38 protein-coding genes are annotated in these 43423 nt (G+C 50.5%); 22 read left to right on the forward strand and 16 right to left on the reverse strand.

The genetic code is table 11. The features are described 5' to 3' along the window. Window positions 1-832 (forward strand): hypothetical protein (locus tag JW881_19470; GenBank protein ID MBN1699703.1); only part of this gene is annotated, 832 nt, incomplete at its 5' end. A 232-nt stretch (window positions 833-1064) separates the two neighbouring features. Then, window positions 1065-1763, forward strand: coding sequence for a hypothetical protein (locus JW881_19475; GenBank protein ID MBN1699704.1), 699 nt, complete (start codon window positions 1065-1067; stop codon window positions 1761-1763). Between the two features lie 173 nt (window positions 1764-1936). On the opposite strand, the gene JW881_19480 is transcribed toward JW881_19475, so the two are convergent. Continuing rightward, entirely contained in the window at window positions 1937-3295 is a 1359-nt protein-coding gene (locus tag JW881_19480; GenBank protein ID MBN1699705.1) for an SPASM domain-containing protein, read from the reverse strand. Between the two features lie 221 nt (window positions 3296-3516). Between JW881_19480 and JW881_19485 the strand changes: the two genes are divergently transcribed. The 5 genes from JW881_19485 (at window position 3517) to JW881_19505 (ending at window position 8740) form a co-directional block, all read left to right on the forward strand. Further along, complete coding sequence (locus JW881_19485; GenBank protein MBN1699706.1) at window positions 3517-5187, forward strand: Na/Pi cotransporter family protein; 1671 nt, start codon at window positions 3517-3519, stop codon at window positions 5185-5187. A 143-nt stretch (window positions 5188-5330) separates the two neighbouring features. After that, window positions 5331-6080 carry an NAD-dependent deacylase gene (locus tag JW881_19490; protein MBN1699707.1) on the forward strand — a complete coding sequence of 250 codons (750 nt, stop codon included), beginning with the start codon at window positions 5331-5333 and terminating at the stop codon, window positions 6078-6080. Window positions 6081-6189: 109 nt separating this feature from the next. After that, window positions 6190-7764, forward strand: coding sequence for an NAD(P)H-hydrate dehydratase (locus JW881_19495; protein MBN1699708.1), 1575 nt, complete (start codon window positions 6190-6192; stop codon window positions 7762-7764). Between the two features lie 187 nt (window positions 7765-7951). Further along, window positions 7952-8272 carry a hypothetical protein gene (locus JW881_19500; GenBank protein ID MBN1699709.1) on the forward strand — a complete coding sequence of 107 codons (321 nt, stop codon included), beginning with the start codon at window positions 7952-7954 and terminating at the stop codon, window positions 8270-8272. A gap of 108 nt (window positions 8273-8380) precedes the next feature. Beyond that, complete coding sequence (locus JW881_19505) at window positions 8381-8740, forward strand: PilZ domain-containing protein (GenBank protein ID MBN1699710.1); 360 nt, start codon at window positions 8381-8383, stop codon at window positions 8738-8740. Window positions 8741-8773: 33 nt separating this feature from the next. Here the strand turns inward: JW881_19505 and JW881_19510 are convergent, their stop codons facing one another. From JW881_19510 to JW881_19560, 11 genes are all read right to left on the reverse strand, one after another. Continuing rightward, entirely contained in the window at window positions 8774-9973 is a 1200-nt protein-coding gene (locus JW881_19510) for a cofactor-independent phosphoglycerate mutase (protein ID MBN1699711.1), read from the reverse strand. A 61-nt stretch (window positions 9974-10034) separates the two neighbouring features. Beyond that, window positions 10035-11360 carry a homoserine dehydrogenase gene (locus JW881_19515; protein ID MBN1699712.1) on the reverse strand — a complete coding sequence of 442 codons (1326 nt, stop codon included), beginning with the start codon at window positions 11358-11360 and terminating at the stop codon, window positions 10035-10037. 20 nt (window positions 11361-11380) lie between these two features. Next, window positions 11381-12295, reverse strand: a complete 915-nt coding sequence (locus JW881_19520) for an ABC transporter ATP-binding protein (protein ID MBN1699713.1) — start codon at window positions 12293-12295, stop codon at window positions 11381-11383. An 11-nt stretch (window positions 12296-12306) separates the two neighbouring features. After that, the gene (locus JW881_19525; protein ID MBN1699714.1) at window positions 12307-13164 is read right to left on the reverse strand and encodes an ABC transporter permease subunit; all 858 of its coding nucleotides are present in this window, start codon (window positions 13162-13164) and stop codon (window positions 12307-12309) included. 141 nt (window positions 13165-13305) lie between these two features. Next, window positions 13306-14361 carry an ABC transporter substrate-binding protein gene (locus JW881_19530; protein MBN1699715.1) on the reverse strand — a complete coding sequence of 352 codons (1056 nt, stop codon included), beginning with the start codon at window positions 14359-14361 and terminating at the stop codon, window positions 13306-13308. Window positions 14362-14497: 136 nt separating this feature from the next. Then, window positions 14498-15502, reverse strand: a complete 1005-nt coding sequence (locus tag JW881_19535; GenBank protein MBN1699716.1) for a hypothetical protein — start codon at window positions 15500-15502, stop codon at window positions 14498-14500. Window positions 15503-15524: 22 nt separating this feature from the next. Next, window positions 15525-16724, reverse strand: coding sequence for a toxic anion resistance protein (locus JW881_19540; protein MBN1699717.1), 1200 nt, complete (start codon window positions 16722-16724; stop codon window positions 15525-15527). Between the two features lie 10 nt (window positions 16725-16734). After that, entirely contained in the window at window positions 16735-17580 is an 846-nt protein-coding gene (locus tag JW881_19545; protein ID MBN1699718.1) for a hypothetical protein, read from the reverse strand. Between the two features lie 3 nt (window positions 17581-17583). Continuing rightward, window positions 17584-19143 (reverse strand): OmpA family protein, encoded by a 1560-nt coding sequence (locus JW881_19550; protein MBN1699719.1) that lies wholly within the window; start codon window positions 19141-19143, stop codon window positions 17584-17586. A 92-nt stretch (window positions 19144-19235) separates the two neighbouring features. Further along, complete coding sequence (locus JW881_19555) at window positions 19236-20003, reverse strand: VWA domain-containing protein (GenBank protein ID MBN1699720.1); 768 nt, start codon at window positions 20001-20003, stop codon at window positions 19236-19238. Window positions 20004-20029: 26 nt separating this feature from the next. Then, window positions 20030-21712: an ABC transporter substrate-binding protein gene (locus JW881_19560; GenBank protein MBN1699721.1), complete on the reverse strand. Its 1683-nt coding sequence runs from the start codon at window positions 21710-21712 to the stop codon at window positions 20030-20032. Window positions 21713-21958: 246 nt separating this feature from the next. Between JW881_19560 and JW881_19565 the strand changes: the two genes are divergently transcribed. The 7 genes from JW881_19565 to hflX all read left to right on the forward strand — a co-directional run bounded on the left by JW881_19565 (window position 21959) and on the right by hflX (window position 29582). After that, a complete protein-coding gene (locus tag JW881_19565; GenBank protein ID MBN1699722.1) occupies window positions 21959-22657 on the forward strand; it encodes an HD domain-containing protein in 699 nt (232 codons plus the stop codon). A gap of 61 nt (window positions 22658-22718) precedes the next feature. Continuing rightward, window positions 22719-23648, forward strand: a complete 930-nt coding sequence (locus tag JW881_19570) for a bifunctional hydroxymethylpyrimidine kinase/phosphomethylpyrimidine kinase (GenBank protein ID MBN1699723.1) — start codon at window positions 22719-22721, stop codon at window positions 23646-23648. A 295-nt stretch (window positions 23649-23943) separates the two neighbouring features. Beyond that, the gene (locus JW881_19575; protein ID MBN1699724.1) at window positions 23944-25752 is read left to right on the forward strand and encodes an ABC transporter ATP-binding protein; all 1809 of its coding nucleotides are present in this window, start codon (window positions 23944-23946) and stop codon (window positions 25750-25752) included. Beyond that, the gene (locus JW881_19580) at window positions 25742-26740 is read left to right on the forward strand and encodes a hypothetical protein (GenBank protein MBN1699725.1); all 999 of its coding nucleotides are present in this window, start codon (window positions 25742-25744) and stop codon (window positions 26738-26740) included. The genes JW881_19575 and JW881_19580 overlap by 11 nt, the downstream gene beginning before the upstream one ends. After that, window positions 26670-27536, forward strand: coding sequence for an ATP-binding cassette domain-containing protein (locus JW881_19585; protein ID MBN1699726.1), 867 nt, complete (start codon window positions 26670-26672; stop codon window positions 27534-27536). The genes JW881_19580 and JW881_19585 overlap by 71 nt, the downstream gene beginning before the upstream one ends. 68 nt (window positions 27537-27604) lie before the next feature. Further along, complete coding sequence (gene bcp / locus JW881_19590) at window positions 27605-28057, forward strand: thioredoxin-dependent thiol peroxidase (protein MBN1699727.1); 453 nt, start codon at window positions 27605-27607, stop codon at window positions 28055-28057. A 211-nt stretch (window positions 28058-28268) separates the two neighbouring features. Further along, window positions 28269-29582 carry a GTPase HflX gene (gene hflX / locus JW881_19595; GenBank protein MBN1699728.1) on the forward strand — a complete coding sequence of 438 codons (1314 nt, stop codon included), beginning with the start codon at window positions 28269-28271 and terminating at the stop codon, window positions 29580-29582. A 45-nt stretch (window positions 29583-29627) separates the two neighbouring features. Here hflX and JW881_19600 read toward each other — a convergent pair whose 3' ends face one another. Then, window positions 29628-30854 (reverse strand): M20 family metallo-hydrolase, encoded by a 1227-nt coding sequence (locus JW881_19600; protein MBN1699729.1) that lies wholly within the window; start codon window positions 30852-30854, stop codon window positions 29628-29630. Between the two features lie 210 nt (window positions 30855-31064). On the opposite strand from JW881_19600, the gene JW881_19605 reads away from it, so the two are divergent. The 3 genes from JW881_19605 to JW881_19615 all read left to right on the forward strand — a co-directional run bounded on the left by JW881_19605 (window position 31065) and on the right by JW881_19615 (window position 35856). Beyond that, window positions 31065-32456 carry a hypothetical protein gene (locus JW881_19605; GenBank protein ID MBN1699730.1) on the forward strand — a complete coding sequence of 464 codons (1392 nt, stop codon included), beginning with the start codon at window positions 31065-31067 and terminating at the stop codon, window positions 32454-32456. Window positions 32457-32460: 4 nt separating this feature from the next. After that, window positions 32461-34416: an ABC-F family ATP-binding cassette domain-containing protein gene (locus tag JW881_19610; GenBank protein ID MBN1699731.1), complete on the forward strand. Its 1956-nt coding sequence runs from the start codon at window positions 32461-32463 to the stop codon at window positions 34414-34416. A 105-nt stretch (window positions 34417-34521) separates the two neighbouring features. Beyond that, on the forward strand, window positions 34522-35856 hold the full coding sequence (locus tag JW881_19615) for a phosphomannomutase/phosphoglucomutase (GenBank protein ID MBN1699732.1): 1335 nt from the start codon (window positions 34522-34524) through the stop codon (window positions 35854-35856). Between the two features lie 37 nt (window positions 35857-35893). On the opposite strand, the gene JW881_19620 is transcribed toward JW881_19615, so the two are convergent. The 3 genes from JW881_19620 to JW881_19630 form a co-directional block, all read right to left on the reverse strand. Next, window positions 35894-36646 carry a hypothetical protein gene (locus JW881_19620; GenBank protein ID MBN1699733.1) on the reverse strand — a complete coding sequence of 251 codons (753 nt, stop codon included), beginning with the start codon at window positions 36644-36646 and terminating at the stop codon, window positions 35894-35896. A gap of 44 nt (window positions 36647-36690) precedes the next feature. Then, window positions 36691-37317, reverse strand: a complete 627-nt coding sequence (locus JW881_19625; GenBank protein ID MBN1699734.1) for a hypothetical protein — start codon at window positions 37315-37317, stop codon at window positions 36691-36693. 524 nt (window positions 37318-37841) lie between these two features. Further along, on the reverse strand, window positions 37842-38252 hold the full coding sequence (locus tag JW881_19630) for a hypothetical protein (GenBank protein ID MBN1699735.1): 411 nt from the start codon (window positions 38250-38252) through the stop codon (window positions 37842-37844). Window positions 38253-38685: 433 nt separating this feature from the next. On the opposite strand from JW881_19630, the gene JW881_19635 reads away from it, so the two are divergent. The 5 genes from JW881_19635 to JW881_19655 all read left to right on the forward strand — a co-directional run. After that, a complete protein-coding gene (locus JW881_19635) occupies window positions 38686-39225 on the forward strand; it encodes a rhomboid family intramembrane serine protease (GenBank protein ID MBN1699736.1) in 540 nt (179 codons plus the stop codon). Window positions 39226-39306: 81 nt separating this feature from the next. After that, on the forward strand, window positions 39307-40374 hold the full coding sequence (prfA, locus tag JW881_19640; protein ID MBN1699737.1) for a peptide chain release factor 1: 1068 nt from the start codon (window positions 39307-39309) through the stop codon (window positions 40372-40374). A gap of 32 nt (window positions 40375-40406) precedes the next feature. Further along, the gene (gene prmC / locus JW881_19645; GenBank protein ID MBN1699738.1) at window positions 40407-41237 is read left to right on the forward strand and encodes a peptide chain release factor N(5)-glutamine methyltransferase; all 831 of its coding nucleotides are present in this window, start codon (window positions 40407-40409) and stop codon (window positions 41235-41237) included. Window positions 41238-41247: 10 nt separating this feature from the next. Further along, window positions 41248-43236, forward strand: coding sequence for a bifunctional (p)ppGpp synthetase/guanosine-3',5'-bis(diphosphate) 3'-pyrophosphohydrolase (locus tag JW881_19650; GenBank protein MBN1699739.1), 1989 nt, complete (start codon window positions 41248-41250; stop codon window positions 43234-43236). Further along, window positions 43229-43423 (forward strand): hypothetical protein (locus JW881_19655; GenBank protein MBN1699740.1); only part of this gene is annotated, 195 nt, incomplete at its 3' end. The genes JW881_19650 and JW881_19655, both read left to right, overlap by 8 nt.

A 43423-nucleotide genomic window follows, 5' to 3' on the forward strand; every position in this document is an offset into this window, starting at 1 on the left:
ACTCGGTCTGCTGCGAAGACTCTGGGGCGCGGCCGGTACGGTGACCAATCCGCCTTCGGTGACCAATCCTCCGACAGTGACCAATCCTCCGACGGTCACCAATCCTCCGACGGTCACCAACCCGCCGACGGTTACCAATCCTCCGTGGATTACAAACCCGCCGACGGTTACGAATCCTCCGACAGTCACCAATCCTCCGACGCAGACCGTTCCTCCGGGGACACAGGGAAGCGTTTTCTTCGTGCCGATGTCATCGACAGTCGGAATGGGCAGCAACTTCACGGTCGAAGTCCATGTGGATTCATCGAGCAGTGATGTCGCCGCATACGGCTTCACCATTACCTGGAGCGGCTGTATCAGCGTGAATACGTCTGTCGGAACAAACGGCGTCGAAGCCGGTGCACAGGGTTATGTCTCGGCGGTGAACGCGAACAACGCCAACCAGCTCATCGTCAGCGGTTTCGATACGGCAGGCGCCGGACCCGGTTCGGATCTTCACATGATCACCATCAATTTCACGGCCGGAAATTCCGAATGTAATACGTCACTCAGCCTCACGGTCGACAACCTCGTCAATTCGGATACAAACGAAATACCGTCATCCGGAAGCACCGGTTCGGTCAGCGTTTCGAGCTCGAATCCCGGTGATGCGAACGACGACGGGACAGTCAACATCGTCGACGCACTCCTTGTCGCACAGTACTACGTCGGACAGAGTGTATCGATCAACACCGGCGCCGCGGACACGAACTGCGACGGCCAGATTACGATCGTCGACGCGCTCAGGATCGCCCAGTACTATGTCGGTCAGCTGAGTTCACTCGACTGCTAATCGGATTTATTCATACCCCTGGCTTTATATTAAGCCGGGTATGCAACCGGAAAATTATACGGGGAGCAAGCCGGAAGGCCGCTCCCCGTTATGATTCGCTGGAATAGCCCTCGCGATGAATCGTGATACAACGGGACATTGCGAGGGTTTTTATTTTCATACTCCCTTGCCTGCACGATAAAAAAACAGTAAAATATTTTCAGAATACTTAATCCGGATAAAGGGTGGTAATATGGAGTTTTCATCGTCTTTTGTTGATTCAATGCTTGATGAGGGCAATTATCTTGCCGCGTATCTTCATATCAAAGAGTCGGCTCCCGGAAAGGAAAAGGAAATCGAGTACAAGGGAAAATGTGTCATGCGGATACTCGATGAGTTGACGGTGAGTGAAAGAAGGAGAAACAGGGAAAAATTACACTATTACCGGTCCCTTCTGCTTTTGATCTTTCAGGACGTCCCGGCCCTGGCCAGATTTTACCGCGGCCAGCTTCGAAGCCTGCGCGATGCGCAGAACCCGCTCGATTTTCTGAGGGACCTCAAGGAAATCGCCGAAGCGACCGGTAATCGTGAGGAGTTCGAAAGGCGCGTTGAAGATACCATCGAAGATATCAAGGACAGAATGGAAGATACGGCGGACAGTATCAGGGACGGTTCGGCGCAGGAATCCCTCGAAAACCTGGTTAATATCGCGGGGGATGGGATCAAGGAAGGCCTCAAAGGATTTTCACGGTTTCTCAATGATTTTACGAAAACAGTCAGGGAAGAATCGGAAAAGCGAAGGGGGCTTGTTGAAAATGAGAAAAGAATAAAGCCGGCCGGAGAAAAGAATGATACGGCTTCCGCGATGGAAAACGAAAAAAGCCGGAAGGATCCGGGACCCTCGGAAGAAAAGCCGGATGAGGGTGATGGAACGGAAAAAGACGCCGGGTAAAAATACGTCCGGAAAGGATGTACCCCGAACGTTGCGGCATTGTTGCCAAAACGGACGGGAAGATCGAAAGGCTTTGCCTTTCAATCAAAATAAAGGCGGCGGTTCAATGGACCACCTCTCAAGGAGATACTTCCTCGGGAAACCGTTTCCATTAACAGGGGCGAGGGGATTTCCTAACTGGATATCACTTTTTTCTCGAAATAAAGCGACATGCCCGCGTCCAACGACACCGCAACGGGCCGGCAATCGGAGTCGGCCGGGTTCCCGTGTCCCGTCCGCGCGTTAAGCGGACAACCGCCCCCGCAGGCGAGTCGATAGCTGCAAAGGCGGCATTCCGTTATCGTTGTGATATCCCGGTCCTTATAACGGTCGATCTCCGCTTCATTCCACGATTCCTCCGGATAATATCTGCCGATATCGCTTTTCGACTCAATTGCGGCAAGGGGACACAAAAAAAGCTTTCCCGTATGATCGCATGTCAAAGACGATATGATTGCAGGGCATGCATCAAAGGAGGGAGGGGGGAGTTCCTTCTTTTGAAGAAGTTCGTACGAAATACCGCGGAAAGGTTGCAAGAGTTCGAGTATTTCCGGGTAATCGATTACCGTCTCGTAAAGGGCGGAGAGGAATGATTCATCGCTTGAGATGATTTCATTTTCCGAGGGGCAATAAAAAATATGCCGCCGGTTTCCAAGCCTGGCGCGAAAAAATTCATTTTCCGTCCAGCCCCGCTCGAACGTAAAGGCGGCAAGGGTATGCAGTCCTTTCAGGTCCTGTCTCCGGCACCGTATGTCGAGGCAGAGCGGGATGCCGCGGGAAAGGACTTCATCGATACCGCTTGCCGTTTTTTCCGGAAGACCGGGGATTCCAGTCGAACTGCGGATGTCCGGTGTTTTACCTCCCTCCTTCGCGAACGCGCCTTCCATATCGAACAGGATGTGAATTTCATCCGTTGCACCGGGCTCCAGTCTTATCGGGTATTCGGAAAGAGTAAGGCCGTTTGTCGAGAAGGAAACCTTGATACCCCTTTCTGCGGAGCCGGTCATAATATCATCGATAATGCTTTCGTATGTGTCGCCGGTGAGGAAGGGCTCCCCGCCGCAGATTACGATTCTCTTTTTCCTGTTTCTGTATCGGGAATCGACAAGGCGAAAGAAGGCATCGACGACCTCGGGCCGGATGGGTTCGTCCGCTTTCATTTTTTCATCCTTACCCTTGATCGGCAAACCGGCCCCGTCCGTATACCACGGTATAAGAAAGAGATCCATCCGTGAAGACGATTGTCTTTTCGAGAAGTCGAGATAGGCGTTGATGAACATTATTTTTTCATCTTCTTTGTTTAAAAGAAAACCTTTGCGGACCAGCAGATCCTCCTGATTTTGAAAATTTCCTTTTGATATAGAAAGCGCCGTTTCCTCGGGAACGATGGCGGCGCCGCCGGTAAGGAGATTGATCAGGTAATAATCGGAAGCGTCCCTGATTTTTCCTATTATGGTATGCTCGGAAAGAACGTAAGGGATTTCTCCATTCATATGATGCTCCTTTCTGGTTTCCATCCGGTCGAGACTATACTATACGGACTTTACTATGATTCGGCAAGGGCTTCATGTATGAGACGGAATCCGCAATAACACCCCGAAACCGGCATTCGGTGATAATGCCCCTTTACTTTTCATTCGTTTTCATTTATAAAAAAGTGAAAACCGGGTATATGATATACCGGAAGCGGACATGAAATGAAAGCGGGTTAATGATGGATGTCATTGTAAAGATATTCAATATCGCGGGAAGCCTCGCCGTCTTTCTCTACGGCATGAAGATCATGAGTGACGGTATTCAGAAAGTCGCGGGAGAACGTCTCCAGTCGATCCTCAATTTCATGACGAGAAACCGATTTGCCGCCGTACTTACCGGTTTTCTTATCACATCGATTATCCAGTCCTCATCGGCGACAACCGTCATGGTGGTGAGTTTCGTGAACGCGAGCCTGCTTTCACTCACGCAGGCAATCGGTGTGATCATGGGCGCCAATATCGGGACGACGGTGACCGGGTGGATCGTCTCCATATTCGGGTTCAAGTTCGATATCACCTGTATCGCCCTGCCGGTCGTCGGGATCGGGTTCCCCTTTTTCTTTTCAAAAGTACCCGGAAGGAGGGATTTCGGCGAGGTGCTGGTCGGCTTCGGACTGCTTTTCCTTGGCCTCATGTTTCTGAAAAACTCCGTCCCGCCGATCAAGGAGCATACGGAAGTATTCGAGTTCGTGAGAAATTTCGAAGATATGGGACCCGTTTCCCTTCTCCTGTTCGTCCTTCTCGGGACAATGGTCACGGTTATCGTCCAGTCCTCGAGCGCGGCAATGGCAATCACGATCGCAATGGCTTTTGCGGGGTGGATACAGTTCCCGTCGGCCGCGGCGATCGTGCTCGGAGAAAACATCGGGACCACGATCACCGCGTACCTCGCCTCGCTCAATACGAATGTAGCGGCCCGGAGGGCGGCGCGGGCCCACTTTCTCTTCAATGTGATCGGTGTCGTCTGGATGCTTGTCGTATTTAAATGGTTCATCAAACTTGTCTATGTGATTATGCCGGCCGATCCTGCGGATGCCGCCCAGATTCCCGTCCATCTTTCGCTTTTCCATACCATGTTCAACCTTACCAATACCTTTGTCTTTATCTGGTTTATCCCGCTGTTCGCCCGGCTTGTCGAGAAGCTTGTCCGACCGGGAAAACGGGACATACAGGCTGCCGGGTACAGGTTGAATTATTTCAAGTCCCCCCTCCAGGATACCCCGGAACTGAATATCATCGAGGCGAAACAGGAAGTGAGTAAAATGGCGGATGTGACCGGCGGGATGTTCGATATATTCTGCGAGGTCTTCAATAACCCGGACAAAAAGATGCGGCAGCTCGTCGAACGGGTAAAGGAGATGGAGGAATTGACGGACCAGATGCAGGAGCAGATATCGGCGTATCTGGCGGAACTCGCGCGTGAAAACCTGACGGAAAAAAGTTCGCAGAACGTCACCTCGATGCTCCGCATTACCCATGAACTCGAAAGCATCGGGGACTCGTGTTATAATCTCATGATTCTGGCGCAGCGCCGTTATGACAAGAAATACGTACTCAATAAAAGGGCCCTTGAAGAAATCGGTACCTTTTCGGGATATGTGAAAGCATTCATCGCCTTTTACCGGGAACACCTCAACCGGCATTTGAGTAGTTACGACCTCGACAGGGCATACGAGCTCGAGGATATGATCGATTCCATGCGCGACAAATTGAAGAGAAACGCGCGAAAACGGCTTCAATCCGGTTCGAACGTGAAGCCGGAACTCCTCTTTATCGATATCGTGCGCCACTTCGAACAGATCGGGGATTATTCCCTCAACATTTCCCAGGCGTTGCGGCAGATCCGGTAGCGGACAACTCTGCTTTCGATCGATCGCGATGATGAAAAGGGCCGATTGAGCATCGATGTGAAAAACGAGTGAACGAACGGGCTACGGACTTCAGCATATATTGCGAAGCATGATATAATCGCACGACCGGTAAGGGGTGAATTATGGAAAAAGAAAACCTGAAAGCCGCGGTGCACCTCATCAAAAAAGCTGGAAAAATCGTCGCTTTTACCGGGGCCGGTATTTCAGTTGAAAGCGGCATCCCCCCGTTCAGGGGTGAAAAAGGATTGTGGAATACTTACAATCCCGACTATTTTCATATCGATTATTTCAAGTCCAATCCCGAAGATTCGTGGCGGCTCGTCAAAAAACTCTTTTACGAGTTTTACGGCAAAGTGAAACCGAATGCCGCCCACAGCGCCCTAGCCGCCATGGAGAACCGCGGTCTGCTTCATGCGGTGATTACACAAAACATCGACAACCTTCATCAGGAAGCGGGCTCCCGTATCGTGATCGATTTTCACGGCAACCTGCGGCACGTCGTTTGTACGAAGTGCCGCAAAAGGACTCGATTTGCCGATGTCGATCCCGCGCAACCGGTCCCCGAATGCCCTGCATGCGGGGGTATAGTTAAGCCCGATATCGTCTTTTTCGGCGAACCGATATCACCCGGCGTCCAGCGGGAATCTTTCAGACAGGCGGAAGAAGCGGATGTTCTGCTTGTGATCGGGACCACGGGGGAGGTGATGCCTGCTTCGATGATCGTCTCCTTCGCGAAGGAGAATGGGGCCGACATCATCGAAATCAACACCACCCCTTCAATGTTCACTCACTCGCTTACCGATATTTTTCTGCAGGGAAAAGCGGCCGGCCAAATGACGAACCTTTGCGATACGCTCGGTGTTTCTCTCTGAACGGGAATAATCTTGTATATTCGCCGTTTTTATTGCATAGTAATGGCAGAAACGGAACGGCGAACCGTAATCATGATACAAAGCAAACAGCGAGAGGAGATTGAGAACCATGAAGGTAAGCAGTGTCGAACAAATGAGGAAACTGGATCAACGTGCCGTCAGGGACTACGGGATTCCGGAGGAGATCCTCATGGAAAACGCCGGTATCGCCGCCCACACCGTCCTGCTCGAGGAAACGGGAATCGTCGAAAAGCGTTTCGCCGTCATCTGTGCCACGGGTAATAACGGCGGCGACGGGCTTGTCGTCGCACGCAAACTCCATTCAATGGGAAGCGCGGTCCGCGTATATATAGCCTTTGACATGAAAGGCTTCAAAGGTGCATCGGCCATAAATTTTAACATCCTCTCGCAAACGGATGTTCCGCTCGTCCAATGCCCTGAAGCCGCGATGCTGGCCGAAGAACTCGCCGATGCCGATGTTATCGTGGACGCCCTTTTTGGAACGGGCCTTACGCGGAACATCGGGGGGCGCTATCTCGATATCGTGCGGGCAATCAATACATGCGGCAAACCGATACTGAGTCTCGATATTCCTTCCGGCGTCAACGGCGATACCGGAAACATCATGGGTGAAGCGGTGAAAGCTGATTACACGGTGACATTCGGCCTGCCGAAAATCGGAAATATACGTTTTCCGGGTTTTCACCATTGCGGCAAGCTGTTTGTTTCCCATATCTCGTTTCCGCCCCCCCTCACTCGAACGCCCGAGATCGAGACTGAAATTTCGGTTCCCCTTCCGCTGCCCGAACGCGATGAAAACGGGCACAAGGGAACGTTCGGGGATGTCCTTTTCATCGCCGGCGCCGCCTCCTACTACGGCGCGCCGGGTTTCGCGTCGCGGTCTTTTCTCAAGGCGGGCGGCGGTTATGCGAGACTCGCGGCCCCCGCGTCGATGGTTCCCCATATCGCCCAGGCGGCGCCGGAAGTCGTTTTCATACCCATGGAGGAGACCGATGCGAAAAGTATCGGCGCGGGCAATCTCGAAAGGCTGCTTCGGTGTGCCGCGGCCTCCGATATGGTGGTCATTGGTCCCGGCCTGTCGCTGCATCCCGAAACGGCCGGACTGGTGCGAAGCCTGGCGGAAATGATCGAGGTTCCGCTGCTCGTCGACGGTGACGGGCTTACGGCCCTCGCCGCCGACCCGTCGATCGTCGAAAAACGGAAGGCCCATACCGTCCTTACGCCGCATCCCGGTGAAATGGCTGCCATCAGCGGAAAAACGGTCGGGGAAGTCCTTTCGGACGGCGTCAGTGTCTGCCGGGATACGGCCCGAAAGCTTTCGTCGTATATCGTTCTCAAGGGAGCCCATTCTTTGATCGGTGCGCCGGACGGGCGGGTGAGAATCAACATGAGCGGCAACTCCGGCATGGGAACGGCGGGTTCGGGTGATGTTTTAACGGGAACTATCGCGGCCGCCTATACCCTGGGACTGCCGGTTTCCGAAGCCGTTGCGGCCGGTGTTTTCATACACGGCCTTTCGGGGGATCTATCCGCGGGTAAAAAGGGCAAAGACGGTATCACGGCTGCGGATATTTGCGATACCCTTCCCGCCGCCGTAAACCGCTACCGCATGGAGTATGGAGCATTGATGAGGGATCACTATAAAAAGATTTATCTTTTATAATGCGGCGGTGAGAGCGGATCCGTGCTGAGGAGCAAATTTCTTTTCACCCCCTTGTTTATATTTATCGTATCAGGTATATTCTATTGAGAAGCGGCTTTACGTCCGTCGGATGATAGAAGCCGGTGACGGGCAATGGCAAACGGAAACGTTTTATAGAAACTTGAAAGAGGAATATCGGGTGATTATTATGAAAAGTACTGATATCGACAGAAGAAACAGGGAATTAAAACGATCGATCAAAAAACAGGAAGCTCTTGATCGCAAAAAAAACAAACGCGGTTCACAGACTATCGGAGAATATATCAATAGACTTTCCGGGTTGTTCTTTCATGATAATAACCGCATTTACAACCTCGATAATTCCGATATTCTTGAATTGATCGAGGAAGTCCGGCTTAATCTGGAAGAACGGCAGTGGGAAGTTGTTTTACGAAAAGCGATCAAAAAAACGGGTGTTTCGGAACGGGAACAAGCCTTTGAAAAACTGAAATCATATCTGCATATATAAGAACTTTTCGGTAATGATGATTTTCCCTTGACTTATCGGGCGGCAAAAATTAGAGTATGTATAGAAGCTTTCATTAAAGCGTCATGATAAATCCGGGGAGTCGATTGAATGGGAGACATGCGAACATTTCCAAGACTCAGTCTTGCATCAGATATCGAATATAACAGGATAAGCAGCGAAAAAGTGACGGGCGACGCACAGGGGGGGGTGTCGAAAACAAAGGATATCAGTAAAGGCGGTATCTGTCTTATCACCAGTGAACCCCTCCATAAAGGGGATATTTTACACCTGAAATTACGGTTGCAGGGGATCGATACGGTTATCGAAGCGATCGGGAAGGTCGTCTGGACGGAATCCTTTGAAATCGGAAATCAGAAGGGGTATGATAACGGGATCGAGTTCATTAAAATTCCTGACGAGTTCCGGAAAATAATCGAAAGATTCGTCAACGATATGTTCCCCGATTAGTCGAAAACGCCGGTCATTTCAAGGTCTGCAGCCCTAAAGCAGTTTCGGACGCGGTGAGAGAAAGAAATCCATCAGTGTATGGCCCTTTTCGACCATGAAACCACGAATCGCGGCTTCCTGTTCGGTAAACGAAGTTCTTCCATTCGGTTCAATATCGCTTCCTCCGATAACAAAGGGCACCGGGTCTGCGGTATGCGTCCGGATGGTACTCGGCGTGGGATGATCCGGCATGAGCAGCATCCGCCACGGAAGCCCTCCGCTTTGCAGATGGTGTACGATCGGACCGACAATATGGGTGTCGATCGCTTCGATCGCCCTGATTTTCTCGTGCGGAAGACCGGCATGACCCGCTTCATCGGGGGCCTCGATATGGACGCAGACAACCTCGTAATCCTCAAGCGCATCGATCGCGTGGGAGCCTTTTCCCTCATAGCTGGTGTCGAAGTAACCGGTCGCCCCCGGCACGTCGATGACGTCCCATCCCATCAGTATGCCGATTCCTCTGACGAGATCGACCGCGGCGATGATCGCTCCGCTTAGCCCGTATTTTTTCTTGAAGGATTCAAAAACGGGCGGAGTTCCTTCCCCCCAAAACCAGAGACTCGTGGCGGGATGCTTGTTTGCCTTTTTCCGGTTGCGATTGACCTCATGATCGGGAAGAAAGACCTGTGATTCGCGTATCATTGATTGCAGCAGATCCGCCCCCCTGCCTTGCGGGAGGTACGGCGATATCTCTTTGTCGAGGATATCATGCGGCGGCGTTGTAACCCCGTCGAAATCGCCTTTGTAGGTCATGAGGTTTCTGTAGCTGACGCCGCTGTAAAAGGCGAGTGTTTCCGATCCGAACCGCCGGTTCACTTCCCCGATCAGTATTGCCGCTTCTTCGGAGGATATGTTGTCGCTCGAGTGATCGATCATGACATTGTCGATGATGGTCACGAGGTTGCAGCGAAAGGCCCACTCGGATTGTCCGAGGGTGATTCCCCTCGCGACCGCTTCGATGGGGGCCCTGCCGCTGTAACAGGCGGCAGGATCATTGCCGAGAAGGGACATGATGGCGACATCGGATCCGGGCTGCATTCCGGGCGGCACGGTTCGAACGCAGCCGATAATACCATTCGCGACGAGTTCGTCCGTATACGGTATACGGGCCGTCTCGAGGGGGGTTTTCCCGCCGAGGTCATCGAGGGGCACGTCAGCGGCGCCATCGGCGATGACGATCACATATTTCATCGTGTATCTCCTTTTCCGGAATGAAAAATATTAGCAAACGACTTCAAGCGGCACCGCCGTTTCAGCAATGCTCGTCGAGGATGGCAATACAGATACTTTTCGCCTTGATCACTTCGAGTTTGTCCACCTCATTCAGGGCGCTGATAATGTTTCCTTCATCCGCGGGGTGGGTGGTGATAATGACCGGCACCCCCGCCCCCGGTGTCGCTTCCGGAGGATTTTCCTTTTGAAGCACCGAACTGATACTGATACGGTGCTTTCCGAACCGGTCCGCGATTTTCGCGAGAACGCCGGGGGAGTCCTGCGCGGTAATCCGGATATAGTAGCGGGAATGAATGGCTTCCCTCGGAAGCTGGGTCGCCGGCTGTACAAAATCCGGCCAGAGATTGAGGTTCTCGAAGAGGGAGGCGGTTATCCCGGCGGCTGTCTGATAAAGATCCGAAACGACGGCCGACGCGGTCGGTTCGCTTCCCGCACCCTTTCCGTAATACATCGTGTGACCGGTTGCATGGCCGTATACACTCACCGCGTTAAAGGGGCCGGAAACCCATGCGAGGGGATGGTCTTTGGAAATGAACGCGGGCCGCACGTAAAGGCAGACCCCGTTCCCGTGCCGTTGGGCGATCGCGAGAAGCTTTATCACATATCCGAGTTCTTCTCCGTAGGCGATATCGCATATATTGAGTGTGTCGATTCCTTCAACGGGGATGATGCTGAAATCGACGCTTTTACCGAACGCGAGCGACGAAAGGATCGCCAGCTTGTGCCCCGAATCGATTCCCGCCACATCGAGTGTGGGATCGGCCTCCGCCAGACCCGCTTTCTGCGCTTCGGAAAGGGCCGTTTCATACGAAAGGGAATGACGGCTCATGGAAGTGAGGATATAGTTGCTTGTTCCATTGACGATGCCGTAGATCGCGTCGATCCTGTTGGCGATGAGGCCGTCGACGAGCGCCCTGATAATTGGAATACCGCCCGCGCAACTGGCCTCGAACGCGATCGTGACCTCATGACGCCTGGCGAGGGCGAGGAGTTCGGGACCATGATGGGCCAAAAGCGCCTTGTTCGCCGTAACGATATTTTTCCCCGCCTGTATTGCCCGTTCCATGAATGCTTTCGCTATCGTTGTTCCGCCGATGAGTTCGACAACGATTTCCACGGATTTGTCGGATAATATTGTATCTATATCGCCGCAAAAAAGGGATTCGTCGATACCCAGGCTTCTGGCGTGTGTAAAATCCACATCGAGAACATAACGAAGTTCGAGATGCAATGTGTGGCGTGAGGCAAGAATCGATTTGTCTCTTGTAAGCAGTTGAGCGACACCGCCTCCGACGACGCCGCAGCCCATGAGAGCTATGCCGACATTTTTCCCCTTTATTTTCATGTGATATTTCTCCGTTTTTTTTATTTATGTTCCTTGTTAAAGGCTTCTATTTCCCTGTTCACGCGCGGTTCAAAACCAACCTTCATAAGCTTTCCGATCATATCCCTGAACTTCGATGTATCTTTCAGATCGGTCGACAAGAAATTGAGTTCCGGGGGAAGCACCTCGTCATGAACGACCTGCGCTCCGGAGGGCTTGCCGTCTCTTATGTTATGATACTGCGATAATACAATGATCCGGGTACCGATGTACAGCGCTTCTTCGAGATCATGAGTGACGAAGAAGATCGTGTTGTCCTCGCTTTCCCTTATTTTCAGCATCATGATCTGAAGGGCCTCGCGGGTTTGAACGTCGAGCGCCCCGAACGGTTCATCCATAAGGAGAATTTTCGGCTTCATGATGAGGGCCTGGGCAATGGCGACACGCTGCCGCATACCCCCGCTCAGCTGATGGGGGAATTTGTGCGCCGCTTCCGAGAGTCCCGTTTCTTCGAGGTAATATCTCGCCTTTTCGACCGATTCCCTGCGTATTTTCATGAATTTGAAGGGTACTATGTATTTTTCCAGGAAATTGATTTTTTCGAGTTCGAGACCGTAGGTGATGTTGTCGAGTACGGTCATCCAGGGGAAAAGCGCGTAATCCTGATAGACGATCCCCCTGTCCCTGTTCGGTCTTCCCGCCGTCTTTCCGTCGACAAGCACCTCTCCTCCGGCGGGCGGCATAAATCCTCCGATGATGTTGAGAAGGGTGGTTTTACCGCATCCGCTCGGACCGACAAGGGAAATAAACTCTTCCCTTTTCACTTTAAGATTGATATGATCGAGGACACGGTGAATTGTCCCGTCGTCGCACTCGAACTCCTGGCTGATATCCTTGAGTTCGAGTACGGTATCCGTTTGCATCGCCATGTCTTCGTTTTCTCTGTTTATACCCATCACGGCCCCTTTTATTTTTCAAAATACCATTTGTTCGTGAGACGATTGAGCGTTTTCAGACATATATCGACGATTACCCCGATGACGACAATAACGAAGATGTACCAGAGGATAATGTTGACGCCGAGTTGCCGTCTCACCACGTTCATATAATATCCGAGTCCCGCCGTCGAGGGGAGTGAAAATTCGGCGGCAATGAGAAAAATCCATGCGGGGGTCATCGCAAGCCGGATGGATTCGATGATCCCCGGCATACAATACCTGAGCATTATCTTGTGAAGGACTTCGGCGGTCGATGCACCGAGGGTATACCCCTTGTCGATGAGTTTTTTCGGGATATGTTTCGCCCGCATGTACACATCGGTGACCATGACAAAGAAGGTGCCGGCGATGATAACGACGATTTTCGCCGCTTCCGGGTATCTGCCGAGCCAGACAAAGATGAGGGGAAGGAGGGCGATAGGCGGAATAAAACTGAAACTTCTTATCAGCGGCATATTAAGCCTGTCAAAAAAACCGAACGCCGCCGAATAAAGCCCGATAAATACGGAAAGAATGATAGAAATCAGCATGCCCCAGAAAAGCCGCGTCAAACTCGCGCTTATATCACGAACAATCCGTATATCGCCGAACGTGGGGTTTTCGGTATTTCCTGCCTGAAAGGTGTCCTTGATTCCCTCGACTATCTGTTCAAGGGTCGGCGCCATCCTGTCCTGCGGGTTTTCTATGTGACGTACCCAGGAGGTATATGCATAGGCCCCAACGATAAGGGCGAAAAGTACAAGGCCGATTCCTGCTTTGAGGAATAGATTATTTACACTTCCGCCGATTGAAAAAAACGAGTTTTTCTTCTTTTTTTTGTCTGCCATACCCGCTTTCCTGTTTCGTTCCGTTCAGGGGGTGAGAAAACGACATACTCCACAACGGACCGGCGATGCCGGATACGATATTCCTTGGGAAAAAACAGTGAAGATCCCGTTTTTCATGAAAAAAGCCTCAACGTCCGCTTCTTATTTTTTGACGAGAATACCATCCCCCCCATTGCTTATATCATTGACAACCACTGCTTCCACGGCGATACCCGAATTCGCCGGCTGGAGGGCTTCCATGATCGTCATGGAACAGCCGACGACATTCCTCGCGGTAAAACTCTCGACGGAAGCCATGTATTCCTTATATTTTTCCAGCGTGACATTTACGCCGAAATCCCTGCACCGTTTTTCGAGAAAGCCCTTTGCTTCGATGAGCCAGAAGGGCATCCATCCCGTCCAGATCGATATCCCCACTTTGTAGGGTGTGGGATCGATTTCAGAGGCGGGATTGTCGACGAGCCCGCCGTTTTTGATATAGTGATCGATATATGTTGAATTGAGACTGAGGTTAACGTCCGTCTGGATAAGGTCGTGGGCCTTCGAAAACGCTTTTACTTTTTCTTCCGTTTCCAGAATTGTCTGGCTGTTGAAGAAATCGGAGGCATCGAGCGGGTCGACATACAAATCGGTCCCGCGGAGCATTTTCTTGAAATCTTCAACGGAGGCTCCTGCCGCGTCCGCCATGATTTTTATCGCATCCTCTTTTGTCGAGGTATTGTTGAAGTATTCCATGGCATCGTACCAGGCATAGGTGACGGCCAGGGCGATTTCCGGTTTTTTATCGATCATGCTTTTGTCGAAAACGATGAGGTCGATGATTTCACCCGGAATGTCCTTACTCGAAAAAATAACGGTTCCCTTGCCCTGTTCTTCCGCAAGGAAAAGATTGGGATTCCAGGTTGCTACAACGTCCGCCCCGCCGGTAAGGAAAAGCTGTCCCGCTTCATCTCCGGGGGTATTCACGATCGTGACATCGTTTTCCTTCATCCCGTTCAATTCCAGGGCACGAAGTACGAGGTAATGCGATACTGAGTATTGTTCGCATTTGATCTCTTTCCCCTTGAGTTGCCGTACGGGATTATCGGAGGCATCCCCCGTTGCGGATGTACCTGAGGACTGTTTTCCGCAGGAAGCCGCCGTAAAAACAAGACAGCACGCCATCACTGTGGCCGCAATCCAGACTACTTTTTTCATTATTTTCTCCTTTAATAAAGGGTATGACACAAAGCTTAACGGATGGGATTTTCCCTGTCAAGTGAGTAGTGATAAAAACGGCTTTTACCTCTGATCTATATTCAATAAATTGAAATCTATTTCAATAAATTGAAATCTATTTCAATAAATTGAAATCCTGGGTTCTATTGAATTCTTCGATGAGGGTAACGAGTTCCCCATCGCCTTCCCTTATGAACGAACCTCCGGGGACGGCAAGTCCCTCGTCATTGAGCCCGGCAAACAGCGAAACATGGGTCGATTCAGCAGCCAGTATGGCCGTACGCAGGCTTTCCATCAGGGGAGGGGAATATTTCCCTTCCCGAAAGGCCTTCTCGAGCGGGGTTCCCCGAGCGACAAAGGTGGGGTTGAGGTGCATATTGATCTCGAGGCCGAGATTTTTCGAGATATTGTCCAGGTAATGAAGACCGTCGACGATATCGGTGACCGCATCGCTTTCGGACAGGCCCGGAACGGGTTTGAGCATAAAGTAGGTTTTGAGTCTGAAAGCATGGCGCGCGCACATGGCGGCGAGTTTTTCGAACACATCGAGATCCAGACCTTTGTTGAAGTGCTTGTTGCGTATGTCATCATTGAAGGCCTCGAAACCGATGGCGATCTCGAGTGTCGTTTTTGTTTCACCTTCGCCGATCGCCCTGTGTATCACTTCACATTCCGCCGGATCCACGTATTCAGCCCTGCTTTCGATGGTAAGTACCGAAATGTTACGGCAGTGGATATTCATCTGAGTGATAAAATGAAGGAGTGCGGTCGTGGAAAGGGTCGCTTCGTCGAGGACGGATCCATTGTTCGAAAGAATGATTTTTTTCAGGCCCTGTTTCTGCCGCTCGCCCAGGAGATAATGAAAGATGAATTCGGTCTGTTTGATGATATCCCTGAAATCGACATGGTGTTGGGATACCTTCGACGGAAGGTTGCACCCCAGGCATTTTGCCCACCTGCACGCCTGGGTGTAGAAGACGATAAAAAGCACCTGTCCCTCGACCGATGTCTGGTACCACCAGTCTGCGGGAAGTCTCGGATTGTGATCTTCCCTGAATCCGTATGTTTTATGGGACTCTTCCGTCCGCTTCACGATGAGTTCGGATAGTCTGTCATCCATAGGCGTGATTCGGTATCCGTACTCAATCCGAGTCCACACTCAGTCTGAGTGCCGGATTCGATATATTCCCCTTTTCCAGTTTTTTGATCTGCTCTTCCCCTTTCAAAATGAGGTCGTCGAACTCGACGATTGTCTGTGCCATTTTGGGAAGCGCGTCTCTGCGGTACCTGGAAATCTCTTCCATGGCGGCGGAAATATCCGTAAAGGCGGATTTTAACGCTTCGAACTGCAGCATGCTTTCCGAAGCCTGTTTCTGGATTTCGGTCCCTTGCATCCTGAGGCGCTGCGCGGTTTGCGCAATGAGGTTGGAGGTGGTGAGGTTGACCGCGTTGATCTTGTCGAGAACGATACGCTGGTTGTTCAGGGCCAGGGCCACGGTAACGGCGACCTGAAGTGCATTCACGGTAACATTCACCGCCCTGTCGACGCCGCGGATCAGCTCTTTGTTGTTGCGACGTATCAATTCGATTGCAAGAACGCCCTGCTGGTTCACGGCGAGCTGCTGCTGAAGGTCCATTATCCGCTGCCGCAGGGGAAAAAGGAGTTCGTCGCTGATAAACCGGCACCGGGGGTCGTCCGGCTGTATCTCACGTTCGAGTTTGTACCGGAGTTTTGCGTCGATAAGCTCTCCCAGTTTTATGGCCTTGCCGAGTCTTTGGGTAATGTCTCTCATGCTTGTCTGGTCCTCCGCGAGCATCATATTGTCCCGCGTAAGCCGTTCTTTTCCGTTTTTGAGGGAGTTGATAATCGCATTGATGATCGTCTGCGATTTTTCGTATTTGGAAAAATACCGTTTCAACTGGCTCCCGATAAAGGGGATCTTTCCGGCCGCACGCGAAAACCACCCCGGCTTCCCGATGTCGATCTTGCCCGGGTCCAGGTCTTCGACCCGTAATTTGAGATCAATGAGGGCATTGGCCACCTCCCCGCCGTCTTCACTTCTCCTCGAAAGCTCCCTGATCGGCTGCTGAAGCATCTGGCTTTTCGCCGCGGCATCCTTCTGTACGGCCGTTCCGATCACTTCGACCGCCAGTTTCCCGTTTTCCCGTTCTTCGGCTTTTTCCATCGAAATGTCGATAAGTTTGTCGACAAAATCGTCGGCCTCCTTTTCGAGCAGCTTCACCGCATTATCTTCGAGCTTGACCAGTGGGCCGCCTTCGAACCCCATTTCCTTTTTCAGGGTTGCGGTATCAGGCAGGGTTGCCAGTTTCACATCGGCCATATGTTCCTCCTTATTTCATGGAATATTTTTTCGTGCGATTGATGAGATCCTCGAGATCCTTTCTCGCACTTTCCATATCGATCGATGCGTGGCCTGTTTTCGTCTTCATCCTCGATATGACGGACATGGAAAGATCGATCTGCGTCATCGCTTCTTCATTAATGGTCAGTAGTTCATTGATATGTTCACTCTGATCTTTTTTGAGATCCTTTCTTATCGTGAGGGTTTCGATTTCCCGCATATCCGCTTCTTCCGGCTTCTCGAGGCCGGCAAGGTAGGCGAGCCGTTCCTCGATATACGCATCGTCGATGTTGCTGATCGTCTCGAGCGAGTTCATGATATCTTCGAGGTTATCGAGGACGGAAAGATAGAGTTGTTCGGTCGTTCCGAAAAAACGGGCGTAGGAAAGTTCGGAAACATCGAATTTCTCCGAAAGTATCCGTTTGAAATTATCGAATTTCGCCCGTATTTTTTCATACTGCTTTACCGCCTGGTCGGAAAAAACCTTGAGGCTTTTCGATGTACCGAACTTGGATAATTCCCGTTTCAACCGCGAAAGTACCATCTGCTTCTGCCTGTCGATGAGTTTATTGAGGTGGGAAAGGTAATTGGCTTCCATGGTGTTCCGGCGTAAGGTAAAATTGACCGCGGTGCTTCCCGCACCGACACCCAGCGCGCAGAGTGAGGCGATGAGAAGGGGTGTGCCGGGAAAAAGCAGGAGGGACGCCGTCAGTCCGACGGCGCCGAGTGCGAGACTGTAGGTGGAGAGCGGATGCTGGATGATCCTTTCGGTGACCGCTTTTTTGATCGATTCCCGGGAAAAGTCGATCTTCCTTATATTCTGCTTTTTCCCCATGTATCAGCCTCCCTGAAGCCGTGCGGAAACGAGATATATTTCGACCCTTTTGAGCCTGTCGCTGTATGCCCTGGCGGACTCCCCGCCCGACCGGGGTAAAGGTTCCGATCCGCCCACGCCGACCGAACGTATACGGTCGGGATCCACCGAATAATAACGGACGATATACGCCTTTACCGCATCGGCACGTTCGCGTGAGAGCTTGAGATTCGCGGCCCGGTCGCCCCGCTGATCCGTGTGTCCTTTGACCATGATCCGGAAATTGGGGTAATGTTTTATGTTTTCGACGATAATGTCAAGCTGTATCTCGCCGAGTTCGTCGAGTTCGGCGGTGCTGCTTCTAAATGTAATCGGTCGCAGCTTGAGGGTGCCAACGACATCCAATTTCTCCCATTGCTCGTCGGAGAGGGGGGTAAAATCCCTTGTGAAGGAATCTTCGCTGCCGTCATCAGATATATCGGAAGGCCCCCCCGCAATATAGATGTTTTCGATAAACGAGGAATTGATGATCGTATAGGGATCCTCCCCCGGAAGGGGATTCGCGGTAAAATCCTCGTTTTCGAGCAGGATTTTTATGGTCGAATCGATGGCGGCCGACAATTCCTCCCTGTATGCCGTATTTGTCGAATCGATGCCGAACCACCTGGTGTTTTCATTGAGACCCACCCATCGGACGCCTTTAAGCATGGATGCGGACTCCTCCGCTTTCATTTTCGTATGGCGGACAATATCTTCTTCGAGCAGGTTCGCCTCTGAGGTGTAGATACCGAGCGTCTCGAAATATTTTTCGACGACAAGCCGGCACATATCCGGGTTGTCCCTGCTGTATGTTCTGTTTACAAGGAGTATGTCGATAATGAGTTTTTCCGTATCGTCTGTACCGAGGAGTTTGACGATGTCCGGATTGGCGAGGCTCGAGGTGACATGGGGTTCCCAGAGAACGGCAATATCCGCGTTTTTTTTCATCAGTTCCCGGTATGCCTGTTCCGCGCCGACCGTTTCGATACGCCAGTCGCCTTTTTTCTCCAGAAGCCTCGGAATGCCGAAGTGAACCCCGATAGTTTTAAGGAGGTGCTCGCTCGGGGAGCCCGGGGTAAACGCAATCCGGTAACCTGAGGCCGTTTTCAGTTTGTCGAGGTTTTCCATTTTCGACTTCCAGGCGACCATCGCGTCCCCGCCTTTCGATTCATCGATGACAAGGATTATCGTAGCGGGAAAATCGAAACTGACGCCATTGATAAGATACGAATCGATCGTACAAACGGCGAAATCGATTTCGCCCTTTTTGAGACGTTCCATACGGAGGGGGTAATTCGCTTCATCGTCGATAATGACCGCTTTGTATCCGGCTTCGCGCATGAGTTTCTTGAAAACCTGTGATTGAAAAGGGAAATATCCGATCCAGCTGTCAAGGGCGATCGAAACCTCGCCTTTGAGTTTTTTCGCGTCGCTGGTGCCGTATGCGAACTCGTCCTGCAAAGACGGCAAAACGAGTCTGAAAATGACGATTGCCGTAATACCGACAACAACCACAATGATGGCGATGATCGTATGTGTTTTCATTCCCTCTCCTCCTTCGCTCTTATGGCTATTTTATCCGGTATTTCTTGGAGAAAATCTGTTTCAAGTCCCGAAAAAAATCTGTTGCGACCTCGTCACTCGAACTTCATCACACTGAAACTCTCGAGTTCCGCAAGGACTTCCTCAAGCCCTTTGCTCAACTCCGTAAAATTATCGGCCTGTTTGTAATAAATTCGGCCCGGCTGATTCAGTGAATGGTGTGGTCCGATCTGAAAACCGATGGTGTGGATGACGACCGGACTCGTTCCCAGGATCGTGTTTACGATTCTGTCGGGTTCTTCGCCGTCACTTGCCTCTCCGTCGGTGACGACGACGATATTGTATTCGCCGTAGCCGAATTGCCGGGCGCCCTGCCTGGTTATTTTATCGAATGCGATTTCAAGCGCACTTCTGAGCGGCGTGTACCCCGACGCCCTTACCTGGCGGATCTCTTCGAGTATCCGCTGTCTGGAATCCCCGAGTCCCGAACGTTCGGAAAGCCCCGTCTCGTCGAACACCAGAAGTCCGATATTCGCATTGTCCGGCACCTGTGCGATAAATCTGATCAAGGCTTCTTTCGCCACATCCATCTTCTCGCCGTTCATGCTGCCGGAACCGTCAAGGATAAGGTAATAGTTTTTCATGAGAAAATCGTCTTCCGGTTCGACCCCGGCGGTATCGATACTGCCGGGCCAACGGCTTGTTTCATCCGCTGCCGCACTATAAGGATCTCCGTAGGTACTCCCGGTACCGGTTTGCGGAGATGATGCGTCTTCGATAAAGACCGAATAGATAAAAAAACCGATCACTCCGATCACCGCCAGTGTGATGACGATCGATCCAATGTTACTGTTTCTTGCCATCGTATTCTCCTCTCTCTGAGGCCCGTTCAGTCAAGCGGAATGAAAACATCCGACTCTGCTTCCACCTGAATAATCCTGAACTCAACCCTCATGTTTTCAAGCCACTCCTTTTCCGTTTTCGGTACTTCATATACCGGCCTGGTAATACCGAGTCCGATAGTGGCGAATTGATTCGGATCGAGGGTGATGCCCCTTTTTCTTGAATAGTCGATGATCTCGTCCCGCACCGCATTTGCCCTGCTGTAACTGAGATTTTTTGCCGCCTGCATGATCCGGCTAAGCACCACTTCCTGTTCGCCCTGTTTTTTTTTCCGCAAATATTCCATGGGATCGGAATGTCCTTCGACCGTGATAACGGCGCCGCCATAAGTGGATGAGAGATCGATCACCCGTTCGAATTCATCCCGGTACAGGTCGACGGAAAACGAGTTCTGATTCGGTTTGAAGTAAATTTTGAATGAGAAAAGTGAAGAATCATCAAGGGTGTCCTGCATCTGTTTTTTTGCGATCACTGTCGATACTTCGTCCGAATCAAAACGGGATGCTTCCTTGAGATCGGCGTATTTCAATCCCTTCTTGAAATCGGTATAATTCCAGTCACCCTGAGCGATGGATATTGTTTTGGTCAAAAGTTTTAATGTAATGAAAGATTTTTGAATCTCCCTGTTGAGTTTGTCGAATCCCCTCGGGTAATTGGCGTCCTTGAAATATTTGACGTTTCCATTGAAACCCGAATGTTCGGCGTCAAAGTACATTCCCGAAACTTCGCTTGCCGCTCCGGAACTGTCCAAAAGAATGGTTGCAGCGTTCGTCATGAGGTTTTTATAGGCGGTGCTTCTCGTATCTTTGAAAATATCCTTCACTTCTTCTTCGGCGATGAACATCGCATGGACGAATTTACTCACTTCGTCCCCGTGCGCTTTGAAGTAATCCTTTCGCACGGCATAAACGTCACTGATAATCCTGTTTGCCGTTTTCGTCGAAAGAAGGATACGGGCGCCCTTGACGGAATCTTCGGCCCCCGTCCCCACCGTTCCGTCCGATGTAAGGGCAAGCGCGTCGGGGATAATGACGAATGCGGCATCGACCTTCTTCGTGTAGAGTTTCGCCATCGGCGTGTCGCCTTCGGGGCCCACGAGGTCTTTTGTCCAGAGAATCGAAACATTATTAATGGAAAGATGCGCATCGTCCAGCAGTTTCATCAGATAATCGATATGGGGACCGTAACTTTGGATCGCTATTGTTTTCCCCTTCAGGTCCCCGATATTCCGGATACCCTGTTTAACGACAAGGGCGTCGCCGCCCGCGGACCATGAGTGCTGGTAGACGACGACCATCCGTGTATTGTCCGACTTTTCGGTGATGTCGGCGGCCATGTTGATCATACCCATCGTTCCCCGCAGATAGACGATGTCCCCTTTCATGTACATTTCAACCTGCTTCTGGAAATTATCTTCCCTGAAAAGCTCGATTTTCAATCCCTTGTCCTGAAAAGGAGAGCCGGAAGCCGTTCTGGTCTTGCCCCCGTTCGCGTGTATCGTGACGATGTCCGCCCCCCATGTAATAAGCGGAAGTCTTGTCCATGAACCGGATTTATAATTGCCGGGCGAAACCCTGAGTCTGCTGCTGAAGGGCTCGAGGGATTGGGAATGAAGCAGGGCCGGCCCGATTGCCATCAGTGCCATCATTATCAAAAGATTTTTTTTCATTGTTTCCCCCTTGAACTGATTGATATAACGCAGGTCCGTATGCTGACAGACAAAAAGCGGATATATTCCATCTCCTTTAAACCCTATGCATTATATCAGCCGCTGTCAAGCAAAAAAGACGGCAATCATCTCGACTGATACGGCCTCGGGGTGAAAGTACGCGTTGGTCCTCTATTCTTTCTCTTGACCGCAGGGATAAAATGAATTAAGGTTTCTATTGAACGACAATATCAGGAAGGTGAAACGATGTTTAAGCGGACATTGACGCACGATGAGGCGGATATCATCAAGCTTATCGAATCGTTTGTGCGAAACAAACACAGTGAATCGGACAGCCATGATTATTCGCATGTACTCGAGGTGTCTCAATACGCGATCGATATCGCGGAACGTATCGAGGAGCCGGTCGATCCTTTTATTCTTATCTGCGGGGCGTTACTGCATGATATCGGGAAAACGAACCTGGTTTTCGGAAATATGCACGGACTCATCGGGTCCGCCATATCGGAAGAGTTTCTCGATGCGATCGGATACGCGAAACCCCATCTCAAACCCGTTCGCGACGCGATATGCAGAATCGTCGCGCGCCATACGCCGACGACGATGGTGGCGCCGGAGACCGTCGAAGAAAAAATCGTCTTCGACGCCGATACACTCGACAGATTGGGAATCATCGGCGTGCTTCGCGGATTCATCGGCAAAAGCGGTTCGATCGAGGAAATACTGGAAAAGAAGATGAAAACCCGCGTACGCGATTACGAAAAACTCAACTTCGAAGCATCACGGGAAATCGGGAAGGTTCAGAACGAGCAAACCATCGCATTTGTCGACCTCGTCAAGGGGGCCCTCGAAACCCGTAAAGCGGCGATCGAGCAGCTCGAACTCAAAGGGGCATACGATGCATCGGCGCTGCTTACCTCCGGAGCGAACGAAGAGTTCGAATGACAGAGCGTCCCTGTGGTAGCGGCGCCGGTGCATCGCAAAACATTATAAAGGGCCCTGTCGTATGAAATCCGGCTATTTTCTAACGGTCTGTCTCAATCCCGTCATTCAGAAGACACTTGTATTTCCGTCATTGCACGAGGCCGGGGTAAACAGGACAGGGGAATACTATACGAATTCGGCGGGAAAGGGAATCATCGTTTCACGGGTACTCGGTCTGCTGGGCGAGCCTGTCGTTCACCTGTCACAGGCGGGGGGGTGGAACAGGGAGTATTTTATAACGCTTACCGGAAAGGACGGGATTGACCTTCGTTATGTCGATTCGGGGTCGGAAGTCCGTTTTTGCTATACCCTATGCGACCGGGCCGCCGGAACATCGACGGAATTGGTGGAAGAAGGGAAGGCCGTCGTATCCGGGACGGAGGAAGCTGTCCTCCGCCTCTACCGGGAAGTACTTGCAGGTTCGCACACGCTCATTATCTCGGGCACAAAAGCGCCTGGATTTTCTCCACATATATTCCCCTCTATGGTCGATGAGGCGAAAAAGAAGAACAAGATGGTGATCCTCGATTTCCGGGAGACCGATCTCCTCAATTGCCTGCCCCTTTGTCCCGATGTCATAAAACCCAATTACCGGGAGTTCCGTTCGACATTCTTTCCGGATGAAACGGAAGGATCGCCGCGAGCGGAAAGCAGGGTCAAAGAAAAAATGGAGGAGTTATTCAAGCGTTACGGAACGGTGACGGTTCTCTCCCGCGGACCCCGTCCATGCCTTTTTATCGAGGCGGGAAAAGTGAAGACCTTAAAGCCGCCGGAGATCACGCCAGTCAACACAACGGGCTGCGGTGACGCCTTGACGGCGGGTTTTGCATCGCTTTACGCAAAGGGAAGGGGCATCGGTGAAGCAGTGGCGTTCGGCCTCGAGTGCGCCCGCCGAAACGCACTCGCCCTGCAGCCCGGCTTTATCGAAGGTTTCGAGTGGCCTCTGCCCTGAAAGAAAGCCGATTTTTTTTTGAAAACCCCTTGCTAAAAAATCGTATTTTGAGTATGCTGCAATCAGTAGCAATATCACCTTATGAAGAGGAGAAAAATGTCAATAATTACAATGTATAGAAGCCAGGCAGCAGCAGGAGTGAAATGGTTATATAGGCAAGGTGTGCCCTTTTAGGGATTGAATACGATAAACGTAAACCGCGGCGCATCTTGTGTTGCGGTTTTTTTTTGGATTAATGTTCGGGAAAGGCCGCGAAGATTTCTTTGCGGCTTTTTTTTTCGGGAGAAAACAAGATATGAAAACAATGGAAAAAACAATCGATATGACGGCACTTTCAATGAAAAAAGGCATTTCGGGCCTGTGGGCGATGATCGCGGGATACAGGGCTTTATTTTTCGGGGCGGTGATCAGTCTCGGCATCGCAGCGGGCGCCCGCATCGCGGGATTTTACTTTATCCGCTTTATCATCGACGAGGTTTTAGGCAAGGGGTCGTATATCGACCGGATATGGATCTTCGGGCTTGCCTTCGTCGGGCTTGCCGCGATCGAGGGGGCCGGTTTGTTCATAAAGGGCGTGAGTGCCGCCTCCTATACCGAGGCGGTGATCAGGCGGTTGCGGGGATTTCTCTTCGATCACATACAGCGACTCTCATTCGCCTTTCACGATCATGCCGATTCCGGAAAACTGCTCGAGCAGGTCACCGATGACGTGGAGTCGGTCAATCTTTTCTACAAGGAACAGGCGGTGGAAATCGGGAGGATCGTAACGCTCTTCGTCTTCAGCTTCGCGGCCCTGATTTCCATCGACCTTTTTCTCGGCCTCCTTTCCGTTATCTGCATTCCGCTCGTCGTTATTCAGTCGATGTGGTTTTTCAGGCAGATCGACAGGAGGTATGAAGCGTATCAGGAACAGGAGGCGGCATTAACGTCTGTTTTACGTGAAAATGTCATGGGAATGCGCGTCGTGCGGGGGTGTTCGCAGCAGAAACATGAGATAAAGAAATTCGAGAAGGAGAATGCCGGAAAAGTCGAGCGCGGAAAACGCCTCATCGTCTATCACGCCGCTTACTGGCCGATTTCCGATATCATATGCGTGATCCAGACACTGGTCGTCTATACCGCCGGTGCGATCCTCACGATGGAAGGGAAGCTGAGTATCGGGACGTATATGGCTGTCTGCGGTCTCGTCGTCTGGATTATCTGGCCCATGCGGAATCTGGGCAGGGTGGTCATCCAGGCCACCTCCGGCGTCGTCTCGTTCAGGAGAATAATGCAGGTGCTGAAAGAAAAACGGGAGGAATACGATAATAAAACCGTGAATCACGGGCCGGCTTTCCGGGGAGAAGTTGAATTCCGCGGGGTTTCTTTCCGTTACAGAGACGGAGAAGATGTCCTGAAAGAGATCACCTTTCATTGCAGACCGGGGGAGGTCGTTGCACTGGTGGGTGAAACAGGCTCTGGCAAGACGACAATTGTCAATCTCCTGCCGCGATTTTATCCCAACTATACCGGCCGCATTTTTATTGACGGGCATGAATTGAAGACGATACCGCTCACCGTGCTGAGAAGATCGATCGGGATCGTCGAACAGGAACCCTTTCTTTTTTCCGCGACGATTCGGGAGAACATCTCCTATGGCGCCGGAAAACGCATTTGTGACGACGATGTCGTTCGCGCGGCACAGGCCGCATCGATTCATGATCTGATAGAAAGCCTTCCCGACAAGTACGAATCCCTTGTCGGCGAGCGCGGCCTGACATTGTCCGGGGGGCAGAAACAGCGGATCGCTATCGCGCGGACAATCATAAAAAATCCGAAGATACTCCTGCTTGACGATGCGACATCGGAAGTCGATACCATTACCGCCCGCAGGATCGACACGGCCCTCGCCAAACTTGCCGCGGGCCGTACGTGTTTCGTGATAGCGCACAGGATTCAGACTCTCATGAGGGCGGACAGGATTTTAGTCCTCAGCAAGGGCAGGATTGTACAGTCGGGTACCCACGATGAACTCGTTGCGGCGGAAGGTTTGTATAAACGGTTTTATCGAATGCAGAATCCCGGAAGCAATCAAAGAGGAAAGGAGGCGATACATGAAAGCTGAATGTAAAGGCAAAAAGAATCGAAAGGTCGAGGTGCCGCGGCTGTTGCCCCGCATGCTCGGTTATATCGGGAAACATCCGTTGTTCGCCTGTTTGTTTCTGCTTCTGGTCGTTCTCATAGCGGTGCAGGATTCGGTCTTCACCTACGTGAACAAGCTCATTATTGACGAGGGCATCATCGCTCATGATGCCGGCCGTCTGTATCGTCTGATCGGTCTCTATGGCGGAATGGCCCTGCTTCAGGCGGGAATGGTATTTTCACTTATCTATATCGCCGGGGTAATGGGCGAACGGGTAAATTATGAACTCAGAAAAGAGATGTTCGGGAAGCTTCAGCAGCTTTCACTTTCTTTTTTTTCACGAATCAAAAGCGGTAAAATCCTGTCGCGGTTCACCTCGGATTCGAAAAAGGTGTCCGACCTCATGACATGGGGACTCGTGGATGTTTCATGGTCCGTTCTCACCATTCTTGTCTCGATCGTGTTCATGTTCCTCATCCACCGCTTCCTCGCACTTTTGGTACTCTGTATCATACCGGTCCTTGTCGGCGTGGCGGTTCTGTTTCAAAAAAAAATATTCGGATTGTTCAGGGAGGTGCGGCGTTTGAATTCACGAATCATTAACGCCTATAACGAGAATATAATGGGCGTGAAAACGGTAAAGGCCAATTGTCGGGAGAACCGGAATCTCGTGGGGTTCGACCGGGTTACCGATTCCATGCGGGTAACATCGTGCCGTGCGGCGTGGTTTTCCGCTTTTCTGGTTCCCGTGGTGCAAATCGTTGTCTCGTTCGGGGTGTTTGTCATTATTTGGATCGGCCGGTTTGCAATATCGCGGGGGCGGCATTTCCGTGGGAAGTATTCAGGCCTTTCTCTCCTATATCGCATTCATGATATGGCCCGTGCAGGAAATGACACGTGTGTGGGCGTCTCTTCAGAATGCGATGGCCGCCTCCGAACGTGTCTTCAGACTCATCGACGCCGAACCTGACATCAAAGACGTACCGAACGCGTTTGAATACAGCGGATTGAGGGAGGGTATACGGTTCGAGCATGTCGGATTCTCCTACGACAGCAAGCGTCCTGTCGTAAGCGACCTCACTTTTGAAATCCGTAAAGGCCGGACGATCGCGCTGGTGGGACCGACGGGGGGAGGAAAATCGACAATCATCAATCTCGTCTGCCGTTTTTATGAGCCGGTCTCCGGATGCATCCGTTTCGACGACACCGATTACCGCGATCTGACTCTTCATTCACTCCAGTCCAGAATAGGGATCGTGCTTCAGCACCCGCATCTTTTTTCGGGCACCGTCAGCGAGAATATCCGTTACGGAAAACCCGATGCAACGGATGGGGAAGTCACGGCCGCGGCGAAACTCGTCGGGGCGCATGAGGCTATCATGAGACTGAAAAACGGATACGATGAAGAACTGGGTGAGGGCGGATGCCTGCTTTCGACCGGAGAAAGGCAGCTTTTGAGCATCGCGCGAGCGGTTATCGGCGATCCCGAATTGTTCATCATGGATGAGGCGACGAGTTCGATCGATACGGTGACGGAGAAGCGGATCCAGAAGGCGCTGAAAACCGTATTGAGCGGTCGAACGGCAATTATTATTGCGCACCGCCTGTCCACGATTATGGAGGCGGACAGGATCATGTACGTCGGTCATGGAAGAATCATCGAGCAGGGAAGCCATGAAGAACTCCTTTCGCTTAAGGGGCGTTATTACCGGCTCTACCATGTCATGGAAAACGTCCTTGATAAAGAAAGCCGCCATTCCGCATGACGGATCTCTTGACTTTTTTTCTGTTTATCATTTCCTTTTAACCAAAAGAGAAGCTAAGGAGGAGTGGTATGGTAAAAGAAGGAGTAAAGGCGCCCGATTTCGGACTCGAGGATGAAAACGGGAAAACGGTAAGGATATCCGATTTTGCGGGTAAAAAGGTGGTTCTTTATTTTTATCCGAAGGACGATACACCCGGCTGTACGAAAGAGGCGTGCGGTTTCCGAGACGCATACGACCGGATCATGGAAAAGGGAGCGGTGGTCGTCGGGGTAAGCGCCGACTCGAAAGCGTCGCACCTCGGTTTCAAAAAGAAATTCGGGCTCCCCTTTTATCTTTTGAGCGATCCCGAAAAGGAAGTGATCAGGAAATACGGGGCCTGGGGAGAAAAGAAAATGTACGGAAAAACCTACGAAGGCATCATACGCTCGACGGTGATTATCGATGAAGAGGGGGGTGTTCTCAAGGTGTTTCCCAAAGTAACGCCAAAGGAACACGCCGAGGAGGTTCTTGCGTATCTGTAGCGCAAGAAACGTCTTTCGAAGGTGTTTCCGGCCGATATCGTTCCGGTATCATATGAAAAACCGATCAAAAGCGGGCACGGCATCGATACAGTATGGATGACTTGTCAGCGAATATAATCTCATGTATACTATAGGAAGAGATGAAAATTCCTTTTAGCCTGCATAATTCACGTGAACCGCAAAACAAGGAGGGGAATCAAAAGCCGCCCCCATGAATCATGTTATCGGTTATGAGAGATCCGAAAAGGCATATCTTGTCGGCATAAAGATACACGGAAACAGGGACCCGTTCAATATAGAAGATTCACTCGGTGAACTGCAGCAACTCGCCCGTACCTCGGGTGTCGAGGTCGTCGGCCGGACGTACCAGCATCTCAGGCAGCCGCATCCGGCGACCTACATCGGAAGTGGAAAGGTGGCCGAAATTCGTGAAGCGGTACTGGAGCGGGATGCGGAAACGGTCATTTTCGACGACGAACTCAACCCCGGCCAGCAGAAAAACCTCGAGGCGATGCTTGGCGGCGATATCAAGGTGATCGACAGAACCGCGCTTATTCTCGATATCTTTGCGCGTCACGCGGCGAGCCGCGAGGGTCAGATACAGGTCGAACTCGCCCAGTACGAATACCGCCTGCCGCGGCTGACACGGTTGTGGACGCACCTCATCCGGCAGGCGGGTGGGCGTGCGGGCGGTGAAGCGGGCGGCGTCGGGCTTCGAGGTCCCGGTGAAACCCAGCTTGAAACGGACAGGCGGCTTATTCAGAAGAAAATCGCTTCCCTGAAAAAAGAGCTGGAAGAGGTAAGGCTTCACCGCAGACAGCACCGGATGCGGCGTAAAAAAAGGGAGTTGAGTGTCATCGCGCTTGTGGGGTACACGAACGCGGGGAAAAGCTCGCTGCTGAACGCGCTCAGTACCGCCGAAGTCAAGGTCGAGGATAAACTCTTTGCGACCCTCGACCCGACAACGCGCCGTTTGCGTCTGCCGGGCGGACGGATAGTCCTTGTCACCGATACGGTGGGATTTATCAAGAAGCTTCCGCATCATCTTGTCGCGGCGTTCAGGGCCACGCTCGAGGGTATCGCGGAAGCCGATCTGCTTCTTCAGGTCGCCGATATTTCACACCCCACGGCGAAAGCGCAGCTCGCCGTTACTGAGGACGTCCTGCGGGAACAGGGGGTTTCGGACAAACCGAAATTGATCGTCTGGAACAAGATCGATCGCCTCGATGGAAGGGGAACGGGGGCGCATACGGATTATTCCGGACTGCTCGCGGTCAGCGCCCGAACCGGTGAGGGGCTGGATCGGCTTCTGATACGTATCGAAGAGGTTCTCAACAGGGAATTGATCGAAGTACGCGCGGAAATCCCTTACAGCGAAGGCGCACTTCTCCATGACGTATACACAAGCGGATACGTTCACCACAAAACCTATGGACCCAACGGAACACTCATCGCGGCGCTTGTTCCGGTGCTGATGGCGGCCAGGCTCGTTCCTTACCGAATCGGGAGTGAAGCCGGTGTATAGCGCGGTTGTTTTCGTGAGTATTGTGAGAGGACCGGGATAGGCGTCTTACTCGCCGGTCATGATCGAGGCCATGACCTTCGCGTCACCAACCATATTATCGATGATGCAATATTCGTTCGGCATGTGCGCAGTTTCTTCTATTTTCGACCAGACGACCGTTTCGTATCCTTTCCGCCGCAGGTGGCCGGCGACGGTACCCCCGCCGATACCCATCTCTACCGCTTTCTTTCCGTATACTTCTTTTATGGAATTTTTAAGCAGGGGGACAAGCGGACTGTCTTTCGGCGTGGGGGGAGAAGATACCCGCTGAATGACGGTCAGAGCTATTTGCACGCCGCGGGATTCCTCCACGTCATGAATGATCGCGTTTATTCGTTGAAGGACATCGTCCACATCGATCGAGGGAAGAATCCGGCAGTCGAGGTAAAAAATATCGTCTCCCGGAATCGTATTGATGTTCGGGACATTCGCCTCTTTTTTTGTCGGTGAAAATGTCGAGTTGGGCGGATCGAAAATGGGATCGGTCTGACTGTATTCCTCATTGAGACGGTACAGGCGAAGGGCAAGGTCGGAGCCGGCGACAAAGGCATTGTTTCCGTGTTCGGGTATCGAAGCGTGGCACTGCTTGCCGATGGTTCTCAATTGAAGCCAGAGAAGATTTTTCTCCGCGATTTCTATCATCGTAGCGTCCCTGTCCCCGCCGTCCGGAACAAGGATGATATCGGTCTGCCTGAAAAGGTTGTAATGTTCGAGCAGGTGTTTGATGCCGTATATCGACCCAGTTTCCTCGTCTGAAACAAAGAGGAGTTTCACCGTAAAAGGGGGAACCACTTTTGCTTCGAGGAGGGATGATGCGGCAAAAAGTGAAGAAACGAGTCCCTGTTGATTGTCTTCGACGCCGCGCCCGATAAGCCGTCCGTTCATTTCCTTGACCGTAAAGGGATCCGTGTTCCAGAGGTTGATATCTCCCGGAGGAACGACATCCAGATGGGTCATTACCCAGAATGTTTTCTCCGTGGATTTTCCCGGTATAGTCGCAATGATATTGGGCCGTCTTCCCGAAGAAACGCGTTCGTCCGGCGCATTGATTCTTTCCACTTCGGTAATACCGCACCTGTCGATCCATTCGATCAATTTTTGCGCTTTTTCCCATTCACCGTCACCCCCGTTTTGCGGCGCCATTGCAGGAACGGCAGTCAGTTCCTTCTGCATCGAGATCATCATACTTCTTTTATTCTCAATAATGTCGTAAATTCTTTTTTTTACTTCCATCGGTTTCCTCCCGTCCGGCGCAGGTAATATCGGGGTGTTGGTACATCATTACCTTAAAATGGCAATACATGTCAATGGTATAAAGCCGGGAAATGGATATTTTCAGGACAAAATCGGTTTGATGCTTCACGCACTCAAGAATTTGAGCCTCTCCTTGACTAAAGATTTCAAATATGATTGATTTATTAATGAAAAATACGGGGGGTAATCATGAGTCAATGCTTTCATCCGGATAAAAAAACCTGTTTGTCTCGTACGAGAAATATCGCGGGGTGTTTGACACTCCTGCTTGTTCTCATCTCTGTGACATGCTGCGGGCCTCGCATCAAGGGGTATGGTGTCGTTTTATGGGCGGAAAAGGATTCGGGGCTTCAGAACGGGGATGTCGTGGAAATCAGATCGGAGTCACGGATACGAAAATCATATATTGTGCGAAGAGAAGGCGGTGCGAAGAATATTCCCATTGTCACCAGGAGGGTCGAGGTATTCACGACACGGGAAGATTCGGAAGCATTTGCCGAACGATACGCTCCGTATACAACCCTTTACGCGTATTCCGATAAAGACGGTATTCCACCGGTACGTGAAAAACCGCTGAACTCGAAGGATGTGAAGATCATCACGAAGCCCAAAGCATACCAGGTCATGAAAGTGATCGACAAGACCGATGAAAAAACAATTATCGGCAGCATGGATGATTTCTGGTATCTTGTCCTCATCGAATACCAGGGAATCGGTCCGTCCGGCAATTATGAATTGCTCGGCGAGAAAGGCTATTGTTTCGGTCATTATCTCAATATTATCGATACCAGAGAAGATCCGGAAAAAGAGATCGAAACCGTACGTTCGGAATCGAACGAGGACGATCAGCTTGATCTGCTTATGAATACGGTTTTCAGGCCTTCCTATTATCTGGATATGATACGAAAGGGCAGAATCGATCTGGAGCGGTTCAGCAGTGCAATCGGTCTTTTTCCCGAACCTGCCGTAAACCGGATTACGATAAAAAAATCGGACGGATACTATGTGTTCGATTATTCCGATATCACACGGGTCAGTTCTTCGCTTTTTTCATTTTCCAATGCCGATATCCGGATAGAAATGCTTTCCCCGGAGAGAATTTCGGTGACCTATAACGCCTCCGGAAAACAGGTCAATGAGTTGTTTGTCATTATCGATGAGGATATTGACGAGCTCTGCGAACGTGAAAAAGCGTTCCGAAAAGCCCTGTATAATGATTTTTATATCCGCGGGAAAATACTTTCAAGTTCGGCGTACGGTACGATTACCCTCGATGAAGATTTTTATTTCACGTGGAAAGGATTTGAAAAACTCGTTCCGTCCATTATCCCGCGATCCGCAAGAAAGAACGGGAACGTGGATTTTCCGTTCTTTCTGTCGCAGGAACTGGGTGATCAGTACGACGGGGTTATTACCTTTTATTTTGACGGTTACCGGTCGGAAAAGGGGATCAATTTTCTCTACAAGTTTACCGACCAGGGAGTCAGATTTATCAGCGCCCTTGAAGAGTATATTATCGAGCGGGAGGTAACCAGAATCGGGTTGAATCCCATCATCATCTTTTTCACGTTCAGCGGGTAACTCCATGCCTTCCGTCAACCTCTATGATATTTCCGTTTCGTTCGGAGCGGAGAGGATTCTGGAATCGGTCAATCTGTCGATAGCGGCAAAAGACCGTCTCGCTTTGACCGGCGCGAACGGAAGCGGAAAAACCACCCTCATGAGGATCATTGCCGGGGAAGTGGTTCCCGACTCCGGCCGGATCGTCCGTGAAAAGGACACAAGGGTCGGTTATCTTCCCCAGACGGGTGTCACCTTCAGGGATATGACGGTCGCCGCTGCGGTCGAACGATCATTTGACGAAATAACGCCGCTTCTGGAAGAAATGCGGGAGATCGAATCGAGGCTCGAATCGGTGAAGAAGGATTCGGAAGAAACCTGCGCCCTGCTTGAACATTACCACTACCTCCATGAGACAATTATAACAAGCGAGTATTACTCGCGTGAGGAAGCGATTCACCGGGTATTGACCGGTCTTGGATTTTCCGAAGAGGAATTTCACAAACCAATTTCTTCCTTTTCGAGCGGCTGGCAGATGAGGATCGCCCTTGCCTGTGTCCTTCTCGGAAAACCGGATATCATGATGCTCGACGAGCCCACCAATTACCTCGATATCGAGGCGCGGCAATGGCTAAAGACTTTTCTCAATTCGTTTGAGGGAGGGATTCTCATTGTTTCACACGACCGTTTTTTTCTGGATGAAGTCGTCGGAAAGGTCGCCGAGATCTACGGGAGAAAGGTCACCGTCTATACCGGGAATTACACCGCGTATGAGCGAAAGCGGGCGGCCGAACTCGAGCGGATCATCGAGTCGTACAAACGGCAGCAGGAAGAGATATCGAAGATCGAGTTGTTCATCAAACGCTTTCGATACAATTCTTCAAAGGCGAAACTGGTACAAAGCAGGATACACTATCTGGAAAAACTCGACCGGATCGAAAAACCGCCCGGCCTCCGGTCCATACATTTCCAATTTCCATCCCCCCCGCCCCCGGGCGATATGGTCGTCGAGGTCGACGGGCTGGGCAAGTCGTATAACGGAAAAGAGGTGTTCGGCGGCGTGAGTTTCGTTCTGAAACGGGGAGAACGGCTGGTGCTGACCGGCATAAACGGGGCCGGAAAATCGACCCTTATCGGCATACTCGCGGGGACCCTCGAACCGGATGCGGGGATCATCCGTTACGGTTCGAATGTGGCGACAGGATATTTTTCCCAGGACCACCTTTCGGGCATGAAAAAGGAAACGAGTATTATCGACGAACTCGAATCGTCGGCACCGACGGAAATGATCCCCCACCTCCGCAACTTGCTGGGCGCTTTTCTCTTTGGCGGGAACGATGTGTACAAAAGCCTGTCGGTATTGAGCGGGGGGGAGCAGAGCAGGATACATCTGATAAAGCTCCTGCTCAATCCCGCTAATCTCCTGCTTCTGGACGAGCCGACCAACCACCTCGATATGGTTTCGAACAATATTCTGCTCGATGTCCTCAAAAACAGCGGGGCAACCCTGGTCTTTGTCTCCCATGACCGTTATTTTATCCGGCAACTCGCGACAAAGGTGTACGAGCTGGAGTCGGGGAAAGGGACGCTCTACCACGGCGATTACGAGTATTATCTCTGGAAAAAAGCGTCTTTTTCGATAAACCAAAAACTCGAGGAAACGGATCAAACGGGAAAAAAGCGCCCGGATGACGTCAGGTCGAAGCGGGAAGCGGACAGACAGAAAAAAAACAGGCTGAGAAAATTGAAAGAAGAGGAGGCTGAGATCCTCACGAATATTGAACGGCTCGGGACGGAAAAGAAAGGGTTCGAGCACTCAATGGCGGACGAATCGGTATACCGTGACGGCGAACGGATGAAAAGCCTCAAGGAAAAGCTTTCCGATTGCGAACGCGCCCATGCACGACTCTTCGAACGGTGGGAACAGGTCGAAGAAGAAATACGGATACTCGAAAAGGAAATAAAGCAGGAATGCGGCTGAAGATTAAAATCCCGCTCTTTTGTCTTGCATCTCGTATTGTAATCGGTTTAAATATATGGAAGGATAAATCCTTAAAATGGGCAGTGGTTTGAGAGGAGGATCGAAATGGAAATATTCAAAGCATACGATATCCGCGGGACGTACGGAGAGGAGATCAATCCGGAGCTGGCCTATAAAGTTGGCCGGGCTTTCGCCCGTTATTCGGACGGATTTACCCTGATAGCGGGATATGACGCCCGGCTTCATTCCAGGGAGCTCTATAATGCGCTGGCTCGAGGAATCGTCGATGAAGGGAAGATGGTGCACGGCATCGGCCTTACTTCGACGCCGTGTCTTCACTTCATGCAGGTCCACGGCGGATTCGACGGGGGTGTCATGGTGACCGCGTCGCACAATCCCCCCCGCTATCACGGATTCAAGTTGTTCGATTCGGAGGGGGGGTCGGTCAGCCTCGACAAAGGTCTCAGGGAAATTAAAAACATGATCCCCTCGATACCGGAGGATCCCGTGGAACAAAAAGGAAAGTTCATCGAGGATATAACCCCGGAGCCCTATCTCGATTTTCTCGCCGATTTCTGGGAAGGAGCAGCCTGCGGTCTCAATGTCGTTGTGGACGCCTCGAATGGTTCCGCCGGAGAAATATTCGGGATGCTGGGTAAACGTACGGGTATTAATATGACTGTCATAAACCGGGAGCCGGACGGCAACTTTCCGAATCACGGGCCCAACCCACTCGAAGAGAAAAACAGGACGCAGCTGGCGGAAAAAGTGAGGGAGCTCAAGGCCGATGTGGGGGCGATCCTCGACGGCGACGGCGACCGCGTTCTCTTTGTCGATGAGGGGGGGGGACTGGTACAGAATTACTTTATTTCGGTTCTCTTTGCCGAACAGCTGCTTTCAGAGTTTCCCGGGGGTTCGATCGTCTACGATCTCATCTCCTCGCGCGTGCTGCCGGAAGAAATCGAAAAGCTGGGCGGCGTTCCCGTCGTCTCCCGCGTCGGGTACACCTATCTCTATGACAACATGACTTCCTCGGACGCGCTTTTCGGCACGGAAACCTCCGGCCATGCCTATTTCAGGGTAAGCGAAGGCTATTATACCGAATCGGCAGCCTATGCCCTTCTCCTTCTCCTCAAAACGCTGATGCGACGCCGCACACCGCTTTCGGCACTCGTCGAACCGTTGCGGAAGCAATACTACCAGGCCCCCGAAATCAACCTCGAGGCCGAAGACAAGGATGCGGCGGTCCGCAGGATCGAAGAACACTTTAGCGGCCTTAAAAAAGAATACCTTGACGGGGTAAGTGTGGACGGCGGCGATTTCTGGTTCAATCTCAGACCCAGCAATACCGAACCCCTGCTCCGCCTTCGTCTCGAAGCGAAAGACAGGGAAACGGGAGAGGAAAAGACAAAGGAGATCATGGGGCTTCTGGAAGGGTGAGACGGGGATTGTCTTTGTACCCATCATAAAGGACTTGTTATTTCCGGATAATAAATACAACCGGCGCAAAAGAGTGTGAATCCGTACCATCCATGTTGAAAGTTTCTCCTTTTTGCACAGTGAAGTATGTAATGTCTGTCCCTGCCATATGGCATCCAAAATCAATAGATTTAAATACGTATGAGTTGCAATAGTTCTTGGTATAATTGTATGAACCACTTTTCCCCTCGTTCTTTTCCTGTATAACGATAACGACAATGTCTTTTTCCGCTGTAAAATTAATGTATTTATTATCAATATTTTCTTTTTCACTGTCCATATCACAATAGATATCTCTAAGGTTGAAAAAGCCCTTTTTTACATTACCTTCTGGTTCGAATGTTTTGCCTTTTATATTCCAGTAATATAGTATGTCCGCAAACTGGTCGATTATATATATTTTGCCTAAGCTTGTAGCAGCAACTCTGTCAATCAGCATAAAAACGCTTTCACCGGTGTCCGTATTTACACCGAAATGTCTCACTTTTTTGTGTTCGTCAAAATAATATGCGCCTCCCTTGAGACGGTCGGAGCCTATTCCATAATGATAACCGCCTTCCGCATAGTATGCCGTGTCGATCGCAAAAAAACTGTCAAAATATTCGGACGATCCTCCGAATGTATAACATGATAGATAAGCGTTGTCCACTTTTCTGTCAAATGAAAAAATATTATTATCGATGATCATTTCTGCGTACGAAAATAAGGGTATTGCGATTAGGATTAAAAATACGATTAATCTCATTTTCATAATTCCTCCCCCGCTGTTATCGTTTTCTTTTTATAACATTCCGTTTACCAGTTTCTTGTTATTTTAGAGAAATAAATCCCGTTTTCATCCATATTCATAAAATAGACATCACCGGATGGTGAGACTGCTGCATGATATCTTTCTGATTCATTGTAAAAGCAATCAAGTACTTCACCGTATGGCGAATGAACGAGAATTGTTTTCTTAAGATATCTGCCCGTTTCGGCATGCCAGTAGCTGTTATTGTCTTTGTCGAATCCTATTAGCCTGAGAATATTTAATATAGAAATATCAAAATCATACTTTTCTTCTGTTGTTTTTGTTTTCCGGTTTTTTTTAACGATTTTATAATATTCATTGTAAAGATAGTAATTATAGGTCAGAATCCTGTCATTTCTCATGATAAGATTGTTTTTATTGAGAAAATCATTGAGTTCTTCATCAATGGCGGTAACATTTCTTGAATTTGCTCTTATTTCATTCATTATTTTTCTTGTTTCATTCGCAGGCATATATTTCCCTGCAGAGTTATAGATATATGTATTTTTCTTTTCGTTGTCGACAAGAAGAATATTGCCGTCAACCGCGAATATATTGTCATTAATATGGGAAAACCTTTTATACAAATCGACGCCGCCGTCCCTTGCCGCGTCGTATTTTGTTATTCGCAAAAGCTCTTTTCCGTTTTTAGCGATTTTTACGATTGTGTCACCGGTATACCTGTATTGCGGTATATCCTTTCGTCGATAAACAGATTCATCCTGTCGAGCATTATTTTATCATACACGGCTAAAAAATCATCATCCCACACGGCGCTTTGAAACTCCTGTGCCTCAAGACATGAAAACTGTAAAATCAGGTCGTCGCCTGGTCTTGCATAATAATAATATCCTTCCGCCTTTATACTGAAATAGTAATATCGGAATTCATCTTCATAGCTCTTAAATCCAAAGTATAAATCAAAGTTTTCGTCTGTTTTTAGACAGCAGTCGCCTATAAACGAGCCGTCATTGTTGAAATAATGATTGTTATAATCAACGTGATATGCAGGTCCATAGGGTGCATCCCATTCATACTGTTCATATAATGTAAATGTCGCCAGCCATATTTCGAAAATAGAGTTGCTTGCATAGAGACTGAACTCATTCCCCTTGTTTTTGAAAATATTACTTTCAGCGGTATCGTTACCGTATCCTTACTGATGAGGATCCCACGGCGAGATGATTTTTATTTTATTGAAATTTATACCTTCATATATATCTCCGGGGCATGCATGATCGAGGTGCTGTTTACCATAAATATTATCATAATACCACATTTTTATATTGAAAAATTTCAACGATTCGTTGTCGTTTGGAATCCAGTGGCCGCATTCATCAAGATATAGATCACAGTTAAGTCCTTCATTAGATAAGGTACGTTCCTCCCAGTTTGGAGGAAGAAAAATAGGCGGCGGCGGCGGCATACAGTTTGTAACAACTATAGAAAGTAAAGTAATTATAATAAAACAGTATAGATATGATGAAATTTCAGAGAGATGAAATAATTCCTTTCTCTCTCTCTCTCTCTCTCTCTCTCTCTCTCTCTCTCTCTCTGATACTTTCATTTCATGCCGCTCCATTTTAACAAGTCTTAGAATATATCAGTACAAATTTCCTTACTTTTTAATTGAAACCCTTACCGGTTCAAAAATACTTTAAAAATATACAAAAAGCAAGTGTAATGTTGTTTTTAATAAAAAAGAGAAAGGATTATGAAACAATCCTATTTCAATGACAATATATCACTGAAATCCGGATATATCCTGTATTTATACCATATGTATCCTTCCTCCCCCAATTATTTACCATCTTTACACGACCGATATTTTTTTAGTATGATTATCATATTATAAAGGCTTGTTCACTCGTGGCCTGAAAAACAATGGAGGAGGGATAACGGTGGATTACGGGATAGATGAAAAAAAACAAAAAGGCGGTTTCCGGCTCAAATACAATGCGCCGGTTATTCTTTCATTCGCCTTCATATGCACGGTCGTCATGATCATGGCCCAGGTACTGGGCGAAGGATTTCTGAGGCTGTTCGTGGCGCCGGGAAACCATACGGGATTCAGGCTTTTTTCACTCGACGTTCTCAAACTCTTCACCCACGCAATCGGGCACGCGAGCTGGCCCCACCTTCTGGGGAATTTCACCTTTATCCTCCTGATCGGTCCTATTCTGGAAGAACGGTACGGTTCGGGGCTTCTGGTGCTCATGATGCTGGTGACCGCGTTTTCCACCGGAGTGCTGAATGTCCTTTTTTTCCCGACCGGGCTTCTCGGCGCGAGCGGTATCGTTTTCATGTTCATCCTCCTCACTTCCTTCACCAATGTCAGGCGGGGCGAGATTCCCATTACCTTTATCCTCGTGGTGCTTCTTTTTGTCGGACAGGAGGTATACCGGGCGATTGCCGAACAAAACAATGTCAGCGAGTTTGCCCACATCATCGGCGGATTTTTCGGGGCGCTTTTCGGATTCTTTCTGGGCTCGAAAAAGGAAACGGGGAAATCCGTGGAAGACTCCATTTCACAGGTGTAGGATCGGGAAACACGTTTCCGCCGGCATCCGGCTTCGGAATGACGGGGGTATATTTATCCCGATCAGGGGAAAGGGTTACATATGAGAGAAAAATTGCAGAGTATCGAGGCGCGCTATAACGAACTTCAGCGGCTGCTTGAAAATCCGGATATCGTCAAAGACCAGAAAGAGTATAAAAAACTGACGCAGGAGCTTGCCTCGATTTCCGATATCGTCGATGGGTACGTGAAACTCAAAGCGATTGAAGCCGAAATGGAGGGTTCCCGGCAGGTATTCGAGGAAAGCGACCACGAGATGAGGGAACTTGCACGGGAGGAACTCCGCGGCCTCGAAAAAAGGAAGAACGAACTGGTGGAAAAACTCAAACTCATGCTCATTCCCAAAGACCCGCTCGATCTGAAAAACATCATAATGGAAATACGGGCGGGAACCGGGGGAGAGGAAGCCGCCCTGTTCGTTTCCGATCTTTACAGAATGTACTGCCGGTTCGCGGAGGAGCGCCGGTGGAAGTTCGAAATACTTTCCTCCCATCCCACCGGCATCGGGGGATTGAAGGAAATCATTTTTTCCGTCATCGGCAAGCAGGTGTACGCCGACCTGCGGTACGAAAGCGGGGTTCACCGCGTCCAGCGTGTACCCGAAACGGAATCGGGCGGGAGAATCCATACCTCGGCGGTGACGGTCGCGGTGCTGCCCGAAGCGGAAGAAACCGACATCGTCATCGATCCCGAAGACCTCAGGATCGATGTCTATCGTTCTTCGGGTCCCGGGGGCCAGAGTGTGAACACCACCGATTCCGCGGTCAGGGTCACCCATATCCCGACGGGGCTGGTCGTCACATGCCAGGACGAGAAATCCCAGCACAAGAACAAGGCAAAGGCGATCAGGGTCCTTCGGGCCCGCCTGTTCGAGCTGGAAGAGGAGAAAAAACAGGCGGAACGGGCCAAAGAGCGGAAAAGCCAGGTCGGTACCGGCGACCGTTCCGAGAGAATCCGTACCTACAATTATCCGCAGAACAGGGTAACGGACCATAGAATCAATCTTACCCTGTACAAACTCGAACAGGTAATGGAAGGCGATCTGGATCAGATCATCGATGCACTAAAGGTTTCTGCAAAACAGCAGCTTCTCAGTATTCATTCGACATGACGATCGGCGAGACACTTCGTGAAGGATATACAATGCTCTATTACGCCGAGGTCGAAACACCGATGCTCGACAGTATCGTCCTCCTCGCCGAAGCCGTGGGTATGACGAAGGAAAAGCTGTACGCGAGTTTCACGCATTCCATCGAAGAAGGGCAGTACGGCAGATTCAGGGAATTTCTCCATGACCGGTGTTCGGGAGTACCGGTTTCCTACATTTGCCGCAGAAAGGAGTTTTACGGGAAGGAGTTTTTTGTCGATCCCCGTGTGCTGGTGCCGAGGCCGGATACGGAAATTCTGGTCGATTACGCCTTTTCCCTGGTAAAGACGCACGGGTATATCAGGAATATTCATGACGCCTGTACCGGATCGGGGTGTATTGCCATAACCATACAAACGCTTTTGCCTGAGGCCGCCGTCTCCGCATCGGATATATCCGGAGCGGCGAAAGAAGTGTTTGAGGAAAATTGCAGGAGGATATTGGGGCAGGGGGCCGGGATTCCCTTCTTCGTCTCCGACCTCCTTGCCGGTGTGAAAGGAACTTATGACATGATCGTTTCGAATCCTCCCTATCTGACGGACAGGGAGACTTCGGACCTTAAAAAAATCGGGTGGCCCGAGCCGGAACTCGCGCTTAGAGGCGGGACCGATGGAACGGAACCAAGCAGGCGGCTTATCCGGCAGGCACCGCAGCGCCTTGCCGCGGGAGGTTATCTCGTGCTCGAATCCGCCCCTCCCCATATGGATGTGCTGCGTCTTTTTATGGAAAAAAACGGATTTACCGATATCGCGGTCGTCTGTGACCTCGGACAGCGCCCCCGTGTCATTGCAGGGAGATTGGCTGCAGGGAGACAGCGGGATGAGTGATGCGACCGCCATGATCGCCGATTTCGAGGCGACACTTGGCAATTATACGAAAGAGGAAAAAGAGGAAATCATTGCGGCGGCCCGGTGGGCGGAAGGTCTGCATCACAACCAGAAACGGGCGAGCGGCGAGCCGTATTTTATTCATCCCCTCAATGTGGCGACGATTCTCATCAATCTAAGGCTCGACAGCAAGACGATAATAGCCGCCCTGCTTCATGATATCCTCGAAGATACCGGCGTGACAAGGCAGGAATTGCGCCGCGAGTTCGGAAAGGAAGTCGAATCGCTTGTGTACGGGGTGACGAAAATCGCGAGTTTCCATGCCAAAAGCAGATCGGTTCAGGCGGCGGAGACGATAAGGAAAATGCTGTTCGCCATGGTCAAGGATATCAGGGTGATTCTCATAAAACTCGCGGACAAGCTTCACAATATGCGGACCCTCTCATATCTTGACAGGGAAAAACAAAAGGAAATCGCCAACGAGTGCATGGATATTTACGCGCCTCTTGCCGGCAGACTCGGTATTTCATGGATAAAGGATGAACTCGAGGATATTTCACTCAAGTATCTTATGCCGCAGATATACGATCAGATAAAGACCTTTGTCGCGGAGAAAAAAAACGAGCGCGCGGAATACCTCGCCCGTGTGGAGGCTGAAATATACAAGGCGGCCGCGGCCGAACACATCGATATCGAAATCAAGACACGGGCAAAACACTTCTATTCGATCTATTACAAAATCAAAAAGCAGGGAAAGCGGCTCGAAGAGATTTACGATCTTTCGGGCATTCGCATTCTCTGCCATACGCCGGCCGAGTGCTATACATTGCTGGGTATCGTCCACACACTCTGGATACCGATATCGGGCCGTTTCAAGGATTACATCGCCATGCCCAAAGCGAACCGGTATCAAAGCCTCCACACTACGGTCATGTGTTTCGACGGCAAACCGATCGAGATCCAGATCCGGACGCACGAGATGAACAGAACGGCGGAGAACGGAATCGCCGCACATTGGCTATACAAGAAGGGATTTTCGCGCGAGCAGCTCCGGCTCGAGGATCTTCCGATTATCAACAAACTCAGATCGTGGGACAGTGAAGGGATGGCAACGGAAGGGTTTCTTCAGGAAATCAAGCGGGAATTGCTAAAGGACTCCATCTATATCTTTACTCCGAAAGGGGATGTGGTCGAACTTCCCGCAGGGTCCACCGCCGTTGATTTTGCCTATCATATTCATACGGAAGTGGGCAATCATTGCCTCGCGGCCAAAGCCGACGGGTCCATCATCCCGCTTCGCAAGGAACTCAAAAACGCGCAGATCATAGAGATTATCACCGGTCAGAACGCGCACCCCCATCTCAACTGGCTCAATTACGCGAGGACCGCAAGCGCGAGGTCGAAAATACGGCATTGGCTCAACCAGAACGATTCCAGCCTTATCATCGAACAGAATATCATCGCCAAACAGCACCCGCAGCTTCCGAAGAAAAGGACGTCGAAACACGAAAAGTCCGGGCCGGAGGCAAAACGGTTTTTCGACGACCGTCGGATCGGGGTGGTGATCGACAAGGAACGGAATGTGCTGATCCGTTTTGCCCGGTGCTGCGGGCCGACCCCCGGCGACGAAATTATCGGGTATGTGACGCGGGGCAGGGGGATTACCATTCACAAACATGATTGTCCCAATCTCAAATACATCAAGGATATCGACAACCGCCGCATTGAAGTCGAATGGGAAACCTTCGGGACAAAAGCGACCTATCGTTTCAAGGTGACGGTAAAGCCGTCCGAAGATATTTTCTCCGAGATCGAGGGGGCGATCAGAAAATATCAGGGCCACCTTATCGAAGGTAAAATCGAAGAAAAAGACACGGATATTTATACGGGATATTTTACCATCGAGATCGATGACAGGAAAAATTTCAGATATGTCTTAAAGAGTCTCCGTGCGGTCCCCGCGATTGTCAATGTCGGAGTAATGGAATCGCATGATTGACCGCGGAATCTATACAACACTTCCGATACGGAATCCCTGGCCCGGCGCGCCTGTTTTGTACAGAAAAATGACGTCATCCACCCAGGACGACGCCCGGCGTCTTGTTGCCGGTGAAGGCCGGTCCCGGGTGACCGGTGAAGGCCGGTCCCGGGTGACCGGTGAAGGCCGGTCCCGGGTGACCGGTGAA

The organism is Spirochaetales bacterium (assembly GCA_016930085.1).
GTDB lineage: Bacteria > Spirochaetota > Spirochaetia > SZUA-6 > JAFGRV01 > JAFGHO01.

Coding starts and splice junctions, on each gene's coding strand:
- JW881_19475 (MBN1699704.1), top strand. CDS start 1,065: ATGGAGTTTTCATCGTCTTTTGTTGATTCAATGCTTGATGAGGGCAAT.
- JW881_19480 (MBN1699705.1), bottom strand. CDS start 3,295: ATGAATGGAGAAATCCCTTACGTTCTTTCCGAGCATACCATAATAGGA.
- JW881_19485 (MBN1699706.1), top strand. CDS start 3,517: ATGGATGTCATTGTAAAGATATTCAATATCGCGGGAAGCCTCGCCGTC.
- JW881_19490 (MBN1699707.1), top strand. CDS start 5,331: ATGGAAAAAGAAAACCTGAAAGCCGCGGTGCACCTCATCAAAAAAGCT.
- JW881_19495 (MBN1699708.1), top strand. CDS start 6,190: ATGAAGGTAAGCAGTGTCGAACAAATGAGGAAACTGGATCAACGTGCC.
- JW881_19500 (MBN1699709.1), top strand. CDS start 7,952: ATGAAAAGTACTGATATCGACAGAAGAAACAGGGAATTAAAACGATCG.
- JW881_19505 (MBN1699710.1), top strand. CDS start 8,381: ATGGGAGACATGCGAACATTTCCAAGACTCAGTCTTGCATCAGATATC.
- JW881_19510 (MBN1699711.1), bottom strand. CDS start 9,973: ATGAAATATGTGATCGTCATCGCCGATGGCGCCGCTGACGTGCCCCTC.
- JW881_19515 (MBN1699712.1), bottom strand. CDS start 11,360: ATGAAAATAAAGGGGAAAAATGTCGGCATAGCTCTCATGGGCTGCGGC.
- JW881_19520 (MBN1699713.1), bottom strand. CDS start 12,295: ATGGGTATAAACAGAGAAAACGAAGACATGGCGATGCAAACGGATACC.
- JW881_19525 (MBN1699714.1), bottom strand. CDS start 13,164: ATGGCAGACAAAAAAAAGAAGAAAAACTCGTTTTTTTCAATCGGCGGA.
- JW881_19530 (MBN1699715.1), bottom strand. CDS start 14,361: ATGAAAAAAGTAGTCTGGATTGCGGCCACAGTGATGGCGTGCTGTCTT.
- JW881_19535 (MBN1699716.1), bottom strand. CDS start 15,502: ATGGATGACAGACTATCCGAACTCATCGTGAAGCGGACGGAAGAGTCC.
- JW881_19540 (MBN1699717.1), bottom strand. CDS start 16,724: ATGGCCGATGTGAAACTGGCAACCCTGCCTGATACCGCAACCCTGAAA.
- JW881_19545 (MBN1699718.1), bottom strand. CDS start 17,580: ATGGGGAAAAAGCAGAATATAAGGAAGATCGACTTTTCCCGGGAATCG.
- JW881_19550 (MBN1699719.1), bottom strand. CDS start 19,143: ATGAAAACACATACGATCATCGCCATCATTGTGGTTGTTGTCGGTATT.
- JW881_19555 (MBN1699720.1), bottom strand. CDS start 20,003: ATGGCAAGAAACAGTAACATTGGATCGATCGTCATCACACTGGCGGTG.
- JW881_19560 (MBN1699721.1), bottom strand. CDS start 21,712: ATGAAAAAAAATCTTTTGATAATGATGGCACTGATGGCAATCGGGCCG.
- JW881_19565 (MBN1699722.1), top strand. CDS start 21,959: ATGTTTAAGCGGACATTGACGCACGATGAGGCGGATATCATCAAGCTT.
- JW881_19570 (MBN1699723.1), top strand. CDS start 22,719: ATGAAATCCGGCTATTTTCTAACGGTCTGTCTCAATCCCGTCATTCAG.
- JW881_19575 (MBN1699724.1), top strand. CDS start 23,944: ATGAAAACAATGGAAAAAACAATCGATATGACGGCACTTTCAATGAAA.
- JW881_19580 (MBN1699725.1), top strand. CDS start 25,742: ATGAAAGCTGAATGTAAAGGCAAAAAGAATCGAAAGGTCGAGGTGCCG.
- bcp (MBN1699727.1), top strand. CDS start 27,605: ATGGTAAAAGAAGGAGTAAAGGCGCCCGATTTCGGACTCGAGGATGAA.
- hflX (MBN1699728.1), top strand. CDS start 28,269: ATGAATCATGTTATCGGTTATGAGAGATCCGAAAAGGCATATCTTGTC.
- JW881_19600 (MBN1699729.1), bottom strand. CDS start 30,854: ATGGAAGTAAAAAAAAGAATTTACGACATTATTGAGAATAAAAGAAGT.
- JW881_19605 (MBN1699730.1), top strand. CDS start 31,065: ATGAGTCAATGCTTTCATCCGGATAAAAAAACCTGTTTGTCTCGTACG.
- JW881_19610 (MBN1699731.1), top strand. CDS start 32,461: ATGCCTTCCGTCAACCTCTATGATATTTCCGTTTCGTTCGGAGCGGAG.
- JW881_19615 (MBN1699732.1), top strand. CDS start 34,522: ATGGAAATATTCAAAGCATACGATATCCGCGGGACGTACGGAGAGGAG.
- JW881_19620 (MBN1699733.1), bottom strand. CDS start 36,646: ATGAAAATGAGATTAATCGTATTTTTAATCCTAATCGCAATACCCTTA.
- JW881_19630 (MBN1699735.1), bottom strand. CDS start 38,252: ATGAAAGTATCAGAGAGAGAGAGAGAGAGAGAGAGAGAGAGAGAGAGA.
- JW881_19635 (MBN1699736.1), top strand. CDS start 38,686: ATGATCATGGCCCAGGTACTGGGCGAAGGATTTCTGAGGCTGTTCGTG.
- prfA (MBN1699737.1), top strand. CDS start 39,307: ATGAGAGAAAAATTGCAGAGTATCGAGGCGCGCTATAACGAACTTCAG.
- prmC (MBN1699738.1), top strand. CDS start 40,407: ATGCTCTATTACGCCGAGGTCGAAACACCGATGCTCGACAGTATCGTC.
- JW881_19650 (MBN1699739.1), top strand. CDS start 41,248: ATGATCGCCGATTTCGAGGCGACACTTGGCAATTATACGAAAGAGGAA.